This window comes from Borborobacter xinjiangensis, assembly GCF_047739745.1.
Classification (GTDB): Bacteria; Pseudomonadota; Alphaproteobacteria; order Rhizobiales; family Rhizobiaceae; genus Pseudaminobacter.
On record NZ_JBLLVA010000012.1, the window covers coordinates 114,604 to 161,756 of the forward strand.

General features: G+C 58.8%; 47 protein-coding genes (1 of these 47 running past the window's edge). 19 read left to right on the forward strand and 28 right to left on the reverse strand.

Annotated elements, in window-relative coordinates:
* A protein-coding gene (locus tag ACLKMW_RS14590) for a SemiSWEET family sugar transporter (RefSeq protein WP_415725180.1) crosses the window boundary here: on the forward strand, window positions 1-105 show its end. It extends 216 nt beyond the left edge of the window; the window shows 105 of its 321 coding nt (coding positions 217-321); its start codon lies beyond the left edge, outside the window; its stop codon occupies window positions 103-105.
* Between the two features lie 73 nt (window positions 106-178).
* Here ACLKMW_RS14590 and ACLKMW_RS14595 read toward each other — a convergent pair whose 3' ends face one another.
* From ACLKMW_RS14595 to ACLKMW_RS14605, 3 genes are all read right to left on the reverse strand, one after another.
* Complete coding sequence (locus ACLKMW_RS14595; RefSeq protein WP_415725234.1) at window positions 179-724, reverse strand: cysteine hydrolase family protein; 546 nt, start codon at window positions 722-724, stop codon at window positions 179-181.
* A 256-nt stretch (window positions 725-980) separates the two neighbouring features.
* On the reverse strand, window positions 981-2,429 hold the full coding sequence (gene eglC / locus ACLKMW_RS14600; RefSeq protein WP_415725235.1) for an endo-1,3-1,4-beta-glycanase EglC: 1,449 nt from the start codon (window positions 2,427-2,429) through the stop codon (window positions 981-983).
* A gap of 458 nt (window positions 2,430-2,887) precedes the next feature.
* Window positions 2,888-3,253 carry a DUF2200 domain-containing protein gene (locus ACLKMW_RS14605; protein ID WP_415725181.1) on the reverse strand — a complete coding sequence of 122 codons (366 nt, stop codon included), beginning with the start codon at window positions 3,251-3,253 and terminating at the stop codon, window positions 2,888-2,890.
* A 183-nt stretch (window positions 3,254-3,436) separates the two neighbouring features.
* Here ACLKMW_RS14605 and ACLKMW_RS14610 point away from each other — a divergent pair, with 183 nt between their 5' ends.
* Together ACLKMW_RS14610 and ACLKMW_RS14615 are read left to right on the forward strand one after the other, a co-directional pair.
* On the forward strand, window positions 3,437-3,907 hold the full coding sequence (locus ACLKMW_RS14610; protein WP_415725182.1) for a metallophosphoesterase family protein: 471 nt from the start codon (window positions 3,437-3,439) through the stop codon (window positions 3,905-3,907).
* A gap of 670 nt (window positions 3,908-4,577) precedes the next feature.
* Window positions 4,578-4,775 carry a PAS domain-containing protein gene (locus tag ACLKMW_RS14615; RefSeq protein ID WP_415725183.1) on the forward strand — a complete coding sequence of 66 codons (198 nt, stop codon included), beginning with the start codon at window positions 4,578-4,580 and terminating at the stop codon, window positions 4,773-4,775.
* A gap of 879 nt (window positions 4,776-5,654) precedes the next feature.
* Here the strand turns inward: ACLKMW_RS14615 and ACLKMW_RS14620 are convergent.
* Both ACLKMW_RS14620 and ACLKMW_RS14625 read right to left on the reverse strand, forming a co-directional pair.
* Window positions 5,655-5,903 (reverse strand): DUF982 domain-containing protein, encoded by a 249-nt coding sequence (locus ACLKMW_RS14620; RefSeq protein WP_415725184.1) that lies wholly within the window; start codon window positions 5,901-5,903, stop codon window positions 5,655-5,657.
* A gap of 567 nt (window positions 5,904-6,470) precedes the next feature.
* Window positions 6,471-6,782 carry a hypothetical protein gene (locus tag ACLKMW_RS14625; protein WP_415725185.1) on the reverse strand — a complete coding sequence of 104 codons (312 nt, stop codon included), beginning with the start codon at window positions 6,780-6,782 and terminating at the stop codon, window positions 6,471-6,473.
* Window positions 6,783-7,434: 652 nt separating this feature from the next.
* Here ACLKMW_RS14625 and ACLKMW_RS14630 point away from each other — a divergent pair.
* Complete coding sequence (locus ACLKMW_RS14630) at window positions 7,435-7,806, forward strand: PRC-barrel domain-containing protein (protein WP_415725186.1); 372 nt, start codon at window positions 7,435-7,437, stop codon at window positions 7,804-7,806.
* 73 nt (window positions 7,807-7,879) lie between these two features.
* Here the strand turns inward: ACLKMW_RS14630 and ACLKMW_RS14635 are convergent, their stop codons facing one another.
* From ACLKMW_RS14635 to ACLKMW_RS14675, 9 genes are all read right to left on the reverse strand, one after another.
* Window positions 7,880-8,785, reverse strand: a complete 906-nt coding sequence (locus ACLKMW_RS14635; protein WP_415725236.1) for a PhnA-like protein — start codon at window positions 8,783-8,785, stop codon at window positions 7,880-7,882.
* A 387-nt stretch (window positions 8,786-9,172) separates the two neighbouring features.
* Window positions 9,173-9,454 carry a hypothetical protein gene (locus ACLKMW_RS14640; protein ID WP_415725187.1) on the reverse strand — a complete coding sequence of 94 codons (282 nt, stop codon included), beginning with the start codon at window positions 9,452-9,454 and terminating at the stop codon, window positions 9,173-9,175.
* A 916-nt stretch (window positions 9,455-10,370) separates the two neighbouring features.
* A complete protein-coding gene (locus ACLKMW_RS14645; RefSeq protein WP_415725188.1) occupies window positions 10,371-10,877 on the reverse strand; it encodes a thermonuclease family protein in 507 nt (168 codons plus the stop codon).
* An 837-nt stretch (window positions 10,878-11,714) separates the two neighbouring features.
* Window positions 11,715-12,779 (reverse strand): hypothetical protein, encoded by a 1,065-nt coding sequence (locus tag ACLKMW_RS14650; protein ID WP_415725189.1) that lies wholly within the window; start codon window positions 12,777-12,779, stop codon window positions 11,715-11,717.
* A 482-nt stretch (window positions 12,780-13,261) separates the two neighbouring features.
* Complete coding sequence (locus ACLKMW_RS14655) at window positions 13,262-13,477, reverse strand: hypothetical protein (protein WP_415725190.1); 216 nt, start codon at window positions 13,475-13,477, stop codon at window positions 13,262-13,264.
* Between the two features lie 1,708 nt (window positions 13,478-15,185).
* Complete coding sequence (locus tag ACLKMW_RS14660; protein ID WP_415725191.1) at window positions 15,186-16,085, reverse strand: MBL fold metallo-hydrolase; 900 nt, start codon at window positions 16,083-16,085, stop codon at window positions 15,186-15,188.
* Between the two features lie 207 nt (window positions 16,086-16,292).
* The gene (locus ACLKMW_RS14665) at window positions 16,293-16,472 is read right to left on the reverse strand and encodes a hypothetical protein (RefSeq protein ID WP_415725192.1); all 180 of its coding nucleotides are present in this window, start codon (window positions 16,470-16,472) and stop codon (window positions 16,293-16,295) included.
* Window positions 16,473-16,582: 110 nt separating this feature from the next.
* The gene (locus ACLKMW_RS14670) at window positions 16,583-17,170 is read right to left on the reverse strand and encodes a general stress protein (protein WP_415725193.1); all 588 of its coding nucleotides are present in this window, start codon (window positions 17,168-17,170) and stop codon (window positions 16,583-16,585) included.
* Between the two features lie 43 nt (window positions 17,171-17,213).
* Window positions 17,214-17,531: a PepSY domain-containing protein gene (locus tag ACLKMW_RS14675; protein ID WP_415725194.1), complete on the reverse strand. Its 318-nt coding sequence runs from the start codon at window positions 17,529-17,531 to the stop codon at window positions 17,214-17,216.
* A gap of 271 nt (window positions 17,532-17,802) precedes the next feature.
* Here ACLKMW_RS14675 and ACLKMW_RS14680 point away from each other — a divergent pair, with 271 nt between their 5' ends.
* Window positions 17,803-18,000 carry a hypothetical protein gene (locus ACLKMW_RS14680; protein ID WP_415725195.1) on the forward strand — a complete coding sequence of 66 codons (198 nt, stop codon included), beginning with the start codon at window positions 17,803-17,805 and terminating at the stop codon, window positions 17,998-18,000.
* 33 nt (window positions 18,001-18,033) lie between these two features.
* On the opposite strand, the gene ACLKMW_RS14685 is transcribed toward ACLKMW_RS14680, so the two are convergent.
* The 4 genes from ACLKMW_RS14685 to ACLKMW_RS14700 form a co-directional block, all read right to left on the reverse strand.
* Window positions 18,034-18,246 carry a hypothetical protein gene (locus ACLKMW_RS14685; protein ID WP_415725196.1) on the reverse strand — a complete coding sequence of 71 codons (213 nt, stop codon included), beginning with the start codon at window positions 18,244-18,246 and terminating at the stop codon, window positions 18,034-18,036.
* Between the two features lie 849 nt (window positions 18,247-19,095).
* A complete protein-coding gene (locus tag ACLKMW_RS14690) occupies window positions 19,096-19,494 on the reverse strand; it encodes a hypothetical protein (protein WP_415725197.1) in 399 nt (132 codons plus the stop codon).
* 829 nt (window positions 19,495-20,323) lie between these two features.
* Window positions 20,324-21,424, reverse strand: a complete 1,101-nt coding sequence (locus ACLKMW_RS14695) for a transporter substrate-binding domain-containing protein (RefSeq protein WP_415725198.1) — start codon at window positions 21,422-21,424, stop codon at window positions 20,324-20,326.
* Between the two features lie 455 nt (window positions 21,425-21,879).
* Window positions 21,880-22,146 carry a DUF6894 family protein gene (locus tag ACLKMW_RS14700; RefSeq protein WP_415725199.1) on the reverse strand — a complete coding sequence of 89 codons (267 nt, stop codon included), beginning with the start codon at window positions 22,144-22,146 and terminating at the stop codon, window positions 21,880-21,882.
* A 680-nt stretch (window positions 22,147-22,826) separates the two neighbouring features.
* On the opposite strand from ACLKMW_RS14700, the gene ACLKMW_RS14705 reads away from it, so the two are divergent.
* The gene (locus ACLKMW_RS14705; RefSeq protein ID WP_415725200.1) at window positions 22,827-23,444 is read left to right on the forward strand and encodes a BA14K family protein; all 618 of its coding nucleotides are present in this window, start codon (window positions 22,827-22,829) and stop codon (window positions 23,442-23,444) included.
* 78 nt (window positions 23,445-23,522) lie between these two features.
* On the opposite strand, the gene ACLKMW_RS14710 is transcribed toward ACLKMW_RS14705, so the two are convergent.
* Entirely contained in the window at window positions 23,523-23,996 is a 474-nt protein-coding gene (locus ACLKMW_RS14710; protein WP_415725201.1) for a hypothetical protein, read from the reverse strand.
* A gap of 367 nt (window positions 23,997-24,363) precedes the next feature.
* Here ACLKMW_RS14710 and ACLKMW_RS14715 point away from each other — a divergent pair, with 367 nt between their 5' ends.
* The 3 genes from ACLKMW_RS14715 (at window position 24,364) to ACLKMW_RS14725 (ending at window position 26,977) form a co-directional block, all read left to right on the forward strand.
* A complete protein-coding gene (locus ACLKMW_RS14715; RefSeq protein ID WP_415725202.1) occupies window positions 24,364-24,669 on the forward strand; it encodes a DUF982 domain-containing protein in 306 nt (101 codons plus the stop codon).
* A gap of 216 nt (window positions 24,670-24,885) precedes the next feature.
* The gene (locus ACLKMW_RS14720) at window positions 24,886-25,338 is read left to right on the forward strand and encodes a YidB family protein (protein ID WP_415725203.1); all 453 of its coding nucleotides are present in this window, start codon (window positions 24,886-24,888) and stop codon (window positions 25,336-25,338) included.
* A 526-nt stretch (window positions 25,339-25,864) separates the two neighbouring features.
* Window positions 25,865-26,977 (forward strand): cache domain-containing protein, encoded by a 1,113-nt coding sequence (locus tag ACLKMW_RS14725; protein ID WP_415725204.1) that lies wholly within the window; start codon window positions 25,865-25,867, stop codon window positions 26,975-26,977.
* Window position 26,978: 1 nt separating this feature from the next.
* Here ACLKMW_RS14725 and ACLKMW_RS14730 read toward each other — a convergent pair whose 3' ends face one another.
* Complete coding sequence (locus ACLKMW_RS14730; RefSeq protein WP_415725205.1) at window positions 26,979-28,955, reverse strand: glycosyltransferase; 1,977 nt, start codon at window positions 28,953-28,955, stop codon at window positions 26,979-26,981.
* 1 nt (window position 28,956) lies between these two features.
* A complete protein-coding gene (locus ACLKMW_RS14735; RefSeq protein ID WP_415725206.1) occupies window positions 28,957-30,030 on the reverse strand; it encodes an HlyD family efflux transporter periplasmic adaptor subunit in 1,074 nt (357 codons plus the stop codon).
* Window positions 30,031-30,638: 608 nt separating this feature from the next.
* Here ACLKMW_RS14735 and ACLKMW_RS14740 point away from each other — a divergent pair.
* The 3 genes from ACLKMW_RS14740 to ACLKMW_RS14750 all read left to right on the forward strand — a co-directional run bounded on the left by ACLKMW_RS14740 (window position 30,639) and on the right by ACLKMW_RS14750 (window position 35,448).
* Complete coding sequence (locus ACLKMW_RS14740) at window positions 30,639-31,733, forward strand: branched-chain amino acid ABC transporter substrate-binding protein (RefSeq protein WP_415725207.1); 1,095 nt, start codon at window positions 30,639-30,641, stop codon at window positions 31,731-31,733.
* Between the two features lie 81 nt (window positions 31,734-31,814).
* The gene (locus ACLKMW_RS14745) at window positions 31,815-34,274 is read left to right on the forward strand and encodes an adenylate/guanylate cyclase domain-containing protein (protein ID WP_415725208.1); all 2,460 of its coding nucleotides are present in this window, start codon (window positions 31,815-31,817) and stop codon (window positions 34,272-34,274) included.
* A 682-nt stretch (window positions 34,275-34,956) separates the two neighbouring features.
* The gene (locus ACLKMW_RS14750; protein ID WP_415725209.1) at window positions 34,957-35,448 is read left to right on the forward strand and encodes an MT-A70 family methyltransferase; all 492 of its coding nucleotides are present in this window, start codon (window positions 34,957-34,959) and stop codon (window positions 35,446-35,448) included.
* On the opposite strand, the gene ACLKMW_RS14755 is transcribed toward ACLKMW_RS14750, so the two are convergent.
* Together ACLKMW_RS14755 and ACLKMW_RS14760 are read right to left on the reverse strand one after the other, a co-directional pair.
* Window positions 35,421-35,756 (reverse strand): BglII/BstYI family type II restriction endonuclease, encoded by a 336-nt coding sequence (locus ACLKMW_RS14755; RefSeq protein WP_415725237.1) that lies wholly within the window; start codon window positions 35,754-35,756, stop codon window positions 35,421-35,423. The genes ACLKMW_RS14750 and ACLKMW_RS14755 overlap by 28 nt on opposite strands.
* The gene (locus tag ACLKMW_RS14760; protein ID WP_415725210.1) at window positions 35,732-36,211 is read right to left on the reverse strand and encodes a BglII/BstYI family type II restriction endonuclease; all 480 of its coding nucleotides are present in this window, start codon (window positions 36,209-36,211) and stop codon (window positions 35,732-35,734) included. The genes ACLKMW_RS14755 and ACLKMW_RS14760 overlap by 25 nt, the downstream gene beginning before the upstream one ends.
* A gap of 418 nt (window positions 36,212-36,629) precedes the next feature.
* Between ACLKMW_RS14760 and ACLKMW_RS14765 the strand changes: the two genes are divergently transcribed.
* The 6 genes from ACLKMW_RS14765 to ACLKMW_RS14790 are packed head-to-tail and all read left to right on the forward strand — an operon-like array spanning window position 36,630 to window position 43,310.
* Window positions 36,630-37,391 carry an ImuA family protein gene (locus ACLKMW_RS14765; protein ID WP_415725211.1) on the forward strand — a complete coding sequence of 254 codons (762 nt, stop codon included), beginning with the start codon at window positions 36,630-36,632 and terminating at the stop codon, window positions 37,389-37,391.
* Entirely contained in the window at window positions 37,306-38,829 is a 1,524-nt protein-coding gene (locus ACLKMW_RS14770) for a Y-family DNA polymerase (RefSeq protein ID WP_415725212.1), read from the forward strand. The genes ACLKMW_RS14765 and ACLKMW_RS14770 overlap by 86 nt, the downstream gene beginning before the upstream one ends.
* Window positions 38,826-42,104 carry an error-prone DNA polymerase gene (locus ACLKMW_RS14775; RefSeq protein WP_415725213.1) on the forward strand — a complete coding sequence of 1,093 codons (3,279 nt, stop codon included), beginning with the start codon at window positions 38,826-38,828 and terminating at the stop codon, window positions 42,102-42,104. Before ACLKMW_RS14770 ends, ACLKMW_RS14775 begins: the two co-directional genes overlap by 4 nt.
* A 4-nt stretch (window positions 42,105-42,108) precedes the next feature.
* Window positions 42,109-42,411 (forward strand): Y-family DNA polymerase, encoded by a 303-nt coding sequence (locus ACLKMW_RS14780; protein WP_415725214.1) that lies wholly within the window; start codon window positions 42,109-42,111, stop codon window positions 42,409-42,411.
* The gene (locus tag ACLKMW_RS14785; protein ID WP_415725238.1) at window positions 42,365-42,736 is read left to right on the forward strand and encodes a Y-family DNA polymerase; all 372 of its coding nucleotides are present in this window, start codon (window positions 42,365-42,367) and stop codon (window positions 42,734-42,736) included. The genes ACLKMW_RS14780 and ACLKMW_RS14785 overlap by 47 nt, the downstream gene beginning before the upstream one ends.
* Window positions 42,642-43,310 (forward strand): DinB/UmuC family translesion DNA polymerase, encoded by a 669-nt coding sequence (locus ACLKMW_RS14790; RefSeq protein ID WP_415725215.1) that lies wholly within the window; start codon window positions 42,642-42,644, stop codon window positions 43,308-43,310. Before ACLKMW_RS14785 ends, ACLKMW_RS14790 begins: the two co-directional genes overlap by 95 nt.
* Here the strand turns inward: ACLKMW_RS14790 and ACLKMW_RS14795 are convergent.
* The 4 genes from ACLKMW_RS14795 to ACLKMW_RS14810 form a co-directional block, all read right to left on the reverse strand.
* Window positions 43,261-43,476 (reverse strand): KTSC domain-containing protein, encoded by a 216-nt coding sequence (locus ACLKMW_RS14795; RefSeq protein WP_415725216.1) that lies wholly within the window; start codon window positions 43,474-43,476, stop codon window positions 43,261-43,263. The two genes, ACLKMW_RS14790 and ACLKMW_RS14795, sit on opposite strands and share 50 nt — an antisense overlap.
* Before the next feature lie 370 nt (window positions 43,477-43,846).
* Window positions 43,847-44,317, reverse strand: a complete 471-nt coding sequence (locus ACLKMW_RS14800; protein ID WP_415725217.1) for an NUDIX domain-containing protein — start codon at window positions 44,315-44,317, stop codon at window positions 43,847-43,849.
* A gap of 34 nt (window positions 44,318-44,351) precedes the next feature.
* Window positions 44,352-44,945: an SOS response-associated peptidase gene (locus tag ACLKMW_RS14805; protein ID WP_415725218.1), complete on the reverse strand. Its 594-nt coding sequence runs from the start codon at window positions 44,943-44,945 to the stop codon at window positions 44,352-44,354.
* Between the two features lie 44 nt (window positions 44,946-44,989).
* Window positions 44,990-45,220, reverse strand: a complete 231-nt coding sequence (locus ACLKMW_RS14810; protein ID WP_415725219.1) for a HipA N-terminal domain-containing protein — start codon at window positions 45,218-45,220, stop codon at window positions 44,990-44,992.
* An 889-nt stretch (window positions 45,221-46,109) separates the two neighbouring features.
* On the opposite strand from ACLKMW_RS14810, the gene ACLKMW_RS14815 reads away from it, so the two are divergent.
* Window positions 46,110-46,460 (forward strand): excalibur calcium-binding domain-containing protein, encoded by a 351-nt coding sequence (locus ACLKMW_RS14815; RefSeq protein ID WP_415725220.1) that lies wholly within the window; start codon window positions 46,110-46,112, stop codon window positions 46,458-46,460.
* 31 nt (window positions 46,461-46,491) lie between these two features.
* On the opposite strand, the gene ACLKMW_RS14820 is transcribed toward ACLKMW_RS14815, so the two are convergent.
* The gene (locus ACLKMW_RS14820; protein ID WP_415725221.1) at window positions 46,492-46,659 is read right to left on the reverse strand and encodes a hypothetical protein; all 168 of its coding nucleotides are present in this window, start codon (window positions 46,657-46,659) and stop codon (window positions 46,492-46,494) included.
* Window positions 46,660-47,153 lie beyond the last annotated feature (494 nt).

Below are 47,153 nucleotides of genomic sequence, written 5' to 3' on the forward strand. Positions count from 1 at the left end.
TCGGCGTTCATTCTGCTGATGACCGTTCTTCCTCGCGCCCAGAAAGAAGCGGTTGCCGAGACACTCGACCCAGATAAATCGGGATCGAGAAAATCTGAACGCTAAGTCAGATCAGGGTTCAAGACCGTTCGACAAGAACTGCTGGGTCGACTGCGGTGACCGAAGGCGTGGGCCTTGGTCAGTGGATTGCGTCTAGAAATTCCTGAGCGGTCGCGACCGTCAGTTGAACGGAGAAACGGCTACTCAACAGGTCGAGGGAGGCGTCGTGGGTTTCGTCGGCGCCACTGCAGACAGCATCCCTGACAAGTATCACGCGATGGCCGAGATCGATTGCCCCGAGCACGGTGGCGAGCACACACACGTCTGTTTCGCCGCCCGAAATCACAAGCGTTTCCACGCCGCTCGATACCAATGCCCGCTGCAAGGTGCCGTCGAACCAAGGTGAGTAGACGCGTTTATTGAAAATCGCCGCTGGCGGAACGAGCATCGCTAATTCGGGTAGCAGGTCGATCAGCTCAGGTGCCAAGCTATCGCCTGTCATCATCGGCCATTTCAGGTAGTAGTCGCGCCATGTCCCAGCCACATCCTCGGCGGTTTTTGGCGGCACGAATCGCGTGAAAATCGTTCGTTTGGGATCTCGCTCGGCGATCAATAAAACGCATGGAAGAATGCGCTCCATCCAGGAAACACGCCAGGGGGTGTCTTCGACAAACATTCTTTGCATGTCGACACAGATGTGCCGCCAATTGCCGATCGGCCTGGTCAATCGAAACTCCGACTTACCGTTTGGCCTTTATAACGGACCGGTGAGCGGAAGGTTCAAAAACGGCCGACAGGCCGATCTTTTACGTCGCCATTTTCGGGGCCGCAACATTATGCTGTTCGGTGTTTGGCGGCATTGTCAAGCGGAGCGTTTACTCGGGGACGCAACGTTTCCGGCTTAGCTACAATCCCCGAAACCGGTTTCCCGGGCCTGCGTTTTACACCCACCAATACCCGCCATCGCCCGAAGTGGCTGCGAGTCGACCCGCATCGGACAACGAGTCGGCAGTGTCCAACTGATGGGCGCGGATATAGTCCACCTGCATTTCCGCCGGCGTCGCCAGCTTATCGATGGGCGTTCCTGCAACCCCTCCGACGGCCAGATTGACCAGCATGTACATCGGCTCGTGCATGTCGTCCGGCGTGTCGGCCCGAAACACCTCGGCATCGTCGAAATACCAGACGAGTTCGTCCTTCGTCCAAAGCAGGCCATAAGTGTGGAAGCCCTCCGTGTCCGGTACGTTGACAGCCGATCCCACCGTCGTGCGGCTGCCGGTTTCGGAGGAATGCGCCGTGACATGGACCGTGTTGGGGTCTTGCCCCCGCATTTCCACGACATCGAGCTCCGGCGGCCAGGAGCCATCTGCCGGCAACAGCCAGAATGCCGGCCAGACACCGTGATTGTCCGGCATATCGGCGCGCATCTCGAAATAGCCGTAGGTCTGGGAGAATGAGTCGTGTGTCGTCAGCAGGCCGGATGTGTATTCGTAGTTGTTGATATGGGACCGTATTGCGTCGGGAGCCTGCGCGGCGGTGATGGTCAGCACGCCCTCATCAACACTGAACGGATTGATGGAGCTTGTCGGGCTGTAATCATGGTCGATGTACCATTGCTTTTCACCGTTCCCGGCAAGCGAGCTGCCATTCTCGCCGCCCCACCAGAAATTCGTGTCCCAGGTGCCGCTGGCGCCGTCCCGCAGGCTGAGCGTCTCAAACTCGTCCGCAAAGGACAAAGTGAGGTCGGATCTATCGAGGCTGAGCTTGAACTGGCTTGCCGTGAACTGCCCGACATTCGCGTTTGCAAATACCAGCACCTCCTCATGTCCAAGGTCGAGCCGCACATCGGCGCCCGACTGCGCCATGTTGGCCCTGACTTCCTCGAACGAACTGAACCCGTAGCCGTTCATGCGAACGGTATCGTGGTTCTCGAAATCCAGGATGAGATCGCTTCCGGTGCCGGCCGCGAAGATGAAGACATCGGCCCCGGCTCCGCCCTTCAACACGTCGTCGCCGAGGCCGCCGTCGATTGTCTGCTGGCCGGAGCCACCGCTGATGATGTTGTTGTCCGAATTGCCAATGGCATAGCGCCCGTCGCCGGTGACGACGAGGTTTTCGATCTTGTCGGGCAGCGTATAGCTCATCCACGTCTCGACGGTATCGATGCCACCACCAGCCTGTTCCGAAGCCCGGTTGATGCCGGAATAGAGGTGGTAGATGTCGTCGCCTAGCCCGCCAAACATTGTGACATTCACGCGGCTGTCGCCCCATAGTGAGTCGTTTCTGGCGCTGCCAAAAAGCTGCGGACCGGAGTACGTCGCCGAAAAATGATTCACCGAGGAACCGCTGTAGGGGAGAAGTGCGCCATTGGCGTTAGGAACAGTAGGAATGGTAGTCTCCTTGTTGCTGGGCCACGTCCTCCCAACAACAGGCTAGCATCGGGGCCGGTCTCTGACGACCTGCCTACCGCTAACATATTGCTGCAGAACGTTACGGAGCAATCGGACAGGGACGTTGTCGGTCACGCCACCAATGTCTGGCGCTGGAGCATCGGAATTTGTCACCACAGGAGCGGAGTGAATTGGGCCTTGTACCCAGGCGAAGAGCTACCCCGCCAGGAGGTCCAACAGGGATGATGAATGACTGCCCTCAGGTCGGATGCCGAATGTGTTTCGAGATCGACCTCTGCGGCCCTCCAACGCCCGAGATGGTGGATTCCGGCCGGAAGCTTTGGGGAAGTCGGAGAAAGTCGACATCTCTTCAACCGCGAGCAATCGGCCGTGTGCTGACGGAGAGATTTCGCAACGACATCGGTGGGAAACTCGCCCTATGTTCAGGTGGGCGGGTTTCAGGAATCAACTTGGCTATTTCGTAAAATTTTCTCCATCGTCCTCCCCTTAGCTAGTTCGTCGATCAGTTTGTCCAGGTAGCGGATTTCCTGCATGATGGGTTCTTGGATGTCTTCCACGCGGACGCCGCAAATCATTCCTGTAATCAACGAACGCGAGGGATTCATCCGAGGCGCCTGGCTAAAAAAGTTCTCAAAGTTCGTGTTGTTTGCCAACTGGTCGTCTAGCCTCTCTTGACTGTATCCCGTCAGCCAACAGATGATTTCATCGATCTCTGCTTTCGTGCGTCCCTTCTTTTCCGCTTTCGCGACATAGTGCGGATAGACGCTCGCCACGCTGACAGAATAGATGCGATGCTTCGCCATGCCTCCTCCTAAGCTCTCCGGAGATCATCCGTTCGAACGTAGCTGAGATCAAGCGTGCCCACCCCGATCGCAGCTGTCGCACGCATGGTACGCACGCTGACGCCCGAAGCGCAAACTCTCATCTGGAGTTGCCCTTGATCAGAAATCTCGCACAGCGGCGCGCGAACTGCTAACGCGAGAGCTATGTCCATCATCGGCGTCATCTCTGATACTCACGGTCTTCTGCGCGACGAAGCAATCAAGCTGTTGGATGGCGTCGACCACATCATCCATGCCGGTGATATCGGCAAGCCTGATATCGTCACACGGCTCGAAGCCATCGCGCCAGTTGCAGCGATCCGCGGCAATATCGATGTCGATTCATGGGCATTGAGATATCCTGAAACCCTGCGGCTGACGTTGTTCGGTCACAGCATCTTCGTCAGCCATGATCGTAAGGAGCTCACAATCTGCCCAAGCGAGGAGCGCATTGACATGGTGATCTCCGGCCACTCTCATCGCCCAAGCATTGAGACAACCGACGGCGTCATCTACCTGAATCCAGGCAGCGCGGGGCCACGCCGCTTCCGGTTGCCCGTAACCTTGGCAACAGTGGAAATCCTAGCAGGTAGCCTGCATCCGAAGATCCACCACCTGAATGAACTGCTGCGGTAGAAAGAGCATGTCCAGTCCATCAATCGCATCGACAAGTTCCAAAGCGCACTCTGGGCTACAGAGGAATTTCACCGGGGCATCGGCCGGCCCCGGGCTCATCCGCCGCATCGTCGATCCGCAAGCGGTTTTCCTGTTTGTCGCTCCCCGCAGAAGTGCAGCCGATGCCCCGCAGTGCTGGGGCTGGAGGTGGGCTCCCCGGTGCGTCCTCGCCTGGATTTTTCAACTCAAAGCATAGCGCAGTTAGCAGCGCGTTTTTCGGGCAATGCAAGTGGTAGGGCGGCGCGCGAGAATCTGATCGCGCACAAGCTTCATGTCGCGAGCACTACGTCTTCAAGCGGCGCCATCGCGAGGCAACGGAGGATGCCAAAATATGGATGCCGATGGTGCGGTGAAGACGTCTTTAGACGGCACCAAACAAAGCATCGACAGGATACTGGAAAGACAATGGCGCACTTGCTCGTAACGGTGCAATGGCCATAAACCAACGAAAGCCCACGCTGCGGGTAGGTGGGGAGGGACGTAGCTACGTCCAAGCTGGCGGGTAAGGGAGTGGGGAGCCCAGCGTCGTCAAATAGGCAGCGTCGGACGAGGCAAATTTTGGTGGAAAAGCTGCTTTGCGCCAACTTTAGTGGATGCATACTGCAGGAAAAATCAAGGAGTTGCTGTTGCCATGCCCGATATTGACATGAGTCAGCGCGATTTGGGTAAGGCGACCTCGTTCGCCCCAGAAGACGTAGCCAACTGCATTCTTAAGAGTGCCGCGAACGCCATCGTTGCCAGTGATCGAGATGGCACCATCGTGCTGTGGAATCCCGGTGCCGAACGCGTTTTCGGGTTTACTGAACAGGAGGCGCTTGGCCAGTCTTAGATATCATCATCCCAGAACCGCTTCGCGTCCGACATTGGGAGGGATATCGCCAAACCGTTCGATCAGGGACCAGCCGCTATGGCGCTGGCGATGTGCTATCAGTGCCCGGTTTGCACAAGAGCGGCCACCGCATTTCGATTGACTTCAGTATCACGCTGCTTCTCGGTGCCAATGGCATGGTAAGCGGAATGGTTGCAGTCATGACGGATGTCACGAAGCGTTTCGAAGAGATGAAGAGGCTCCGCAAGCAAATCTCCGCTCATGAGGCGGCAATCTCTTAATCTCCTAAAATCCCGACACTCCACAAAGGGCATTCTCGGCTGCCGCAGGCGCAAGCTACGTCAGCCCCTTGTCACCGATGGTTGGAGCGTAAGCGTCGTTGTAGCGGGCCACAAATTCCGGCCCGACAAACATGACGATCGGCGCCTGAGGGCAGAATCAGCTCGATCGTTGCACGAACGCAACTTGGCTAACCGACAGTCGGACCTAGGCCGATTGAAGACCAGTCAAACGTATGAATGAGCTCAGCAACTTGGCAAGTGCCGCTCGGAAATGCCGACCAGACAGGACGAACTCCCGAGCTCTGAATTTTCATTTTCCTAAAATATTGATCGCGGCCAAGCTGTCCTGTGTCAATCGGACGTCAAGGGGAATGGGCTATTCAGGTTCTATGCGGCGCGGCAGTGCCTGCGTGAACAAACGCGTGAAGTGGTTGTCACTGTTCGGGGCGGGTTTTGTCGTTCGTGAAAACAGTGGGCGTCAACGTGTAGGGGTTAGCAAGGCATTTCCGTGTGGCTGAAGCCCTGACAAGCAATTCCTTGGATGGCCCCGGTGACCGGGATCGAGGCTCATGCAGTAGCCTAGCGCCGTTCCGGCGGCTCAGATTGCCAATATCCGAGCTTCAGATGCGGCATCGACAAAGGCGCATCTAGCCTCTACAGGCGTTGCAGTCCCGGCCATTGCGGCCAGAAGCGACTCGTGGGCAAGCCGCTGTTTCGGTCCCGAGCGAGCGGGCCATTTGTCACTTCTCAAGCAGTTCCTCGCCTCGCCAACGGACGTAACCAAAAACGTCTTTCCGGGTTTGCCGAAGCGAATTCGAACGGGTTTATCGAAGCGCTGAGTGCCCATCGCAAGAACTCAAAAATAGTTCATCCCTTTAAAACGCTTCGCTATGCGACTTGTTGCCTAGGGAATGCGGAGAAAATTGCATGATCATCGCCGACACAAGGCGCGCGAAGCCTACCGTCGCGAGAACCCCTTGCATTCGAGGCCAAGCCAGACGGAAGGCGCCCGCGTCTGGAGCGTCAAGGTGAGGATTCGACCCGGCCGCAGCGAACGGCAGCTTCACCTATGCTGGACTTCTTCGAATACCAGTCTGGTTGAACAAGCAGGACATCTGTTCCATGCTGGCTCTCAGTTGGCGCCAGGCTTTGGGAGAGTGCCGGAATGACTCGATCGATCCAAGATAGGACGCGATCGGGCTTGACGACCGGGTGGACGCATCACCGCAATCGAAAGGTGCGGCATGACGGCGGTCCTGCACCGTCTTCAACGAATATGCGCGAAACTTTCGTTGTCAGGCAAGTAGCGCAGGAGCAGTGTGTGTTGATCTTGCGACGGAATCCCTCTGGTGATCTGCGTCTAGTTGCGCGTAAAACTAGCCCAGCAGGGTTATTTACATCACCGCGAACACCGTCAATGTTTCACGTACGCTCCAGGCTGCCGACCAGAACGGGGAGCCTTTGCATCCTTGGAGTGTTCAGCGAGCGCCGGGCCTGCGCCAGACACCTTTTCTGTGGAAGGATTGGGTGTGGAGCGTTTGGCGCTCTGGCCATCGGATTGGCGGGTTTGCTCATTGGCTTCATCGAGCGGCCTGCCTGGACCCTTTCCATCCTCAGACTTCTTGTTTTCTGCCGCTTCCTGCGAAAAATCGTTGGACGCATCGGCGTCCTGCTTAGCTGTGAATTTGCGAGCGCCAGTCTCACGGCGATTTTCGTTTCGGGACATCTCAGAACCTCCCTTTGAGAGAGGGACAAACGCCCGCGGTCGTAAAAGGTTCAGCAGTTGAGCGCTTCGATAGCTCGATGGCCTGATAACAAAGAGGCTGTCAGTTCAAACCGACTCCTGTAACCAGTTCCCGTGGCGCATGGCCGGCAACAGTGCTGCACACGCCGGCAGGCCAATATTTGTGCATACGTGGCTGGCTTGCGTGGTGAGCCGCCCTCCATGACCGCCGCCTCGCTGCATTAACAAGCCGCGCCTTTCATTCGATGCGATAGTGAGGGCATCGGTGCGGGCGGGTACGATGGGCGAGTTGGATTGGCAGCATGAGGCGGTCTGGAGCGCACCAGCGCACCTAAACCTGACGGTAAGAAGCGCTTGCCATCGACGGAGATCATCGCCAATGCTCTTCGCACTGCCGGTTGACATATTCCTATTCGGCTACTGGTCGACAGCAAGATGGGCCGGCACGAATGAAAGATCGGCTGCTCCGCTGCATCAGGTCGTATGAACGCCCTTATGTGTGGAGCGGCTCGCTAGACGGGGCGACTGACACTCTCATGTGTCCTGATCGATTACGTCGCTCCCCGAAATTTCTCCGGCGCAGGAACTGACGAATCCTGGCAACGTTGACTCCCTCCAAACGATGGAGAACAACATGGCGAACCAAGACCCCAACATTGAAGTGAGCCGCGATCTTGTCGCCAGCGACATGGTCATCGGAACCGACGTTTATGATGCAAATGGAGACAGCGTCGGCGAAGTTGAAAAGCTGGTGCTCGGAAAACGAAGCGGAAAAGTTGCGTACGCAGTTTTGAGTTTCGGCGGATTCCTTGGGATGGGAACCGATTATTATCCTGTTCCTTGGGAGACGTTGACTTACGACGAAAGCCTTGGCGGGTTCCGCGTGGCCATTACCAAGGAGCAGGTCGAGGGTGCCCCCAGATACGGCAGGGATGAAGAATACGACTGGTACGAAGGCGGTCGGACGGTCAGTGACTACTACGGTGTTCGGCCTTACGCCGGATAATTGAGTCATAAAGCTAGAGCCGCCTGTGAAGGCGGCTCTATGCGCCGCTGCCCGCAAATGGGCGATCGGGCCATCACGTAGGGCGTCGGGTCGGGAACACTCTGTCGGCGAACACGGGATGAACTACCCCCGAGCGCCCACCAAGCCAGCCGGCGATCGCGCCTAACACCAGAGCTATGAAGGCGAAGATCGCCCCTGCTGACGCCGCAGACGCAGCGGCATCGGCGGCTTCCGCCGCCTCCCGCTGTGTTGTCTCGACAGTTTGGCGATATTGCTGTTCAATCCGCGCGACCTGCTGCGTCGCTTGATCAAGGGGTATGTTTCGGGCCGTGGACAACGCCTGCGCTGCCTGCTGCCTAGCAGCATCCGCTCCAGCTTCGTCGCTGGTCAAGAATGCTCGTATCGCATTAACGGCGGCGGTGTTTAGCGCCTCTGGATCGGTGCCGGTCGATCGCACTTGGTCTTCGATAGCATCCAACGGATTGGCTGCCGCAATCATGGGAGCGGCAGTCTGCGCAACAGTTTGACCGAGACCACCAACGACACTGGCAACTCCGCTAAAGGCGCCTCCGACGATCGCGCCGACCGTGCTCGTGAGAAAATAAAGAACCAGCAGTGTGGTGGCCGCCCAGGTGGTCAGACCATGTAAAGCTCCGGTGGTAGCGTGAGTTTTGCCCGACATGCGTGCCGAGATATACCCGCCGGCATAGGCTGCGATGATGCCAGCGATGACGTACCAAATTCCGGCGACTACGGAGAATGTCGTGGCACCTGGATTGTCGCCGGTCGCAGGGTCAAGCGTTGCCACGCCCACGCCTGCGCCGAGCATTGTCAAAAGCACTTGGACGACGAGGGCCACCACGACCCCCGCGAAGATCGCGCCCCAACTGACTTCATTTACAATAATGGCGTGAGCATCTTCGGCGGCCGACGGTGCGGTGAATCGGTTGGGATCGGCTGGATGATTGAAGTCGGTCATGGCATGGACCTCAACAAAGCGGATTTTACCGCGCAACCAAAGGTAACTGTCGCGGGACAGCAATGTTCCCTCGGCAGCCGAATAAAGCAGCCCCCCGCAGCTTTCGGCGAATCGACCATGGCGACCCGACCTTCAATCCACCGCCCAACGAGGGTCGCCAGCAATCGCCAGCAGCAGTGCCGGCTCCATTAAACGCTACAGCCTACGCGAACGGCTGCGCCCGTATACAGGCGTCAATTCTATATCATGCTGCCAAACCCCTCGCGGCTCCTCGGATGTCAGCATTTGCATCAAAATCGCTCCTGCAAGTCGCAATGCGAGTAAGTGTGTCATTTCGGAGCAAAGGAGCGGTTGGGCATTGCGGAACCGCAGGTCAGGACAAGGTAGCTATCCACCAGCGGTCACTTCAGGGCCGAACAACAGCACTGGCCCGTCGTTCACCGCTTGCATAGTCAAGTCGAAGACGTCGGAAAGCCTGCCCTTGGCATAGAGTGGGTGTTTGGTGATGTCGTTGGTTGTTTCGAAGATGAAAGCTTTTTGGCGGCTGCTGTTGCTCTGATCAATAACGAGGGCGACCCGACCGATAGTGTCGGCTGCATAGCCGGTTTTGGTGGCGGCTTGCTCTCTGGCGATCTCCTCGGTGACTGCCATCACGGAAATAAAGTTCATCGGCGCGCTCCCGTGTCGACTGCGATCTCACCACAATGCCAAACAAGTCGCCAACCCACCGGGCACGACTGGCAACCGTCACGAAACCCCATGCTGATTTGTATCCGCAGATATACGCCCATGGCCCGCCTTACGAGGCGGGTTTTTCATTTACATCCTCTGTCGGAGTTTTTTTGTCGCCGGGCCTGCCGTCTGGATTCGGCGTCGGTGCCTCCCGAACATCCCGAGGTGGAGGTTGGACATGGGCAGGCTCTGGTGAGGCTTCTTTGTTGTCGGGATTGCGGGTGTTCTTCTCTTTTTCGATTTTCCTGGTAAGTCCGACACCATTTACGGGCGGCTTGTTACCGGCCGCCTCTTGCGAAAAGACATCGCTTGGGTCAGGCCCAGACCGGACCGGATACTTTCGGGCGCCGGATTCATACGCATATTTCCGGGGCATTGGAGAAACTCCATGAACCGGAACAACGCTGCGCTGCAAGGCACGGTTCCATGGCGGGTCCTGAGGCGAGCCAGGTCACAAATTCCACATGGCCGTTTAGACGGAGACAGGAGGCGAGCAGCAGGGCACGGTTCCTGCTTAGCCCGCGACGCCATAATCAGTTCAGGACGACGCAGCCCGGCAACGGTTCTGCACTCGCCGGCAAGCCAGTATCCCGGCACATTGGCGGCTGGCGTCAGTGCGGTATCATGTCATGCTGCTCAACCGCTTGGGGTGCCTCGGATGTCAGCATTTGCACCAGGATCGCTCCTGCAAGTATCCCACCGATCACCAGCCTGACGGAGCCTCGGAGAAAGCGGAGCACAAGTCGCAATGGGAGTGAGTGCTTCATTTCGCAACAAACGAGTGGCAGCCTTCACGGTTCCGCTCCGTGAGGCCGGTGGTTTTTAACGCCCTAACTTCGATCGGAAAACGACGTCAACTGCCTGAATTCGGCTTTCGCTGATCAGCGCGAGCGTCCCATGGTCTTACGAAGAGACCCTGCCACATGCCAAGCTTGCGGCGCTTAGCTTGCTCCTGATCTGCGGCAAAGGCCTTCTTGGAGTATCGCGGCCAGTCTAGCGCGTGACCATTGCGGACCAGCCACGACGACACGCTCTGACCGTCGGCTCGAAAACAGTTGCCAACGAAGCGCTGATAACGATCCCGCTCCACGAACTCGCATCGCGTCGGCCGTGATCGAGAAAGGAATTCAGCGAGGGCGTTCGCCGCGACTTGGCCGCAGCGGTAGTCACGGTCGGTCTCATCCTGGCATAGCTGCCAGCTCTCCGGCGCGTCGACCCCGTTGAACCTGATGCGCTCGCCTTTGATCTCGATCGTGTCGCCGTCAATGACTGCGGCGCGGCCGACGATCGCATCGTCAGCTGCGGCCGTTGTGATAAGCGCTGAGGTGACAGCGAATAAAACAGCAGTTCTCAATGGCAATGAACTGAGCCTGCGCTGTTATCCATGTGGCAGCATTGACCGGGTGGTGAGCTTTTCCGGCATCCGCCACCATGCGCAGTGGCAGACACGACGCCAAATAAAACACACACAGCCGCGACAACGGCCAACTTTGCAGATTTCATAGTGGTTTCTCCCAAGCCCGGCCAGAGCAAAGCACCAATAAGTAGTATCGGCAAGCATGAAGGCTTGGGCCAGAGGTCAAACGGCTTTCCAGAAAGCAAGGCGGAACGGCAATGAGCACTGTCACCATCACGTGGGCCCATGAGCATCTGAGGCGCTATGGCAGACAGATCAACGTGCTAACCCATCGCCTCCCGAATCTCCTGCCGCGCATGTCAATCTGGTGGGCAATCGGGCGAAGACGAAGGTCATTCCAAACCTGACCAAGCAGACGGGCTGCCGTGACAAACCAAGGCGAAGGCGATCGGCGAAGTCGTCGAGGGGAAGACAGAAACGAAGAAGGCACCGCAGATTGCAAGCTGCTAGAACCTGCGCCCCTAGGTCAGAGACGATCAAAACGAGTGATGATGTTCCAACGCCGAGCTGAAAGCTGACGCCAAGGGCAAGACAGCCGGCGCAAGCTCTAACGGGGCAGGCCGCACAGGAAAGCTCGTCGGGCGTATCGCCGGTGAATGATGCAGGTGGCGCGACAAAGCCGCCTGCGGCCGCCCATGTCCCCACGATCCCGCCGAACTGCAGCGTGGAGCGAGTGCGGCCGCATCAGGGGCAAACCATGAGTGCACGATCGACTCTGCCGCAGGTGGGCAAGCAGCGGGCGCCGCTTTCGTAGCGCAGTGGCCGGCTGTGATAGCGGGCCTAATAAGTAAAGCATCCGTCGCGGCGGATTTTCCACACTGCACCGTATTCGTCAGCTCCGTCGACCTGGACTGGCGTTCTTCTACTCCAATCTCCCTTGTTCGAAGTGACGGCATAAAGCGAATCGCCGTGCGGAATCAGTGATGGAACGCGACGGCCGAAGAAGTTGCCAATAAGGCCGGCTTCTTCAGCTTGCATTTGAAATGGGAAATTCGGTTCAGGCGGTGTGCTGAAAAGCCTAATCGGGCCTTTCCAACTCCCGTCTGCATACCGCCAGACTTCCCCGCGCGGCCAGTATCCGACATAAAGTTCACCGCAATAGAAGGCAAAGCTTTGCGGTTCTGCAGACCATGTGAGCGCTTCTTTAGGGGCGGTGCTCCACGATCTAAGTTGGTGCCCATCGAACGAGTACATCTTTCCTGTTGGGTATTCGCCTACAAGCGTTGTGCGGCCGAAGCTGATTGAGGAGTAGAACTGGTTGCTCGGCTTGTTCACGATCGGCAGCATCCTTCCGGGGCAGGACCATACTTGGCCGTCGCGTCGCATACGGCACCACTTGCCACCTCGGAAAAGCAGCACGTCTCCATGGCTGGTTCCGATGGCGACGCCTTGCCTCTTGGCGGCAAACATCAACGGGACTGTGCGCGGGAGGATTGAGACCGATCGGCAGCCATTGCCGCGGCAGGCAGTTATACGCCCATTGGTATGTGAAAAGGTCCAGCCGTTCGCTCTAAACGGCTCGCAAGGTGCGAATTCGGCCGCCTCGAAGCGACCGTTGCGCAGCGCGAATTGTTCATTGTTTCCTAAATCCCACACGCGCAACTCGTCGGCGTGTTGGAAAAGCTGAGCGAAGTGTATGTCGGCTGACGGGCGGCCTACAGCTTCCACCGACAGCTTGCCCTCCGGCGCTGTTGTCCAGCGGTGCTCGTAAGCAAATGCGCAATACGTTTGCCAGCCCGAGACACTAATTTCCTTATACTTTGGCGACTGGATTTGTTGCGCTGAAAACCAAAACGCAAGGATTGCCGCGAGAGTGACAACGCCAACGGAAAACCACGACGTCACAACTAGCCCCTGTGCAATGCGTCGCTCCGCTTATCAGACTGCAAGCTATAGTTCCAGCGAGTCCGGTCGCGGGGGGGGGGCGGACCTTGCGGGCGCGACCGGACTCTGCCGTCGCGGGAGCGAACGACGGTGATTTCCTAGCATAACGGATAGCTGAGACAAGCGGGCATGACCGGTGGAGTGGGTCGGCAGCAATACCCTTCTGCTTGGACGAGGTAGCGGGCCCGGCCGAGGGTAGGGGGGCGCTGCGACCGGGCCCCTGCTACCTTCGAGGCCTTCCTTTCCAGTAACGGTGCCGTTTTACCACGCGGGATTCGTGAGAAGATATTGCCTGTACGGATTAGCTCGACCGAGCGGGCCTGACCGCCGTGCTGTGGGTGGGTCGGCAGCCAGGCCCTACTGCCTGGACAAGGCAGCCTGCCATTTTAGCGAGCGCTGAAACGCTTTCTCATTAACACAGGATAGCCGAACCGGCTTGGTTGCTACGATGAGATTCTTGCGAGGATTGCGCGAATGTCCGCTTTAGAAAGTTCGAATGTGTAACGGTACTTGGACTTGTCATGATAGATGCCGTCTACAAGGACCGAAACCGTCACGTGGTCATCCTTTCCTGGATGAACGTCGTCTTCTTCTACAGGGCGATCAAAAATCGTCTTGGAACTGCCGCTTCGTTTCGCCGGCATTACCTGAACCCGCATAGGAACCCTCCCAAGTCCGTCTACACCCAGGCAGATAAACCGCGTGCACCCTTTTTGTTCCTTTGGTGCTCGCTGCTCTTTCTCCAACCCATGAGCCATCTCAGCACAGGGTCAATACGGCCAGGAGGCGATGGCCCATAGGATACCTGCCGCAGCTCCCACCATCACCGTGACGTAGAACCAATCCTGCCAACTTGGTTGTGGCGGACGCATCGCGCGGCGCACCTCCCGTCACATCTTACCCCCAAACCGAAGGAAATCACATGGACAACACCGTTCCGGCCGGAGCGGCGATGCTGCTCGACTTCACTCTATCCGACAGATGGCGGGAGGCGCCGCCAGAGCGCTGAAAACCATCTTCGGCCACCGCCAGAAGCATCTTTCAAAGCCGATCACCAAGATGACGATCGGCGACCTTATCGACGCGCAAGCGGGGGGTACAAGCCGAGAACACGCCTGGGGTTGAGCAACGCGCACGACGCTGGTCAGCAGGCCGTTCGGCCTACTGGCGTCAGTCGGATTTTACAGCCGGCCGACCTCGAGGAATTGCTCGGTGCGGTCGGAATTGATCTGGTGCGGTTCCGCACCGAGGTGAGGGGGTGCGGATTAACCGACTACATCGGTGCATGGTGCCGCATTCCGTGGGCCAAGGAATGGTCGGGTGCCCGTTTGCGGCGGGAGGGAAATCAAGCGGTCGCAAATCTGGCGGCGCAATGAGGTGCATTAAGGAGGGTGCAGGCGCAGGCTTGCCTTCACGCGTTCCAATCGGCTCGTGTTCCCGAGTGGCCGGATCGATCGCCGATATGTAGGCTTGTCGGCGGGCTCCTCTTTCTTGGAAGCAGCAGTCACACCAACAGTTTAGCGACTACCGTTATGGCGCCAACGGCAACGAGTGCCAGGCGAATGGCGATCGCACGGCGGGCGAGGCGGGCACGGCGGGTTTTCTCGCCGGTCCAATCATATCGAGATTCGTAGTTCATTCACCACGACTGGCAGAGCAGTCCTACCATTGAGTTAAGATTGAAGATCGCAGCGCTGAGATAGCGGAAGCTAAGCGATAAGCGGTCGGTCACCAAACGCGCCGTTTCCTCGTGAGATGGCAGTGGCGGCTTAGAGGACCGTAGTGTCCATAGGTCGAGCACGGTTGAAATTCTAATATTATCGATGCCGGGACTTGTGACGCTGAAGCTGGAAAACACCCCGCCTGGATCACGGCGAGTAGGCCAAGAAAGGCCAGTATAGCCACCGGAGCTGTCTTGAAGCTAAGAGCTTGCCGGCGACGTAAGAAATGGCGGCTCCTTCTGAGACCGCCTAGACGGCTTTCGCTTCCCTCATGCAGCGACATTGGCCGAGATCATGCGGAGCGGCAAGAGGATCCTCGAAACGTTGGATCCCGTGACTAACCGGTTCGGTTTTGCTTGCCTAACCCAAACGGCCCTCCGCAGCCGACCTCAGCTTTGCTGCGGCTGCCTGACGGCGCACGCGGGCTGGCGATGGGAGAAGTGCTACAGGAGCGTGCCGGGCATTTTCTTTCAGAATGCGGCATCCCAGCCACGTAAGGCCGATGAGAGCGACCAGTCTAAACATATAGGACCTCCTTTCGACGCCGAACTCCACAGCAGCGGAGGAGTTCCGTTGCAAAGCAGGGCCATTTTTCGAATAAGACAAGACGCAACTGAATCAACAGAACCATCGGCACTCCGGACGATTATGAGATCCGATATTCGCTACCGTCATCAAATTGGGCAGGTTGATCGAGGTATTTTCCCTTCTCAGGTACCGCGACGCGATCGAAGTCTCGGGCAAGCTCATGCAGTGCTCCTCGCATTTCCCTGCCTTTCATCGCTGGCCCATGGCCGGTGATTACCAGTTCCGGATCGAGCGACGCCAGCAACTCCACCGATGCGCGAGCATTGTGCCAGTTCGTCGTGTAGTACATAGGCGGACCATGCATTTCGGGTTCTTGGAATGTTACCGCGTAAGCCGATTCCTGGCGCGTGGTAATGAATGCGTCACCGGCAACAACCGTCCGGTCCGCCTCACGCCACAGAGACACATGACCAGGTGTATGCCCCGGGGTATGCAGCCATTTCCATCCGGGCATACCGGGCACTGATCCATCGTAAGGCAGCGGCTGCAGCCGGCGGCTCACGTTCACCGGACCACGTGGATAAAACGGCGACAAGAGGGACATGAGCCCTCCACCCACCCATGGGTCGGGGGGCGGATAAGACGCGCTGCCGTTGAGGTAAGGCCGCTCCAGCTCGTGAGCAAAGACTGGTACTTCCCAACGGTCCGCCAGCTCTTCGAGCGCACCCACATGGTCGAAGTGCCCATGCGTCAGAATGATCGCGGATGGCCGAGAGTCGGTACCAAAGCGTTTGTCCGCGGCCTCGGTGACCAGTCCGGTCGTGCCCATGACACCCGCATCTATAAGAACCCACTCGCGGTCGCCCGCACCGTGTTGTCCGAAGAACACAACATTGACAATGCCCAACCGGCGATAAGCGAGATCGGAGGCAATTTCATATGTGCTATCGTCGCGCGCATGATCCTTGTCGGGGTTGTCGGCTCGGCCAGCCGGATCGAGGGATAATTGCCGTCCCATGGCTGAGTCCTTTTCGGATGCTGTGGACGATTCGGAGGTTGTGGAAAATTCGGTTTGAACGAAACGCTGGGCCGATACTGGAGTTCCGTCGGATCACACAGAATCGTGGCTCTCGCCGATAATCTGGATCTTTTGCGGCAGATGAATTCATACGGCCGCCGGTTGGTGGCAAGTTTTAGCCAGAACGGCGAAAGCAGAACGCGTGTTTTAAGACTGTTTCCCTTTTCCTAGCTCGCGCTGTTTCAAAAGCCGGGCTTCGCGCAACAACGAGGGCCGATGCATGCCGAGCAAATCGATCAACTCCCGTGCCTGGGCTTCAGTGATCCCTGTATCGCGCGCGAGCGAACGAGCTTGATTGTTCTTTGAGGATTCTCCGTTGTCGGACATGGGACTCTCACCGGTGACTGCACGAACGGCTGGCTGTGCTGCATGTTCCATCAACCTCAACAAAAAGCCCGCCGCGCACCGGGGCGGGCCCTGCCGATGCCCCGCTGGCATTATCTCAGATTTCGAAGGCGCAGCCGCTCGGCTGCGATTTCTGCATCTGTATAGTCAGGATTGCTTTCATCGAAGCGGGTCCAGCCTTCGCCAGCGTAGATTTCTCGCCGACGAGCAATGTCAACGGCGGCGTCTGATGACAATATCACCCTGGCGGCTGGAGCAAGGTTGTCTTCGACGCGTGCGGTTACCAATGTACCACCCCGCCGCACACCTTCGGCATAAACATGGGCGTCCTCTTCGCTCACTCCGTCGTCGGTAAGAGCTCCAATCAGTCCGCCGGCAACGCCACCGGCAGCGGCTCCAGCTGCCGCGCCGGCTAATGTTGAGGCCAGCCATCCAGCGGCTACTACCGGTCCAATCCCAGGGATAGCCATCATTCCCAGGCCGGCAAGCAAGCCGCCGGCCCCACCGACGACCGCGCCTAGCCCCGCGCCTGCGGCCGCGCCTTCCGACGCATTCGAATCGTTCTCCTCACCGCGCCCTACAATACTGATGTCGGAGCTTGGAATACCTTCGCTTTCCAAGGCATTCACTGCCCTACGCGCGTCAGCATGATTGTCGAATAGTCCGGTGATCGTCTGCATCTCTGTTTCTCCTGAATGAGAGGAAGGCAAAAGGGTGCCCAGGTTATTTGGCGCCTTCGGTGATGTTGCCTTGATAATCGAGGGCTACTTCAACCATGGCCCCGCCCTTATCGGCCTTAGCTCGCCAAATCCCATCCTCTCCGAGTTTCAGATCGGCCACGTTGCTGTATCCCTTATCCTCGATGCGGGACTTGGCTTGCGCTTCTGTAAAGCTGTTCTCACCGGCGACGGGGGCTGTCGGATTTGCGGTGTCGGGGGTGGTTACGGCAGGGGTTTCGGGGTTGGGTGTAGTCGGCGCGGTTTGAGCATAGACGGCGCCGCTCGACGCAAGCGCGGTACATAGGGCCAAAGCAATCTTCATATGGATTTTCTCCGCTGGGGGAATCGAACGGAGGTAAACGGCGCTATCCCAATTTGGTTCAGCTAAAAAGAAAAGCCGCCGCCTGGTGAGAGAAGACGGGCTGATCGGTCTGCACGTCGGGATGGAGCCTGGACGATGGCAAATCCGCAGCGATTGTTCGTTCCTTGGCCGCGGAACTCGGAAGGTTGCGGAAGATTGCCGGGAGCTTTGCTGGAACAGATCGATCCGCACTCGGTTCGGATGAGATGACGCTCCAGTGCAAGAAGTTCAAATGTCTCAGTTCAAGCAGCCGATCCGGGAAGATGTCGAGCGCATCGTACGTGAGCTGCGTCGCCTGCGCGCCAGAATCGCTCAGCTGGAGCGTCGCGCTGAGCTGGATGACCTTGATACGTTGATAGGCGTCGCTGAAGCAGAAGCCCGCCGTTTCGCCCGCCGGCTCCCGGCTGCGCCGCCTGGCCGCATCGACTGATCAGCGGTGCTGATATCGCCCATGTCTTTCGGTTCAGGCCGCCAGGCCGGTGACTGGAACGTCGCAGCGCCGCGTGAAGGTGCGCTTCGTCGCGGAACCCGGATGAAACAGCTGCACCAGCGTTGCGGCCCGGCATTCCAGATCCAAAAGCGTATCGCCCGCCCGCCGGGTCGTCTGGAAGACGCGCGCGAGCACATCCAAATCTTCCGGCGTTAGGAACCGATTGGGAGGGGAGATTCGAAGCACGGCTTCCTCCTATCGTGAGGGCGGAAGCTTGAAATGAAGCCTGCCGCCCGCAAGCTACGCCGTTTTATACCCGCTGATCACCATCTTGACTGGCTTCACTGTTGCATGGAAGTTTGAAGCCGCAGGAAGACAAAGCCCCGCACCAACGGCACAAACTTGAGAACTCCACTCATTAGTGATGTGCCGCTGACGACCTCATGCGCGAGCGCGCCCTGCGAAGAAGCGCGAAGTGGAATTGCTTGTTGAGCTGCTGGGACCCAGGCAGTCGGGTCCGCACTTCGTGACCGCCAAGCCTTGGAGACCTTCTGAACTGCGATTTGCTGGAAGAGCAGCCGGGTAATCCTTTGGCCGCAAACAAACGAGCCGGGTACGTAGGCAACCACGAACCGCCGAGCTCGGCTTTTTTGTTCCTTGGGGGCGAGCCGTATCGCTGCGAGCTTCGCCCGGAAAAGAAAAAAGCGGGCCGTAATGCCCGCTTCCCTTCGGTCCTGAGACTTGTGCGCCGCCGGTACCTTCGTGGTCGACACACCATCAATCAGGGCAAATGCGGCTGCTATTCAGGGGAACCCAACATCGTATCTCGGCGAGCGTTCCCGGCCAAACTGCGACCGCTGATTGCTATATGGAGTAAGCCGGTCCTTAATGCAAGGAAATCTATTATCGATTGCTGAGAGTTAGATGGGCGCGTGCTCCAAGGCCTGCATGACCACTCGCGCTCCACGACCTCGATGACGTCCCGCTCGCACAAGAACGGCATCGCATTTCAATTGACTTCCGTATTACGCTGCTTACCGGTGCCGATGGCATGGTAAGCGCAATGGGTGCAGTGATGTAGATGTCCACAAAGCGCTAAGAACCTTCGCAAGCAAATTTCCGGCCACGAAGCGGCAATCCTTTATCTGTAAGGGATCGCTCGATTGTGGCGCAGCTTACATCAGGCCGCAAAAACGAATCTTGCGTTGGGTTTGAAACAGTCCACGGTTTCATTCCTCCCGACCTGCCGTCTTGTCGAGGCGCCGGTCGTTCTGACGATGATGATTTTTGGCGATTGACGTTCAGATGGGGACTGGCCTCCAGATGCCCTAGCGCTTCCATGACGCCAGCTCGAACCTTGCGCAGCAACTGGCGATCGTGAGCGATAGCATCGGCGGCTTCTACCAGCATCTCGACTATTTCAGCCTTGGTAAACAGGCCTTCATTCGCCGCCATTTGTTGGATGTCGCTCAGGATGTCGTGCTGATATGCCATGGGGGAAAAGAGTTGGAGTTGCGACTACCCGATTTTAGGATCGACGGCATCAACGAACTATTTCACCAAAGGCGACAAGTCGAGCGATCCTGCTTTTGAACGAATAAAGGCAATGCTTCCGGTTCGCCAATCCCCACTCTCGTCCCCTTTGTGCGACCTTCCAACCTACCCGAGCCGGGACTTTTTTCGTTTATGATAAAATTAAGCGTGCCGCTGTTCGGTATGTCATGCTGAGAAGACGCCGGGGCTGTCTTGCGAAGGGGGAGCGAAGTTCCTGCCTTGCCTGATCTGCTGCGTCCAGCAGATCCACAACCTTCAACTCCGCGTCGATGAAGCTGCGGCACCGCGGAGCTTACCTCTTTCGCATAGCCCACCCAGCCTCCAATGGAGTAACCAAAAAGGCGACGCGCTTAGCTTTTGTGAGTCCCAAACCCCAGCGACGCCGCTATCGTTGCGTCAATAACAAAAATAACGATCGATGGGGAAGGCTATTGGTTCGTACCGAACTCACCCTCTCATGGCTGGAGCCGAGCGACTTGGACATGCTTGAGCGCGTTCTAGAGAAAGCGCGGCACCCAAGCGATACACTCGTGGATTTGGAGGCCCGCGCCGCTGCCGCCGTTCGGCTCGCCCAATCCGGCATTAAGGAGGAGAGCAGCCTCTTGGCTGTACTGGCGTTTTTCGGCGCTGGCTGATTTGGGCGCACCTCCGACGCAAACCATCAAGCCCGTCGCTTCCAACCGAGGCGGCGGGCTTTTGGTGACGGCTAGTCCTTGTTAACGAAGACGCTTACTCTCGAAGGCACCGCTTGAGGGTGGCTTGACCGAAGTTAGGGATCAAGGCCGAAATACTTGGTCCGCAGTTCCTCGATTTTTCCGCTCTCATGGGCAGCAATGATCGCTACGGAGGCGCGCTTGGTCAGGGCGCTGCCGGCAGTGAAGGCAAAGCCGTATTTGTCTGGTTGGAAGACGTTTCCGACGATGTCCAAAGGCATTTCCGAGTGAGTGTGAGCGAAGTATTCCAAAACGGGATTGTCACCGACAATAGCGGAAATCTCATCATTGATGAGCGCGTTGGCTGCGTCTTCTATGCGGTCGAATGGCCTCGTATTCGCAAAAGAGGCCTTCATGAATTCTTCCGATACGCTACCGGCGTGCACACCCACCAGCTTGCCGGGCAAGTCTGCTACGCTGTTGATCTGATTGGCGACCTGCGCGGCGGTCATGACGCTTGTAACCGAGGAAGTTATGTAGGCAATAACGGCGACGCCGCAGATCATCCACAAGCCTTGCCAAATACGCCCGGCCCATCCGAAAAGGTTTTTGCGGGAGGCCTTGCCGGAGGTGGCAACCGACATGACATGGTAGAAGCTCTCGGCCAGACCATCTCGCCAGCGTTTGGGAAAGTCACGGTCGAATGTTCTGTCGAAAAGCGTTAGAAGCACGGTGGCTGCCAGGATGACGAACGCGATCCACGCGTAAACTTGTAGGTGTCCAGCGTCTCCAAGGTTTCCAAAAATGTCGTTTAAGGTTGTCCCGGCCTCGGTATGCACCATGATGCGAAGTCCGGCATCGAACCATGGATGCGTAAAGTCGACGATGTTCGCTCTGGTTTCAGTGATGCTGAGATTGGTGACGGCTGCCTGCACAGCACCGCTGGCGACGGCGCCGACCAGCTCCGAATAGTTTCGAAATTCCCGATATTCGGACGTCAGATTGAGTTTGGCGGCGATCTCTTCCCAAAGATCGATGGCCATGCCGGAATAGCGCTCGCCCTGCCTGATGACAAATGGCGGGCTGATATAGACCCCCACCGTCACCTGTTGCTTCGCAGGCATGACTTCTTGGGCACTCGCGCTTGCATTCAGCGCAAGCAGTGCGACAGCGAGTGCGCACACAACGTGTCGAAAGAGGGCGGTTAGAAGCTGCATCGGTGCCATCTGCTGGATCTGCGACGGTCATGGGTTGCAAAGAATGATTATAAATCTATTGACCTCTTGGGCTGCCCGCAGTGCTTATTTCCTGCTAGGTAGCTGATAAATGGCTCGACGTTCCGCTACCCTGACGACCTTTTTATGCCTAGGTGTCATATGTTATTTCGCGCCAAGGGAAATCTGTTAAGATGGCTTATCGACGGTAACTGACACGGGCACCGCCGACTGTGAGCGCCCAGCAAGCTTCCGCCCTGATGACAGGAGGAAGCTGTGCTTCGAATTTTCCACCGACAGTTTCTATCGCCAGAAGATTTGGATTTGCTGTCGCGCGTATTCGACGCTGCTCAGCGATCGAGCGATACGGACTTGGATTTGGAATGCCGTGCCGCCAGCTTAGTTCATCTGTTCCAATCCGGGCTTCGTGACGAAGCGCAACTTCTTGCAGCGTTGAGCTATTCTGAGGATCGGCTGATAGCCTGAGCCGCCGAGGCCAGGTCGACTACATCAAACACCAGAATAGCCATGAGCAGCGGCTCGCGAGCGTGATTCGACACCACGACCGCCAGCTCATGGCGATCGATGTGTTGCGCGTCGGCGCTTAGATCGTCCAGGCTCTTGGCGGCTTCGAGCCTGGCAGCTTCGATGTCGGACAATTCCAAGCCGACATCGTCTGGCGTCAGAACGCCATTTTCATAGGAATCGAAATAAAAGAGGGGCATGCGACCGTGGGCTCCCAGCTATTATGCGCCAAAACCGACCGGCGTGCGCTTTGTTCCGTCAGTGTCCCTCCTGATCACCGCTCCGCCATCGCGATGCGTCGGCGGGCAGCGGGCGAAGCGTCTGGTTTCCTGATCAACGAGGCCCAAGTCGAGACTATCAGATCAGAGCCGGAGCGCTACGAGTTCACGGTATTCTCCATCGACGGCTTTTGGGTACACCATACTTCGTCTTCACCTCGCGAGTTCGCCGCTGAGGGCAACTTGGCCTCGTCGAACACCGCGCCCAAAGTGCGATCAGTAGTTCGCAAAGACTGTCCAATCCGGTCGAAAGCACGGTCAACCACCACTCGCTTGGGTCTCCACAACGTCAGCGAAACAATCGCTGGCGAGCAGCGGATCATGTGACCGGCCCGCAATATTCCTCCGTTGGCCGGCGCAACCATGATGTCCACGAGGCATCAAGCAACAGTAGCTCATCGCCAGCAGCTGTCTGCATCCCACGGGCTCAAATTGGGCTCACCCGCCAGATAGAAATGTTGATGTCAGGCAATGTTAGGATCGCGCTTTCTTGCTCTCTCCTCGGCCGAGCGCAAAGAGCTGCCGTACTTTTGTTGTCTATCTAAGGAACTGCATGTCTCACCGTGCATTCTGACCTGTATGTCAACCGGGAGCGCAGCAACATGAAAGCTTTTATTGCTGCCGCAGGCGGCTTTTGCGTGACGCTTATGGTGTTCGCGGGAGGCGCCCTCACTGCGGTTTTCTTCGTGAATGCGGAGCCAGTGGCAGATCGTTCACTTGACATGGACACCACCGCTCTGTGGACCAATCAGGCAGTGAAAGTGAACACCCCGTCCCCGAATCTTCAACGCCTCCCTGCGCGGTCGATATCGCAGCTACCGGACAAGAATGCGAGGCAAGAGGAAGAGGATTTGGCGCGTGGAGCTACCCCGCAAGCGACCGATCCGCTGACGACCACTGCTATATCTTCGGAGCGGACGACACCTGAGGCAAACGAGGCGCATATCGAATGGTGTTTTGAGAACTATCGCTCTTATGACCCTCGCGACAACAGCTACAACGCGTATAGCGGTGAACGACGTCGGTGCATTTCTCCCTATTCAGATAGCGCAGAGGAAAAGGCCAACTACGTTGAGGCCGCCTATGAGGGCGAGGCAGCGATGAGTGCCTATGAGAGTGCTGGCCATGTGCAATCGTGCTTTGAGCGCTACCGTTCATATCGGCCAGAAGACAACACGTATCAGCCTTATGGTGGCGGCCCGCGGCGGCAGTGCGAGTAAGAGGGGCGCCTCTTAGAACACACTCCTTGATGAAAAACAGCGGCTACTCCGCCGAACTATCTCCGGCAGGCTCGATGCTCAGTCTTGATTTCGCTTTGCTCTGAGCACCTCGTCCGTTCCCACCAGTTTCTTCGCTCCGCCAGAAATTGCAGTCGAGATCACTGCCGGCGGATCGCTGGCCGGAAAACTATCTTCGAGTCCCTCCTGGAGTTGATCTTCAAGCGTCTCTGACTTTTCTGAGCGGCCATCCGTCCGCCGCGTTTGGATGTCTTCTAACGGATGCGTCATATCGGGCGAAGCTTTCACCTCGCGAACGCAAGCGTACAACTGCTCGGTGGCAAATTCTTTCATGTCGTCAAAATCAGCTATGTCCGAGCAAGATCGCTCGATCCTTTCGATCATCGTCTTCTCAAACCGATGGAGGCTTTCGGACCCGCAGGCTCTGCATAGCCGAAGCAGCGCCTCGTGAAGCATCATTGGTCCGAAATGCGCAATCGCCTGATGGCGGATAGCATCCAATTCTTCGCGTGAGCCGTGTTGCAACTTGGACATATTGGCCCTCCGAGCCGGTGTGCAAGCCTGTCAAACGCGCAGACGTTTGGGCAGTTCCGAGAATGCAACGGTGAGCGCAAAAGAACCGCTCAGTGGCCGTCCGATCGCCCCCTTGGGAGCTGTCAACAGCAGGCAACCACCCGTATCAAAAAATACGATTGAGCGTGTTCCGGAGTGCCTGAGGTGGATAACGCTATGGTGCAGGTCGTTGGGAAACGTCGCAATGCAGCTTCAGCCCGCAGCGGGTGTCAGCTGGCTTGACCCCGCACATGGACCGCCACAATCCTCAGGGTCTTGCGGCCGGCGACGATCATGCAACCCACGTCCTTACGCCGCGTTGAATGTTGTTCCGCCAGGGAGGAGAGAGATGGACAGATTGCAGTTCGTCATTCCGGTTCGCATTCGCACAATGCCTGGGGCCTGCGTCGACGAGGTCTACAGCGTGAGCCAGGCCCTCGACCTCCTCATCGATTGGCCGGGGACCAGACAGGGTCCGATCTACCAAACTGCCCTCAATGCGTGTCTGGCAGCGACGGTGGAGGAAGTTCCGACCGAGGATGCTCGAAGAGCGTTCGTAAGTTTTGCCCGCTTCAGCAACATCTTGGCCAAGGATGCGCCAAACGCGGTGTCACTCACCAGTGACGGCGATTTGCGGCCGATGGCTAATAAGTAGCCTACACACTCCCTGACAACGCCTGATCTGAGCAGAACCACGGGCGCGCTCGCACCCTCGGCTCGGCTGTAAAGAGGCCGTCGCTGGTGACGGTTTAGTCCGGCGAAGGTCAGCCATGCCGGAATTTCCTCTTGCCGAGCGGAACAATTCTGCCTTCGGACAGGTTCTCTTCCTCAACATTGGAAGGAGGACGAAATGGCCACACTTGGACGCATCGTGCTGGCGGCGATCGGGATCCTCGCCTACAAAAACCGGGACAAGCTCGGCGAACTTCTATCAGAGTATCGTTCCAAATCATCGGACCCGAACAATCCGCAAGCTGGCGGCAACATCCTTGACCAGGTCCTCAGCGGGGCAAGTGGCGGCCTGGCCGAGTTGCTCGAAAAATTTCGGAATGCCGGCAAAGGAGAGGCGGTCGATTCCTGGGTTAAGCAGGGCCCGAACAAGCCGATCGATCCGACCGACGTTGCTTCGGCAATCGATGCTGAAACCATGGACGCATTGGTGCGTCAGACTGGAATGTCTCGAGAAGAGATACTGGCGCGTCTTGCCACCAGCTTGCCAGAGGCCGTGGACGAGATGACCCCGGAGGGTCGCCTGCCCGAGGATACGGCAGGGGCCGATGAAAGGGACACGCTGCTTGATCCAGTGCCGCCCCGCAAAACATGACTTTCGCTTCCGTTGACACTGGCTGTTGCTGATCCCCTCGGATCGCGCCGCCGGATGCCCGACAGCTGCCCAGAATGTCCCCGAAGCTACTGTCCGAAATTCAACCAGCGATCGCCGTCGCGCGCGGGTCGGCGAAGGCGATGCCCGGATACGCACGGATTCGGCATTCAGGAAAGCGGCAAAGGCTTTCGGGTAGTTGCCCCTGCTCTCATGCTGTTTACCACATGAGTGCGCACACCCGTTCGTGGCGCACGAGAAGGAACCTCGCCGGCGATCCTCCGCAGGTTGGCGAGGATGTCTTCTTCGAACTCTTTGCGAGGATGCTAAACCGAAAAGCGGTTTCGATTTGCCAGGAATTGCGACGAAGCGCTGGCCTCACGTAGCGCGGTGCAGCTAAGTCGCGAATGCGAGAAATGATGAATATTAGTGGCACATCGCTGGACCTAAGGAGGTGAGTCGTCCAAAAGGTTGGATTGCAACACGAACTTGCTGCCAACGATCTTCCAGGTTATCCGCCGATAATGCCATGAATGAAATGATTGCTCGACGCCCCCCGTCTTTGACTATGGCCATTTACACATTTGTGACGCTAGGTGGCCTGATCTTAGCGGCCGGGGCCTGGCTTACCATCAATGATCGCTTGCAGGAGTTCCAGCAGGCAGCGCTTGCGGAGGCCGTCCAGACACGAGCGCGCGGAGTAGAGATGACGTTTGCCCGCGCTCTTTATCAGGAATGGCGCGACGCCCGAACGATTGCTCAGCAGTTTTCTCAGAAGGATCCTGTTGCCATCCGCTCGTCGCTTGATCTTCTAGCCGCAGATGACACCCGCGTCTCCTGGGCTGGGATTGCTGCCTCAGACGGAACTGTGACGACGGCCTCTGGGGGATTGCTCGAAGGCCGCAACGTCTCGTCTCGAGCGTGGTTTCAACGTGGATTGAATGGTGCCTTTGCAGGCGATGTCCATGAAGCCGTTCTGCTTGCCGAACTGTTGCCAGCTATCGATGGTGAGCCGCGCCGCTTCATCGATCTGGCGACGCCGGTTCCCGGACCTGACGGGCAAACCGTTGGCGTGCTCGGCTTGCACATCAATTTCGCGTGGTTGCAGGACCATCTGAAGGAGACGGCCCGCGCCCTTGCACTGGATGTGTTCCTCATCGACCGCGATGGCAACATCGTCGTTGGTACCGACGACTCCGTTTTCGGCCATATCGATTTGAAAAGCATCCGATCCGCCGCGATCGGTGCGGAGAATGCCATGGTCGAGCGCTGGCCTGATGGCCGTTCATATTTCACCTCGGTTATTCCGCAGGTGAGCTACGAGGACTTGCCGTCTTTTGGATGGAGCTTCGTGGCGCGCATAAGCAACGAGGCATTCGATCTAAGTCAGGCCTCGGTATCGAATGCTCTTATCTTGCTTTTAATGGGGTTCGGGCTTTTGCTCGCCGCGATGACCTTCCTTTTCGTACAGGTTTTCGTTGTGCCGATCCGAAACCTATCGGAGACGGCGACGGCCATCCTGCGCGGCGAGGAGGTTTATCCGCTTGAATCGCGAAGCTCGGCTGAGGTTGGCATGCTCGGCGCGGCGATCGCACGTCTGCAGACCATTGAAATGAATGCGCACGCCAAGCGAAATTTTTGAACTAACCCTTGCTGGAGAAAGATAACCGCCTACCAAGGTCCTTCAACAGACCACGATAGCGCGTTTGCGTTATCCCCGGAGCGTCTCCGACAGCATAGAAGCGTCGTAGCAATGCCTCATACTGCTCCATGGTCGGCTCCAGCAGGAGCCTGGCGCCGTCCTGCGTAGGCGAGGATACGATTGCGCGAACTGCACCAACATCCTTGATATCGATTTGGATCGGGTTGCTGTCTGGGATGGCGGCGCCGCGAACGCGAACCGTGTTCTGTGTCAGGCTGGTGATCCAGACCCGCATTTCCCGTCCGTCGATGTGAATCGTAGCCTGCTCCGGCGCGTCGCCGAGGTGCCGCTCGCGGCGAGGAAGCTCCACGCACACGACGATCGTCATCGCAAGGACTACCAGATTGTAAAAGGTCCAGAACAGGATGACGAGCTTCCCGTCGCCGGCTTCGTTGAACGCGAAATGGTCAGAAAAGATACCGATCAGCACACCGAACATGGTCAGCGCGAAAAGCAAGAGAAACGGAGCCATTAGCCGCCATTGGACAACAACCTTGCTGCGGTCTCCGCCCTTGGCTGTGACCGAGAAAGGGTGCCCTTTGGGCTGCAGCAGTCCGACATATGCCGCCCGTGTGATCGGAATTGCGCCGAGAAGCTGACTGACGTCATTGACAATTGGAACTACAAGGCCTTTGGAGACGAAATTGAGACACAACATGGTCCAGAGGTAGTAGACGCCAAAGTAGTTGATCACGTCGGGCACCGAGGCGTCGACAACGGTAATGTTGAAGAACCAGTAAAACAGCGGGAAGATCAGCGAGGCCAGTCTGAAGCTGAAGCTCGTGCTCCAGAACAGGACAGAATCCATAACGCTCCAGCGGTCGCGTATTCGCAGATTGTTTTTCGCCAACGGCCCGAAGCGACTGCGCGCAATCTGCATCAGGCCGAGGCACCAGCGAGCCCTCTGTGTCACATACTCCTTTAGCCCCTCCGGCGCGAGGCCCTCGGTAAGTGCTTCGTTCAGGTAGACGGTGTGATGGCCCTTGTCCTGGAGGGCAAGAGTCAGCATGAAGTCTTCAGTTATGCTGTCGGTTGGAAAACCTTTGATGTCCCATATGGCAGACCAGCGTATCACCGACGATGTTCCGCAGCAGAAGGCAATTCCCCAGCTGTCGCGCGCCGGCTGCAGATGATCGAAGAAGAAGCGTTGCTCGTCGGGGTAGGATCGGCTCAGTCCGAGATTGTGCTGGATGGGATCCGCATTGAAGAAGTGTTGGGGAGTCTGGACCAGGCCGACATTTTCGGCATGGAACAGGGCGATCGTGCGCGAAAGAAAGTTCCGATGCGGGACGAAATCTGCGTCGAGCACCGCGATGAATTCTGGGGGCCCTTCACCGGAAAGCAAAGCGAGAGCGTTGTTCAAATTGCCTGCTTTCGCTCCCTTGCCATCGGTGCGCCGGACATAGCGTATGCCGCGCTTTTCGGCGAAATCACGCAGCCAGTCGCGCTGTCCATCGTCGAGAATAAAGACCTCGAAGTTGGGATATTCCATGGCTGACGCGCCAACGATGGTGCGCTCCAGAACCGCCTTTTCCTCATTGTAGGTGGCGATCAGAACGGCAACCCGGGGGGCCCTTACACCCCACCAGTTTACATTGTTGTTGGTCTCTTCCTTGCGATCACGGCTACGAGAAAGGATGAGAAACGCGCTGAGCGACGAGGCGGCAGCACCAGCCTCGATAACAAGGAATGACCAGCTCGCGAACCAGTCCCAATCGAGCGAAAAGGGGGCGATCGTTTCCGTTGCCCGCCACCAGAGATAGCGTATCAACAACAATGCCGCGATGCCGAACAATATGCTTCGATGCAGATCGCTGGTCGGGCGCAAGAGCAAGGGAACGACCATCGCGGTGGCGAGCACGAGAGCCACCCAAACGAGACTCGAGCCCAATTCGGTGAGAAGAAACCACGGCGGCACGTCAGTTCCACAGGCGTCTTAAGAAATCGAGCGGCCGCGCCTCGAAAAAAACGCGCCCCGTTCTGCCGATCGCACACGCCAAGTCCGGATCTTGACGCAGACCAGGTGCCAGCAGCGTTACGTCATAGCGCTCGAGATGTCTTTTGCTGGGTGCGATGGCAAGATTGCGATAGATCGTAGCTGCGCCCGACCCTGCAAGACGTGTCACGGTGCTTTCGAAGAGGCGATCATCGCCACTGACTTTGAAGGTCGCGGCGTCGCCCAGCCGCAGCCGATTGTAAACGCTTTCGGTCACGCTCAGCGTAACGATCGTGGATCGGCAGTCCACCAATCGAATTATGTCCTGTCCGCGCTCGACGGTTTCGCCACTGCCTGCAAGTACCTCCCAAACCGAGCCGTTGACGTTGGACGTCAGCTCCGCTCCGCCGAGCCGGTTCACACGCCGGCGCTCCGCCTGGATGCGCCGATCCAGAGCCTCTGCCCGCGCGTTTTCCGCGTCGAGGTTAGATTTCAATTCGGCCACTCGAAGGGACAATTCAGACAGCTGCTGTTCCGAGTAAGGTGAATCGTTATAGCCATCCCCGAGGAACGTCCCTCCGCGTGCCGATTGAAGGACGATTTCGCTTGCTGCCGCCCGTTGCTTTGCGTCCTCCAGTTCGAGTTCGGCGACCCTCTGCGTAGCCTGAATGCGCTCAAAGCTGGCGGATGTTTCCAGGCCGCGGTCGCTTAGCTGTTGCGAACGCTTGAATGCCGCCGCGGCTTCACTGACGCGGGCATCCGCCGCAGCAGCCTGTGAGTTGGCGGAACGAAGCTGTGCTTCCAGCTGCCGCACGCGTTCTTCCCGATAAACCTTTGCCCGCAATCGCAGTCCCTCGATTGACCCTTCGATGTTGCCAATTGTACGCGTCAGCCGCGCTATTTCGGCAGATACGAAGCCGCGTTCGCGGACAAGATCGTCAAGGCGGGTATTATCGACCAGCAGATCCTGGATGGAGCCAAGCGATTCCCGTTCGCTGATCCGCGTTCCCAAAGCCCGGCGCTCGATGGAGAGCGTCCCGGTGATCGGCGCGCGCACGGTCGTGAGGCGCGCGTTGATGGTCGCATCCGCGCTGGTTCCGGAGAGGTGTTCACCGGCGATGATGATGATGGCGACGACAATGACAAGAAGTCCGATGATCAATCTGGTAAGCCGCATGCTCTTCTCAAGTCGTGGTAATAAATACTCACGGCATTTCGATCAGAAATGAACCGATGTTGCAGGGAAGGGGCTAAGACGTTAACAAGTGGTTAGCGAAATACGTGTGCTTCGAAAGCCGCTCTGACAAATCCGACCTTCCAGCGTTTTTGCGCAGGCGCCTCGCAGGGGGTGTTTATCCTTCCACCCGTTCAACTGGCTGGCAGACAACGTCGCCTCCGACTTTTCGCTGTGGTCAAAGGACTGGCGGCTGGACTTCAGGCGGTCCATCCGCACCCATGGGCGCTCGGCCTGGATTTGTGGCGGCTGAGCCGGCCATATCGCTCCTTAAAGCAAAACTTCGGTTTGCCGCTTTATCGCCTGCGGCCACAGCTTCGCTGGCGGCATGGGATTGAGGTGGCGGCCCGCACCTGATCGCACATCGACACGTAGCCGGGCCGATGCATCAGGAGTAGACTGCGATGGGAGGTGCGGCCAGGAGGTGTGTCATGAGCCGACTTCACGCCGCTACGGCTTTTCTGGCATGTGCGCTCAGCTTTCAGGTCCAAGCTGAAGTTCTCATCGGGGCTGCGGGCCCGATGTCCGGAAAGCTGGCTTGGATTGGAGAACAGTTGCAGCGAGGCGCGGAGGCGGCAGTAATCGATCTAAATGGTCAGGGCGGCGTACTCGGCCAACCATTGCGCCTTGTCATTGCCGATGACTATTGCGACCCCGCGCAGGCCACTGCGGCCGCCAAGAAGCTTACCGCAGACAAAGTGGTCTTCGTAGTCGGGCACTACTGCTCGGGGGCTTCGATCCCTGCGTCGGAAGTCTACGAGGCTGCAGGAGTGCTGCAGATATCGCCGGGTTCGACCAACCCACTTCTGACTGAGCTGGGTCGGCCCAACGTATTCCGCGTAATTCCCCGCGACGATGCGCAGGGAATCGCGGCCGGCGATTTTCTGGCCAAGCACTGGGGCAACAGGAAGATCGCCATCCTTCACGACAATACGACATACGGCAACGGTTTAGCCGAGGAAACCAAGAAGCGGCTGAACAGCCACAACATAAAGGAAACGATCTATCTTCAGTACGAGCCCGGGAAGAGCGAGTATGCGGCGGAGATGGCAAAGCTCCAGGAAGCTGGCGTTGAAGTGGTCTATGTCGGCGGATACCACACCGAGGTAGCGTTCATGGCAAGCGCCTCGCGCGATCGCGGATATCCGGTTCAGTTCATATCGGGTGACGCCATGGCAACCGAGGAATTGGCGCTGATCGCAGGCCCGGCGGCTGACGGCATTCTTTTCACGTTTGCTCCTGACCCGCGCCGAAACACGGAGGCTGCTTCCGTCGTTGCACGCTTTCGCGCTGAAAATTACGAGCCACATGCCTACACTCTCCTGACTTATGGCGCCTTCCAGGTCTGGGCTCAGGCTGTCGCCAAGGCTGGCTCCCTCGAACTTCCGGAGGTAATCGCGGCGCTTCGGGAGGGTGAATTCTCCACCGTGCTCGGTCCGATTGCTTTCGACGACAAGGGCGACCTAACGGCACAAAACTGGGTTTGGTACGTCTGGAAGAATGGGGAATATGTTCCTCTGAAATAGGATTGGCAGACTGCTGGCGCGGCCCGTGAACCAAGGCAAACCGGCGAGACGTGCTAGGCCGCATCAGCCGGATTGGTGTCAATGCTCGACCGTCTTGGTATACGCGGCCGCCTGTTGCTGGTGTTCTTCGCCTTGAGCGCGATCAGCATGCTGTCGACGGTTGCCGCGATTTACGTTCATCTTGAAGTCGGCTCCGTCGTGGAACGAATTACACAGCGTCGCGTGCCCTCGGCATTCGCCGCCCTCCAGTTGTCCCGCCAGGCCGAACGAGTTGCCGCTGCGGCACCTTCCATGCTCGCCGCAACCAGCAAGTCGAAGCGCGCTGAAGTCTCGGCTGCGGTCTCGACTGAGATGGCGCGGCTCGAAGAACTGCTCGGATCGCTCAGGGGCACCACGCTCAGCAGCGAATCCATCGCTGAGATCGAACAGGCAGTCCTGGGGCTAGCGCGAAACCTGCGGACACTTGACCGTCTGGTTGAGGCCAGGCTGACTGCCGTCGCCCGGAAGGAAGAGCTACTGCGGCGGTTGTCGGCCACGATAACCGCAAGCCTGCGCCTGGTGGCAGCCGGTATTCTGGTGGTGAATTCGAAGGTGTCCGGCTGGCGAGACTTAACCACGGATTCGGCAACATCGCCTGAGCAACGCGCTGCGGTGACGGAGAGCGCCGTGCGGGCGATCGAAGACTACCTCCCGCAGCAAAAAGCGCAGCAGGAAATTGCGGCCATCAATGATGCGTTGTTGAAGGCCGCTGACGCGCCCACCTCCAGTGACCTTGCATTGATTGCCTTTCCGCTACAGCGCTCACTCAGCAGCTTGGAGGCCATAGCACCGGAGATCGAAGCGAAATTGCAAACCCGCTTTCGGCAAAGGACAGCGGAGTTTAAGGCGCTGATAGCAGGGGAGAGTGGCATTCCGAGTGCCCGCGGAGATGAGCTCGCCATCGTGGCTGAAGGTGAGAAGCTGGTGGCCGAGAACGAGCGGCTCTCTCGCGATTTGACCGCTGCGGTCGACCGCCTGGTGACGGCAGCCGATCGGGAGATCGCGACGGCCGCACAAGAGACCGCCACCGTGCAGACTTTCGGAACAGGTATCGTTCTCAGCTCCGCCCTTTTAACCCTTTTTAGCTCGGTTTTGATCGTCTGGCTCTATCTGGATCGCAACCTTCTGGCCAGACTTGCCGCCGTCAGCCAGAGCATGCTCGCCATTGCCGGGGGCAATCTTCGAACGCCGCTACCCAAGGCAGGTGAGGATGAGATTGGTCGCATGGCCGAGGCTCTTCGCCTCTTCCGAAACACAGCAATCGAAGTCGAGGAGAAAAATCTGCGTGAGGTGGCCGAAGCCCGCCAGCGCCTCGTCGATGCCATCGAAAGCATTTCGGAGGGCTTTGCGCTTTACGATGCGGAGGACCGACTGGTCCTCTGCAACAGCCGATACCGCGAAATCCTCTATCCTGATATGGATGATGCCGTGATTTCAGGAGCCCGTTTCGAGGCAATTATCCGTGCTGCCGTGGAGCGTGGGCTCATCGAGGACGCAAGCGGTCGCGAGGAAGAGTGGATTGCCGAGCGCCTTGAAGGGCATCGCAATCCGACTGGAACGCATATCCAGCGACGCAGCCCGGATCGCTGGATCCAAATCAGTGAACGACGGATTTCGGGCGGCGGCTCGGTCGCAGTCTACTCGGACATTACGGAGCTTAAGCTGCGTGAGCAGGATTTGTCCGAAAAATCGACGGCACTTGAAGCACTCTCGGGCAAGCTTGCCAAATATCTCGCGCCGCAGGTCTACAGTTCGATCTTCAGCGGCCGGCAAGATGTCAGAATTGCCAGCCAACGCAAGAAATTGACGATATGCTTTTCGGACATTGCCGGATTTACGGAGACCACCGACAAGATGGAATCTGAGGAACTCACGGAGCTCCTCAATCAATACCTAACCGAAATGTCCAAGATCGCTTCGGAGTTCGGGGCCACGATCGACAAATTTGTAGGCGATGCCATCCTGATGTTCTTTGGCGATCCTGAGACCCGCGGCGTAAAGGAGGACGCGATCGCCTGCGTTTCGATGGCGCTTGCCATGCAGAAGCGAATGGGCGAACTCGGCGAAACTTGGCGCAGCATTGGCATCGAGGCGCCGCTGCGCTGCCGCATTGGCATTCACACGGACTACTGCACCGTCGGCAATTTCGGGAGCGAGGACCGGATGGACTACACGATCATCGGCGGGGCGGTGAATCTCACCGCGCGGCTGGAGCAGGAGGCAGCTCCGGGGTCCGTCCTCATCTCCTACGAGACGTTCGCGCAGGTGAGGGATGCGATCCATTGCGAGGAAATAGGCCGCATTCGTGTCAAGGGACTAGCCTATCCGGTCGCGACCTATCACGTCGTCGACTTCAAGGCCAATCTGACGGCAGGCTGCGACGCCATTCACAAGGAGTTGCCACATCTGAGGCTGGATGTGGAGCCGGAACTCATGTCGACCGGCGAGCGCGAAGAGGCGGCCGCGGCACTTCGCAACGCGCTCAATCGGCTTGGTCCCTGACTTTGCCTGGTGTTCCATAGGATTTGCCCAACGCCGCTCTACGAACACAGATGACGCCGGGCAGCGTATAGGCAGGTGCGAGACGCGAATTATAGGCTGCCGCTTTTGACGAGAACGATTTAGCATGGACTGACGGGCACTTGCTATTAATGTCTGCGCCGGTCCTAACGCATAGCGGAGGCGAGGCTTTTCGTCATTGGCTAATTGCTGGACGCTCTGATCCGATCGCAGTTTTTGCCAAAACCTTAGTGAACGCTCGGTCGCGCCCTGTGCAGCATTCCAGCGGCTCGCGCTATTTTGAAGATCCCGCCCGGCGTGTCAGCGACGTCGCTCGTGGAAAGGAGGAATACAAGCGGCGCATCAAGCTGACCCGCGGCCCACACCGCATGGGCGCCACATTGCCCTTTATGCGGATCAGAAAGCGGCCGCGGATGTGAATGTTTTCCACTCCACGAATCGATCGTCCGGCCTTTTCGTCTCATCGGTGTGGTAACTCGTTCCAAGCATGCTATGCGTATTGCAATGGCAAGTGAGAATCACCGTGATTGACCCTGCGACAGATCTTTTACGAACGGCCAATGGGAAACGGTTTAAGACCCTACTGGCAGATCCGCCGTGGCAGTTTGTGAACCGGACCGGCAAGGTCGCGCCGGAACACCGGCGGTTAAATCGCTAGGGCACCATGTCGCTGGCCGAGATAAAGGCGCTTCCCGTCTCATCAGTGAGTGATACGACCGCTCATCTTTATCTTTGGGTCCCGAATGCGCTCCTTCCTGAGGGGCTGGAAGTGATGGCAAGCTGGGGGTTTACGTATAAGTCAAATCTGATCTGGCATAAGATAAGGAAAGATGGCGGCTCGGATGGACGCGGCGTCGGTTTTTACTTTCGGAACGTGACTGAAATCATCCTGTTCGGCGTTCGTGGGAAGAATGCTCGAACGCGCGAAGCTGGTCGCACACAAGTGAACCTTCTGGCGACACGCAAGCGTGAGCACTCACGCAAACCCGACGAACAGTATGACATCATCGAAGCCTGTTCACCCGGCCCCTATTTGGAATTGTTCGCGCGCGGGACTCGACCGAAATGGACGGTGTGGGGGAACCAGGCCGACGACAGCTATGCGCCCACCTGGGACACATACAGCAATCACTCAAGGGCACTCGCGGCGGAGTGATCGGCCAGTGGCCAGTCTTCTATGCACTTGGGCTTGATGCCGATGGCCAGGACAGGACAACCCCCGTTCCGGCCTGCATTAAGCCTGTAGAGTAGCTTGCCCATCCATGTCGTGCTCGCTCCATACTTCGACATGATGCCAAGCGCCCGGAAAACGTCGTTCATGTCCTTGCTTCTCGTCAGCAAGACCGCCGCATCGATAGCTCCAGCCTGATAAAATGCATCGAAGGCGTAGAGATCTCGATCAAATGTCTGATCTTCGCTGTTCCACTCCAGATCGAACGCTACCTTGTTCTTGACGTAATCGATTTTGTGTCCGTCAAGAAACCCCTCGCGGGCTCAGCGGCTTCTCGCTTCTCGAATTTCGCCTTACCGCCCTTGGTCACACCTACTTGCTCCTTCCATAGCAGCCGAACAAGCAAGTCACCTCGAATGACAGTCTCGTGCCAATTCTTCGGGCGCAGAAGGTCGTTAATTCGCTTCGGTATATCGGACTCGTTTCCGCCCGCCTTCTGAATCACGTCTGTTGAGATCGTGAAGGCGCGCAGCGCCTCTAGGAGTTCGTGCCACTCAGCAACCCGCGTCTCGGCGAGGATGACGGCGGCGTTTTTGTAGCTGAAGAACTCGTATTTTTCCCGAACGTCCATCGGGATGCGTGAATCAACTAGGTTCTGAGGATCCGCAAGATATCCCGCTGGCGCGGTATCATGTTCCTCCTCCTGGAGCTTTCCGCCAAGATTTTCGTCCGGTTCATCATTAGCCATGGCTAGCCTCCCGGACCGGCAATAGCTGATTCCTTTGCGCTGAGTTATTCGGGACCTTGCGCCCGACGGGCCTCCGAACTCAATCGAATGCGCTCTCGTGAAGAGGTTGCCCAACGGCAGCGCTGCCGCGCTTGGCTGTTGATGTCGACATCAAATGACTGCATCGGCAAAGGCCTGCGGTGTTTCCTGTCGAAGATTGTGCCCAATGCCGTTCGTATTGTTGCGGTGCTTATACTTGTCGGTAACACCTTGGCGTAGGCTCCGGGCGCGGGCGCGCCATTGGCGCCGACTTGGAGCGTTATTGGTCGGAAGCTGCCGGCATCGTCGTTTCGCAACGGCACCCGCCATCCCGATTGACTCTTCGTTCCGAACGGAACAAATGTAGAACATATCACCGACGTCCGACGTTAAGGTTAAGATGAGTGCATCGGCGCCCCCTATCGCCATTGCCCAGCTTCGAGAGCGCGTTGCCCGCCTCGAAGGCGCGGCCGCACGTGCCCGCGAGGTTTTGCCGTTCGGTGTTCCCGCGATCGACCGTGTTCTGCCGGGAGGCGGACTGGCGCTGGGCAGCCTGCATGAGGTGGCCGGTGGCGGCAACGGAGCGTTGGACGGCGCGGCCGCCGCGTTGTTTGCGGCAGGCATTGCCGCGCGCACGGTCGGCAAGGTGCTATGGTGCGTAACGCGGCAGGACCTGTTTGCGCCAGCAATTGCGCAGGCGGGGCTGTCGCCGGACCGGGTGATCTATGTCGAGGCCGGCGACGAGAAGGCGGTTCTCGCCTGTTTCGAGGAAGGACTGCGCCATCGTGGTCTCGGGGCAGTGGTCGCCGAAGTCGCTCGCCTGTCGATGACGGCCTCGCGACGGCTGCAGCTTGCCGGGGAAGGCTCCGGCGTGATCGGGATCGCAATTCGTCGTTGGCGGCGACAGGCCGACACCATGGAGTTCGGGCAGCCAACAGCAGCCGTCACTCGCTGGCGGGTATCGGCGCTGCCGTCGACGCCGTTGCCGGTCCCCGGCGTCGGGCGGGCCCGTTGGCATGTCGAGCTGATCCGTTGCCGTGCCGGCGAAAGCACAGATTTCGAAGTGGAGGCATGCGATGCCCAGGGTCGTATCCGTCTTCCTTCCGTTGTGGCCGACAGACCGCTTCAGAAGGAAATCGGGCGCCGCCGCGCCGCCGGCTGACAAGCCGCTCATCCTGGTTGGGCGCGACGGACGCCGCCGTGTCGTGCTCGCCGCTGACACGGCAGCGCAAGGACTCGGCTTGCGCGTCGGCATGCCGGCGTCAAAGGCGCAGGCTCTGGTGCAGAACCTGCACGTCGAGGACGCCGATCCGCAAGGCGACAGCGAGGCTTTGGATCGCCTGGCGCTGTGGGCGCTCCGGCGCTACTCGCCAGTCGTCTCTGCCGATCCTCCCGATGGGCTGGTGATCGATGCCACTGGCGCTGCCCATCTACACGGTGGCGAAGATGCCATGCTAGCCGACATTCTGTGCCGGCTTGCCGCCGCAGGCTTCACCGCGCAGGCGGCAATGGCCGACAGCTGGGGTGCCGCGCATGCGCTCGCCCGTTTTGCGGCACGGCCAACGCTGGTTGCTCGTCCGGGACGAAGCGCTGAAGCAATCCTGTCCTTGGCAGTTGCTGCACTGCGCCTGCCAGGCGACATGGTCGACAGTCTTCGCAGGCTGGGTTTCGAGAGCATCGGCGACCTCACCTCGAGCCCGCGCGCGCCCCTGACGCTTCGCTTCGGCCCGGAGCTTGGCCGTCGTCTCGATCAGGCGATCGGGCGGATCAACGAACCGGTCGAACCGATCCGGCCAATGGACATCGTCGAAGTGCGTTGCGCCTTCGGCGAACCGATCGGGTCGGCCGAGACAATCGCCCGGTATGCGGGCAGGCTCGTCGATCAGCTTTGCGCGGTCCTGGAGGAAAGGGGACTTGGGGCGCGCAGGCTCGATCTGCTCCTTGGCCGCGTCGACAATGGCATCGAGGCAATCTGTGTCGGCACGGCGATGCCGGTGCGCGATGCCAAGCGCCTGACCCGACTGCTCACCGACAAAATCGAGACTGTCGATCCGGGATTCGGGATCGAGCTGATGCGGCTTGCCGCCACACTTGCTGAACCGCTACAGCCGAAGCAGGCGGTCTCCTCGTTGATCGATAAGCCGCAGGCCGATGTCTCGGAGCTGATCGACACACTGGCCAATCGTGTCGGTGAGGGACGCCTCTATCGTTTCGCGCCTGTCGAGAGCGAGGTGCCCGAGCGTTCGGTCATGAAGATCGCGCCGGCGGCACCCGATTGCGGGGAGGACTGGCCGATCCAATGGCCGCGCCCGACACGACTTCTGCCCATGCCGGAGCCGATCGAGACGGTGGCGCTCCTGCCCGACCATCCGCCGGTGACCTTCACGTGGCGCGGCATCCGTCGCCGGGTGAGGCGCGCCGACGGGCCCGAACGCATCTTCGGCGAATGGTGGAAGCGCGACGCCGAACTCACCGCTGTTCGGGATTATTTCCAGGTCGAGGACGAGGCTGGAGAGCGCTTCTGGATCTTTCGCGCCGGGGACGGCGAAGATGCCGCGACCGGGTCACACAAATGGTTCCTACACGGGATCTTCGCATGACCGACACGGCCCGATACGCCGAACTGCAGGCCACCTCGCATTTCTCGTTCTTGCGCGGCGCGAGTTCTTGCGAGGAGTTGTTTACCCAGGCCGCGGGACTTGGCATCGAAGCGTTGGCAATCGTCGACCGCAACAGCCTTGCTGGCATTGTGCGCGCCCATGAAGCGGCCAAAGTGACAGGCGTCCGCCTGATCGTCGGCTGCCGCCTCGATCTAACCGACGGCACATCGCTGCTCGTCTATCCGACGGACCGGCCGGCCTACGCGCGGCTGTGCCGGCTGCTGTCGCTCGGCAAGAAACGGGCAGGCAAGGCGAAGTGCCATCTCGAATGGGAGGATGTCGTCCCCCGTGGCGAAGGATTGATAGCCGTCCTCATACCCGACGAGGCCGATGACCTCTGCGCGATGCGGCTACGTCGGCTGCGCGACGCGTTCGGCGATCGCGCCTATCTGGCGATGACCTTGCGTCGGCGTCCCAACGACCAGCTGCGGCTTCACCGTTTGTCGCACCTGGCGAGCGCGATCGACGTGGCCGCCGTCGTCACCAACGACGTACTGTTCCACGCGCCGGATCGCCGGCTGATGCAGGACGTCGTCACCTCTGTCCGCCGTGGTGTCACGATCGACAAGCTCGGGTTTCGGCGCGAACGGCACGCCGACCGCTATTTGAAGTCCAGCGTGGAAATGGCGCGCCTGTTCTCAAGGTATCCGGAAGCGGTTGCCCGAACCCTCGAGATAGCCGACCGCTGCCGCTTCAACCTCGACGAACTCGCCTACCAATATCCGGAGGAGAAGACGATGCCGGGCCTGAGCGCACAGCAGGCGTTGGAACAGCTGACCTGGGAGGGAGCCGGTGGGCGCTACCCGGAAGGTTTGCCCGACAAGGTGCGCGCCTCGCTCAAGCACGAATTGCAGCTGATCGAGAAGCTCGGATACGCACCATATTTCCTCACCGTCAATTCGATCGTCCGCTTCGCCCGCTCTCAAGGGATACTTTGTCAGGGCCGTGGGTCTGCCGCCAACAGCGCCGTCTGCTATGTGCTCGGGATCACCTCGATCGATCCCGACCGCAATGACCTATTGTTCGAGCGCTTCGTCTCCGAGGAGCGACGCGAGCCGCCCGACATCGACGTCGATTTCGAACATGAGCGGCGCGAGACGGTCATGCAATGGGTATTCGACACCTATGGCCGGGACCATGCGGCACTCTGCTCCACCGTTATCCGCTACCGCTCTAAAGGAGCGTTGCGCGATGTCGGCAAGGCGCTCGGCCTGACCGAGGACGTCATCAAAATGCTCTCGGGCCAGGTGTGGGGCTGGTCGAAGGAGGGGATTGAGGCCAAACACGCCGAAGAGCTCAACCTCAATCTCGGCGACAGAAGACTGCGTCTGGCACTTGACCTCGCCCGCCAGCTAATCGGCACGCCGCGGCATCTCTCCCAGCATCCCGGCGGCTTCGTTCTGACCAACGATCGGCTGAACGACTTGGTGCCGATCGAGCCGGCGGCCATGGTCGACCGGCAGGTGATCGAGTGGGACAAGGACGACATCGATGTCCTTCGCTTCATGAAGGTCGACTGCTTGGCGCTCGGGATGTTGTCTTGCATGAAACGCGCCTTTGATCTCCTATCCAATCACAAGGGCCTCGATCTCGACCTGGCTTCGATCCCGGCCGAGGACCCTAGAACCTACGCAATGATCAGGAAGGCCGACACGTTGGGCACGTTCCAGATCGAGTCGCGTGCGCAGATGTCGATGTTGCCGAGGATCAAGCCGCGGACCTTCTACGACCTCGTCATCGAGGTAGCGATCGTCCGACCTGGCCCGATTCAAGGCGACATGGTGCATCCCTATCTGCGCCGCCGCGAAGGCAAGGAGGATGTCGTCTATCCGAAACCCGAACTGGAAAAGGTGCTCGGCAAGACGCTCGGTGTGCCGCTCTTTCAGGAACAGGCCATGCGTGTGGCGATCGAATGTGCCGGCTTCACGCCGGGCGAAGCCGACAAGCTCCGCCGCGCCATGGCTACCTTCAAGCACACGGGCGGCGTCAGCGCCTTCAAGGACAAGCTGGTCGGGGGGATGGTCAAAAACGGCTACGAGCGGGAATTTGCCGAAAAGACCTTCTCTCAGCTCGAGGGCTTTGGCAGCTACGGCTTTCCGGAGAGCCATGCTGCCTCCTTCGCGCTGATCGCCTACGCCTCGTCGTGGATCAAATGCCATCATCCGGACGTGTTTTGCGCGGCACTTTTGAACGCGCAGCCCATGGGCTTTTATGCGCCGGCCCAGATCGTGCGCGATGCGATCGCCCACGGGGTGGAAGTTCGGCCGGTCTGCGTCAACGCTTCGCGCTGGGACTGCACGCTTGAGGCGACGCCAGCCGAGGACAGGTTCGCTGTGCGCCTTGGCATGCGCATGGTGCGTGGTCTTGCCAATGCCGATGCCGGCGCGATCATTGTCGCACGCGCTGACCAGCCATTTGTCTCTTTCGATGATTTGTGGCGGCGCGCGCGGGTGCCTGCGGCATCTCTTGTCCAGTTGGCTGAGGCGGATGCGTTCCGGCCGTCACTTGCATTGGCGCGCCGCGAAGCGTTGTGGGCGATCAAAGCGCTTCGCGACGAACCCCTGCCGCTCTTCGCCGCCGCAGCCCGAGGTGAATCCTGCATCATGCCGGAGATCAAGGAGCCGACGGTCGCCTTGCGGCCAATGACCTCGGGTGGCGAGGTCGTCGAAGACTATGGCCATGTTGGCCTCACCCTGCGCGACCACCCCGTCAGCTTCCTGCGCGAGGATTTACGTCGTCGCCGCATCGTGTCCTGCGCCGAGGCGATGGGCGCGCGTGAGGGCAAATGGCTGGAAGCGGCGGGCTTGGTTCTGGTGCGCCAGATGCCCGGTTCCGCGAAGGGCGTGATGTTCATCACCATCGAGGACGAGACCGGCATCGCCAATCTCGTCATCTGGCCGAAAGTCTTTGAAAAGCAGCGGCGCGTGGTTCTGGGCAGCAGCATGCTGGGGGTGAAGGGCCGCATCCAGCGGGAGGGCGAGGTGGTTCACCTCGTTGCCCGCCATCTGACAGACCTTTCGGCCGATCTGGCAAATGTCGGCGAACGCGACCATGCCTTTCCTTTGCCGCATGGCCGCGGCGACCAGATCCGCGACGGCGGCGGGTCGGCGCCTGATCCGCGCGAGCTGCCGCCTCGAGGCATCCGGCCGCGTGACATTTACGATCCCTACGGCCACATCCGGGAAATCAAAGTGAAGGCGCGGAATTTTCGGTAGCGACGTGGACACGACAGCGACCATACTCCATGCCGATCTCGATGCTTTCTACGCATCGGTGGAGCAACTGCTCGATCCCAGCCTGCACGGCAAGCCAATCGCGGTTGGCGGTGGTGTAGTGCTCGCTGCTTCATACGAGGCCAAGGCCTCCGGCGTGCACGGCGGCATGCTGGGACGGACGGCGCGCGAACTTTGTCCGCGCTGGTTTCGTCGCCGGCCATTTCAAGCAGTACCAGCGTCTTGGCGACGCGGCGATCAAGATACTTGGCGATTTCACACCGCTTGTCGAACGGATCTCGATCGATGAAGCCTTCGCAGACGTTGCCGGCTGCACGCGTCTCTTCGGTTCGCCACGGGATATCGCCGCGGCGATCCGGGGCCGCGTCAGAACGGAGCTCGGCTTGCCTATCTCGGTCGGCGTCGCCCGCACCAAGCATCTCGCCAAGATCGCCTCCCAGGTGGCGAAGCCGGACGGCCTTGTCGTGATCGACCCGGCAACCGAAACTCGAGTTCCTGCACGACCTGCCGATCGAACTCATGTGGGGCGTCGGCCCTGTCACCAGGACGAAGCTGGTTGCGCAGGGAATCCTTACCATCGGGCAGCTGGCACATGCGCCCGGGCACTCGCTTGAGAAACGTCTGGGACATGCGGCGGGAGAACAGCTTCGAGCCCTGGCCTGGAACCGCAATCCGCGAGAAATCAGGACTCGACATCGGGCGAGCTCGGCTGGCGCCCCGTCGGCACTCGGCAGGAGGCCGGCCGAAGAACGCGTCTTCCGGCCAGCCCTGCTTCATCTGGCCGACAGGGTAGGGTCCCGGCTTCGCGCAAAATCCCTGGCAGGTCGGACGGTGACGGTCCGCGTTCGCTTCGCCGATCTGCGTTCCGTTACCCGATCGATCACACTCGACACGCCGATTTCGCTGTCGCACCTGCAAAGCCCGGCCGTAATGCAGCTCGATCTTCCGCTCGGACTCGCCGACGAAAAACGCCGGCCCGGCACGCGAATGGGCATTGCGCGTTCAGACGCCGATCGTGCGATAGACGCGATGGATGGCAGGCCGTCGGATACGGATCGACCATCCTTGAAACCTCGCAATCCGTCCCAGACGAATTCCGTAAACTCGCCGAAAAGGATTTGTAGCCGAAGGTACTGGCCTAGCCGTCATCATCCTCGGCCACCACGCGATACTTGTATTGCCCTCTAATGAAACGGTTGAAGAAACGGCCCTTCACGAAGGCCGACTTGAATGCTTGATAGGTTCGAGGATCGACGCCCTCATAGACGTAACGATCGTTGGTGGTCACCAGCCGTACCGAAAGGGTCTTCGTCGCTTCGTCGTATTCGATGTTGCGGATCAACGTCGATGGCATCTCGACCTCCGTCAATCCGACAACTGAAGCGCGTCCGTCAGGTTCCCTATCGGCATACAGAACGATCTGCCGCAGGCTTCGGTACGAGGCGGACCTGATCGCGGCGGAGGGAACCAGAACTCGTCCGCGAGGGCCGAGGGGATCGGCTGGTGTGGAGACAAGCCGCATTTCGAAGACGGGGCCGGCGTCTCCCTACTTACCGGCAGCGGCGCGAGAACGGCTCGAAGGCCTATCATCGGCGACCGGTCTGCGGCCGGCATATCTGATGACGGGGGCTGCCCGCACCGACTGGGAGCACAGCATTCCGCCACTCGCTGCGCATCGCTACTCGATGACGCTGCGAACGTTGCGTGCCTAAGAAGGAGGCCGATCACGCGCGCGCTTGCCGTTCCGCGAAGTCCGAGACAATGGCCCTTTGCCCCTTCAGGATCTTGCCGTCGGCCTCGGCGAGGCTGAACCAGCCGGCGCGGTCCACTTCGGGAAATTCCCTCATCGTGCCCGACCGGGGCGGCCATTCCAGCGTGAAGGTGTTGCTTTCAATCGCTGCGACATCGATATCGACATCCGCCTCCACCGACCAGGCGATAACGATTTTCCCGCCACGCTGCTTGTACTCGCCAAGTCGCTCGAAGCGGCCACAAATTCTTGTACCGATCTCCTCCTCGACCTCACGCATGGCTGCCGCTAACTCGTCTTCCCTAGGGTCAATGAGTCCTTTCGGTATCGACCAGGCTCCGAGATCCTTCTTCGCCCAGAACGGCCCGCCTGGATGGACGAGCAAAACTTCAATCTGTCTGTGCTTTCGCCGAAAAATCAGCAATCCGGCACTGCGCTCTGCCATTTCGATCCCCAAGGCGGGCCACCCCTAGGCTAGGCTAGTCGGAGCCGGCACGCACCGTTTCGACATCGAGCGAACCCGCAGGAAGCGGGCTGAGCAACTCCCCTTCCGATTTGGTGAGATGAATCCACGATACCCAGTCGTGCGGCCGCAGCACCGCGACCTGCCGGTTGTGATACGGCTCGACGTCCGGCCCCGGTTCTGTCGTCAGCATCGTGAAAGATGGCGGCTGGTTGCCTTGGCCATCGCGCCAAAGGCCCGCGATCGCCAGGAAGGGCGCGTTTCGCAAGGTGAATCGATGCTTGGCCTTCGGGTATTTCTTGCCCGTAAACTCAAAGAAGGCGCTGGCTGGGACGAGGCAGCGATTGCTGCCCCCAAACCGTCTGCCCTCTGACCGGAAATTGAAGACGGGACCACCCTTGGGATTGGCAGGCGGAAAGCCGAACCGCATCGGAGTAAGCTCTATCGCGTTGCCTGCTGCCCGCATCACAGGTCCGATATCGCCAATCTTGATGTCATCTGCGATTGGAAGATCAAGCGCGCTTTGTTGCTTCGGAATCTTCAACTCCAAATACTGCATGAGTTCGCAATATTCGGCCCACGCGATGTGTTGCTCATAGTCGTTGCACATACAGACAACATAGGTTGATTGCGATGACTGACGAGGGTCGAAATCTATGAAGCAGAGATGCTGAGTGCGCCCGCCAGTCGCTGTCGCGCTGCTTCATGAGGCAGCAGACCGGAGAAGAAAGGACGGACGACCCGGTCGGTGAACGCCGCCCCCTGTAACGGCATGGAAAAGGAAATGGCACGCGGCTCTCGTCCGGCGAGATAATCTGCGGCATAGGCATAGCTGAGAGCTCCGCCTTCATCCTGACGAGGGTGCCGCCTGCGCTTCACGACCATACGTGCAGCAGGTGGCTCATGGCGCGCTCTCCCGTCGGCTGCCGGCGGAGACTCTCAGGCCAAGCGCTGCCGCCACATGAATGGCGGCCGAGCTTGGCAGCGCTCCTTTCCTGCCTCAAGCTCGCGCACGCAACGCATGCCGACCTCCCCGTGAGCCCGGCGAGCTGTTCCTGGGTGAGATCGGCGCCCTGCGTTCCTTGCGATCAAAAGGGCCGAGGCTTTTTTGTCTGTGATCGTTTGCATAAATCACCCGAACGGGATGATTAGACAACTCACCTGCTACACACCAACAAAAACACCCCGTGCGGGATGAATGGATCCCGTGCTGCTGAATGCATAAGGGCTGGGGGCGCGAGGGCGATGCTATTTTCGAGGCCGGATGCGAAGAAGATCCTCTTTCAATTTGATGTCCTCTATCTGGCCTTTACATGGGCGGGCACACAGCCAAGGCTGCGGTTGAGAAGTGTCGCGCTGGCGGCGAGATAATGGCCGCGGGAAGCTTTATCCTGATGATCGTTGGCGCGCTGTTCGGCCACTACAAGTGATGGAGCGGCGTGGTTTGGCGGCGCGATAGGCAGGCTGCGAGACGGCCTTGCCGCGCATAAACTTCATGTTACTGAGGCATACGTGAGCAAGCAAGGCCATCGAGGGGCGACCGAGCAAAATCACGGACGCCGTAGGCGCGGCAAACTCTCCATCGACGGCACAGGTCAGCGCATTGATAGAATTTCGAGAACGGGGGGCAGACCGACCAGGCGGGCAGGGTAGGGACCCGACCGGGTGTCCGAGCGTACGACGGGCACAGCGATAGTTAAACGTTTAGCACAAGCGGCAACAGCTAGTTTGCCTCCGTCTGGCATGGTGACCTCATGTCGGGGTAAATCCATCCATGCTCAAGCGGAAGATCGACTATCAAGCCAACTTGCGGGGCGCTCGACGGTACAGCTTCCAAGATGATTACCATTTGAAGAAGGCGCAGCGAACACGCATCGATGACCGCCTGTGGTGGCTTGTGATAGCGCTAGCAATCCTGGCGCTCTCAGGCGTAATTGCTTGGCACCCCCTGCGATCCATTGAGGTCAACAGCGTGTGGGATGCCGTTGGTCACTTGGCTGCTGCGCCCAACTGCAATGCCGCGCGAGCTGTCGGTCTTGCCCCTGCACGTCGCGGCCAGCCAGGGTATTGGCTGTCGCACGATCGTGATCGAGACGGTTGGGCGTGCGAGCCTTGGCCGAGATAGTTAACCGGCCTCAGCGCACATGATGAGGCTCTCACAGGATATGCGAAACCAACCACAAAGTGGTTCCGTACACTGCTGCACCTAGAACCACCGCCGTGCCGAAGGCTTGGGTGGCATATTCGCCCGAAATGGGCTTTCTAACCAGGTTGATAATCAACTGCGCCAAGCCAAGTGCAGCGCCAACGATAAACCAGAACATAATTCAACCGCCCGTCCGCTTTGGCGCGATCTAATCGCCATCCTGTGCAGGACGCAACCTCGGCGTTCGCACTAGGGTTTGGATCGTCGCTCACCTTTTTGGCTGCCTCGGTCCGAGCAGCAGCCGCATTTGCCCTAATTGATGATGTGTCGACCACGAAGGTACCGGCGGTCCGCATGTCTAAGAACCGAAGCGGGCATTACGGCCCGCTTTTTTGCTTTTATGCGATGGTGGAACAATAGCCGGGCAGAGTGGTTTCCCCCTCCTCCCACACCACCTCGTTTTTCCCAATCGGCGAGGTGACCGCAGCCCGCCGTCTCATACCTCTCAAGACGGCGGGCTTTTTGATGGCACTGGTGACCTCAGCCGCGATCCTAGACGCCGCCTAGTTGATGAAGCGGATTGCGAGCATCAGCCGATCTCCGCGCGTGGGTGGCGACGCTCTATGATAGCAGGAGGTATCCTGCACGAAACCGGTCCCTGCCGGTCCTTCA

Coding starts and splice junctions, on each gene's coding strand:
- ACLKMW_RS14625 (WP_415725185.1), bottom strand. CDS start 6,782: ATGTCCCGAAACGAAAATCGCCGTGAGACTGGCGCTCGCAAATTCACA.
- ACLKMW_RS14770 (WP_415725212.1), top strand. CDS start 37,306: ATGCCCAGGGTCGTATCCGTCTTCCTTCCGTTGTGGCCGACAGACCGC.
- ACLKMW_RS14760 (WP_415725210.1), bottom strand. CDS start 36,211: ATGGCTAATGATGAACCGGACGAAAATCTTGGCGGAAAGCTCCAGGAG.
- ACLKMW_RS14775 (WP_415725213.1), top strand. CDS start 38,826: ATGACCGACACGGCCCGATACGCCGAACTGCAGGCCACCTCGCATTTC.
- ACLKMW_RS14635 (WP_415725236.1), bottom strand. CDS start 8,785: ATGACCGACTTCAATCATCCAGCCGATCCCAACCGATTCACCGCACCG.
- ACLKMW_RS14615 (WP_415725183.1), top strand. CDS start 4,578: ATGCCCGATATTGACATGAGTCAGCGCGATTTGGGTAAGGCGACCTCG.
- ACLKMW_RS14695 (WP_415725198.1), bottom strand. CDS start 21,424: ATGCAGCTTCTAACCGCCCTCTTTCGACACGTTGTGTGCGCACTCGCT.
- ACLKMW_RS14595 (WP_415725234.1), bottom strand. CDS start 724: ATGCAAAGAATGTTTGTCGAAGACACCCCCTGGCGTGTTTCCTGGATG.
- ACLKMW_RS14745 (WP_415725208.1), top strand. CDS start 31,815: ATGCTCGACCGTCTTGGTATACGCGGCCGCCTGTTGCTGGTGTTCTTC.
- ACLKMW_RS14710 (WP_415725201.1), bottom strand. CDS start 23,996: ATGTCCAAGTTGCAACACGGCTCACGCGAAGAATTGGATGCTATCCGC.
- ACLKMW_RS14610 (WP_415725182.1), top strand. CDS start 3,437: ATGTCCATCATCGGCGTCATCTCTGATACTCACGGTCTTCTGCGCGAC.
- ACLKMW_RS14660 (WP_415725191.1), bottom strand. CDS start 16,085: ATGGGACGGCAATTATCCCTCGATCCGGCTGGCCGAGCCGACAACCCC.
- ACLKMW_RS14815 (WP_415725220.1), top strand. CDS start 46,110: ATGCTCAAGCGGAAGATCGACTATCAAGCCAACTTGCGGGGCGCTCGA.
- ACLKMW_RS14800 (WP_415725217.1), bottom strand. CDS start 44,317: ATGGCAGAGCGCAGTGCCGGATTGCTGATTTTTCGGCGAAAGCACAGA.
- ACLKMW_RS14765 (WP_415725211.1), top strand. CDS start 36,630: ATGAGTGCATCGGCGCCCCCTATCGCCATTGCCCAGCTTCGAGAGCGC.
- ACLKMW_RS14715 (WP_415725202.1), top strand. CDS start 24,364: ATGGACAGATTGCAGTTCGTCATTCCGGTTCGCATTCGCACAATGCCT.
- ACLKMW_RS14680 (WP_415725195.1), top strand. CDS start 17,803: ATGTCTCAGTTCAAGCAGCCGATCCGGGAAGATGTCGAGCGCATCGTA.
- ACLKMW_RS14640 (WP_415725187.1), bottom strand. CDS start 9,454: ATGAACTTTATTTCCGTGATGGCAGTCACCGAGGAGATCGCCAGAGAG.
- ACLKMW_RS14750 (WP_415725209.1), top strand. CDS start 34,957: ATGTCGCTGGCCGAGATAAAGGCGCTTCCCGTCTCATCAGTGAGTGAT.
- ACLKMW_RS14700 (WP_415725199.1), bottom strand. CDS start 22,146: ATGCCCCTCTTTTATTTCGATTCCTATGAAAATGGCGTTCTGACGCCA.
- ACLKMW_RS14655 (WP_415725190.1), bottom strand. CDS start 13,477: ATGCGGGTTCAGGTAATGCCGGCGAAACGAAGCGGCAGTTCCAAGACG.
- ACLKMW_RS14690 (WP_415725197.1), bottom strand. CDS start 19,494: ATGGCATATCAGCACGACATCCTGAGCGACATCCAACAAATGGCGGCG.
- ACLKMW_RS14820 (WP_415725221.1), bottom strand. CDS start 46,659: ATGTTCTGGTTTATCGTTGGCGCTGCACTTGGCTTGGCGCAGTTGATT.
- ACLKMW_RS14810 (WP_415725219.1), bottom strand. CDS start 45,220: ATGGTCGTGAAGCGCAGGCGGCACCCTCGTCAGGATGAAGGCGGAGCT.
- ACLKMW_RS14790 (WP_415725215.1), top strand. CDS start 42,642: ATGTGGGGCGTCGGCCCTGTCACCAGGACGAAGCTGGTTGCGCAGGGA.
- ACLKMW_RS14705 (WP_415725200.1), top strand. CDS start 22,827: ATGAAAGCTTTTATTGCTGCCGCAGGCGGCTTTTGCGTGACGCTTATG.
- ACLKMW_RS14795 (WP_415725216.1), bottom strand. CDS start 43,476: ATGCCATCGACGTTGATCCGCAACATCGAATACGACGAAGCGACGAAG.
- ACLKMW_RS14665 (WP_415725192.1), bottom strand. CDS start 16,472: ATGTCCGACAACGGAGAATCCTCAAAGAACAATCAAGCTCGTTCGCTC.
- ACLKMW_RS14670 (WP_415725193.1), bottom strand. CDS start 17,170: ATGCAGACGATCACCGGACTATTCGACAATCATGCTGACGCGCGTAGG.
- ACLKMW_RS14805 (WP_415725218.1), bottom strand. CDS start 44,945: ATGTGCAACGACTATGAGCAACACATCGCGTGGGCCGAATATTGCGAA.
- ACLKMW_RS14630 (WP_415725186.1), top strand. CDS start 7,435: ATGGCGAACCAAGACCCCAACATTGAAGTGAGCCGCGATCTTGTCGCC.
- ACLKMW_RS14740 (WP_415725207.1), top strand. CDS start 30,639: ATGAGCCGACTTCACGCCGCTACGGCTTTTCTGGCATGTGCGCTCAGC.
- ACLKMW_RS14675 (WP_415725194.1), bottom strand. CDS start 17,531: ATGAAGATTGCTTTGGCCCTATGTACCGCGCTTGCGTCGAGCGGCGCC.
- ACLKMW_RS14620 (WP_415725184.1), bottom strand. CDS start 5,903: ATGGGCACTCAGCGCTTCGATAAACCCGTTCGAATTCGCTTCGGCAAA.
- ACLKMW_RS14725 (WP_415725204.1), top strand. CDS start 25,865: ATGAATGAAATGATTGCTCGACGCCCCCCGTCTTTGACTATGGCCATT.
- ACLKMW_RS14605 (WP_415725181.1), bottom strand. CDS start 3,253: ATGGCGAAGCATCGCATCTATTCTGTCAGCGTGGCGAGCGTCTATCCG.